At 68.2% G+C, this 53,419-nt stretch carries 28 protein-coding genes and 2 pseudogenes; 17 read left to right on the top strand and 13 right to left on the bottom strand.

Annotated elements, in window-relative coordinates:
- Positions 1–132: 132 nt before the first annotated feature.
- A complete protein-coding gene (locus ABZ656_RS23410) occupies positions 133–1,065 on the bottom strand; it encodes a TIGR03619 family F420-dependent LLM class oxidoreductase (protein ID WP_360270243.1) in 933 nt (310 codons plus the stop codon).
- 58 nt (positions 1,066–1,123) lie between these two features.
- On the bottom strand, positions 1,124–1,828 hold the full coding sequence (locus ABZ656_RS23405) for a DUF5995 family protein (RefSeq protein WP_360270241.1): 705 nt from the start codon (positions 1,826–1,828) through the stop codon (positions 1,124–1,126).
- A gap of 215 nt (positions 1,829–2,043) precedes the next feature.
- Between ABZ656_RS23405 and ABZ656_RS23400 the strand changes: the two genes are divergently transcribed.
- Positions 2,044–3,162, top strand: a complete 1,119-nt coding sequence (locus ABZ656_RS23400; protein WP_101406291.1) for a glycoside hydrolase family 6 protein — start codon at positions 2,044–2,046, stop codon at positions 3,160–3,162.
- On the opposite strand, the pseudogene ABZ656_RS23395 reads toward ABZ656_RS23400, so the two are convergent.
- Positions 3,144–4,400, bottom strand: a pseudogene (locus ABZ656_RS23395) (solute carrier family 23 protein); the annotation flags it as partial. The gene ABZ656_RS23400 and the pseudogene ABZ656_RS23395 overlap by 19 nt on opposite strands.
- A 195-nt stretch (positions 4,401–4,595) precedes the next feature.
- Between ABZ656_RS23395 and ABZ656_RS23390 the strand changes: the two are divergent.
- Positions 4,596–5,972 carry a solute carrier family 23 protein gene (locus tag ABZ656_RS23390; RefSeq protein WP_101406292.1) on the top strand — a complete coding sequence of 459 codons (1,377 nt, stop codon included), beginning with the start codon at positions 4,596–4,598 and terminating at the stop codon, positions 5,970–5,972.
- Between the two features lie 52 nt (positions 5,973–6,024).
- On the opposite strand, the gene ABZ656_RS23385 is transcribed toward ABZ656_RS23390, so the two are convergent.
- From ABZ656_RS23385 to ABZ656_RS23375, 3 genes are all read right to left on the bottom strand, one after another.
- Entirely contained in the window at positions 6,025–6,360 is a 336-nt protein-coding gene (locus ABZ656_RS23385; RefSeq protein WP_360270239.1) for a hypothetical protein, read from the bottom strand.
- A gap of 322 nt (positions 6,361–6,682) precedes the next feature.
- Positions 6,683–7,384, bottom strand: a complete 702-nt coding sequence (locus ABZ656_RS23380; protein WP_101406294.1) for a 2'-5' RNA ligase family protein — start codon at positions 7,382–7,384, stop codon at positions 6,683–6,685.
- Positions 7,371–8,732, bottom strand: a complete 1,362-nt coding sequence (locus ABZ656_RS23375; RefSeq protein ID WP_360270237.1) for a helix-turn-helix transcriptional regulator — start codon at positions 8,730–8,732, stop codon at positions 7,371–7,373. Before ABZ656_RS23375 ends, ABZ656_RS23380 begins: the two co-directional genes overlap by 14 nt.
- Before the next feature lie 350 nt (positions 8,733–9,082).
- Here ABZ656_RS23375 and ABZ656_RS23370 point away from each other — a divergent pair, with 350 nt between their 5' ends.
- The 5 genes from ABZ656_RS23370 (at position 9,083) to ABZ656_RS23350 (ending at position 18,430) form a co-directional block, all read left to right on the top strand.
- Positions 9,083–9,970 (top strand): phosphotransferase, encoded by an 888-nt coding sequence (locus tag ABZ656_RS23370; RefSeq protein ID WP_360270235.1) that lies wholly within the window; start codon positions 9,083–9,085, stop codon positions 9,968–9,970.
- A 78-nt stretch (positions 9,971–10,048) separates the two neighbouring features.
- Positions 10,049–10,492 carry a methionine adenosyltransferase gene (locus ABZ656_RS23365; RefSeq protein WP_360270233.1) on the top strand — a complete coding sequence of 148 codons (444 nt, stop codon included), beginning with the start codon at positions 10,049–10,051 and terminating at the stop codon, positions 10,490–10,492.
- Between the two features lie 810 nt (positions 10,493–11,302).
- Entirely contained in the window at positions 11,303–15,895 is a 4,593-nt protein-coding gene (locus tag ABZ656_RS23360; RefSeq protein ID WP_360270231.1) for an RHS repeat-associated core domain-containing protein, read from the top strand.
- 78 nt (positions 15,896–15,973) lie between these two features.
- Positions 15,974–16,390 carry a hypothetical protein gene (locus ABZ656_RS23355; protein WP_129592322.1) on the top strand — a complete coding sequence of 139 codons (417 nt, stop codon included), beginning with the start codon at positions 15,974–15,976 and terminating at the stop codon, positions 16,388–16,390.
- 1,770 nt (positions 16,391–18,160) lie between these two features.
- Positions 18,161–18,430: a transposase gene (locus ABZ656_RS23350; RefSeq protein WP_360270247.1), complete on the top strand. Its 270-nt coding sequence runs from the start codon at positions 18,161–18,163 to the stop codon at positions 18,428–18,430.
- Between the two features lie 150 nt (positions 18,431–18,580).
- Here ABZ656_RS23350 and ABZ656_RS23345 read toward each other — a convergent pair whose 3' ends face one another.
- From ABZ656_RS23345 to ABZ656_RS23335, 3 genes are all read right to left on the bottom strand, one after another.
- Positions 18,581–20,260 carry a hypothetical protein gene (locus ABZ656_RS23345; RefSeq protein ID WP_101406298.1) on the bottom strand — a complete coding sequence of 560 codons (1,680 nt, stop codon included), beginning with the start codon at positions 20,258–20,260 and terminating at the stop codon, positions 18,581–18,583.
- 237 nt (positions 20,261–20,497) lie between these two features.
- A complete protein-coding gene (locus ABZ656_RS23340; protein WP_360270245.1) occupies positions 20,498–20,797 on the bottom strand; it encodes a LamG-like jellyroll fold domain-containing protein in 300 nt (99 codons plus the stop codon).
- 125 nt (positions 20,798–20,922) lie between these two features.
- Positions 20,923–24,990, bottom strand: a complete 4,068-nt coding sequence (locus ABZ656_RS23335) for a LamG-like jellyroll fold domain-containing protein (RefSeq protein WP_360270228.1) — start codon at positions 24,988–24,990, stop codon at positions 20,923–20,925.
- A gap of 658 nt (positions 24,991–25,648) precedes the next feature.
- Here ABZ656_RS23335 and ABZ656_RS23330 point away from each other — a divergent pair.
- From ABZ656_RS23330 to ABZ656_RS23320, 3 genes are all read left to right on the top strand, one after another.
- A complete protein-coding gene (locus tag ABZ656_RS23330) occupies positions 25,649–33,472 on the top strand; it encodes a ricin-type beta-trefoil lectin domain protein (RefSeq protein WP_360270226.1) in 7,824 nt (2,607 codons plus the stop codon).
- Between the two features lie 72 nt (positions 33,473–33,544).
- Complete coding sequence (locus ABZ656_RS23325; protein ID WP_101406301.1) at positions 33,545–34,072, top strand: hypothetical protein; 528 nt, start codon at positions 33,545–33,547, stop codon at positions 34,070–34,072.
- A 356-nt stretch (positions 34,073–34,428) separates the two neighbouring features.
- Positions 34,429–34,998 (top strand): XRE family transcriptional regulator, encoded by a 570-nt coding sequence (locus tag ABZ656_RS23320; protein WP_129592325.1) that lies wholly within the window; start codon positions 34,429–34,431, stop codon positions 34,996–34,998.
- 837 nt (positions 34,999–35,835) lie between these two features.
- Here ABZ656_RS23320 and ABZ656_RS23315 read toward each other — a convergent pair.
- Positions 35,836–39,171 (bottom strand): BTAD domain-containing putative transcriptional regulator, encoded by a 3,336-nt coding sequence (locus ABZ656_RS23315; protein ID WP_360270224.1) that lies wholly within the window; start codon positions 39,169–39,171, stop codon positions 35,836–35,838.
- Positions 39,172–39,254: 83 nt separating this feature from the next.
- On the opposite strand from ABZ656_RS23315, the gene ABZ656_RS23310 reads away from it, so the two are divergent.
- Both ABZ656_RS23310 and ABZ656_RS23305 read left to right on the top strand, forming a co-directional pair.
- Positions 39,255–39,572, top strand: a complete 318-nt coding sequence (locus ABZ656_RS23310; protein WP_101406303.1) for a hypothetical protein — start codon at positions 39,255–39,257, stop codon at positions 39,570–39,572.
- Between the two features lie 481 nt (positions 39,573–40,053).
- Positions 40,054–40,764, top strand: a complete 711-nt coding sequence (locus ABZ656_RS23305) for a Crp/Fnr family transcriptional regulator (protein ID WP_101408279.1) — start codon at positions 40,054–40,056, stop codon at positions 40,762–40,764.
- Between the two features lie 32 nt (positions 40,765–40,796).
- On the opposite strand, the gene ABZ656_RS23300 is transcribed toward ABZ656_RS23305, so the two are convergent.
- Complete coding sequence (locus ABZ656_RS23300) at positions 40,797–41,315, bottom strand: Pycsar system effector family protein (RefSeq protein ID WP_101406304.1); 519 nt, start codon at positions 41,313–41,315, stop codon at positions 40,797–40,799.
- 288 nt (positions 41,316–41,603) lie between these two features.
- Between ABZ656_RS23300 and ABZ656_RS23295 the strand changes: the two genes are divergently transcribed.
- The 5 genes and pseudogenes from ABZ656_RS23295 to ABZ656_RS23275 form a co-directional block, all read left to right on the top strand.
- Positions 41,604–42,575: a hypothetical protein gene (locus ABZ656_RS23295; protein ID WP_101406305.1), complete on the top strand. Its 972-nt coding sequence runs from the start codon at positions 41,604–41,606 to the stop codon at positions 42,573–42,575.
- Positions 42,572–47,035: an ATP-binding protein gene (locus tag ABZ656_RS23290; RefSeq protein WP_360270220.1), complete on the top strand. Its 4,464-nt coding sequence runs from the start codon at positions 42,572–42,574 to the stop codon at positions 47,033–47,035. The genes ABZ656_RS23295 and ABZ656_RS23290 overlap by 4 nt, the downstream gene beginning before the upstream one ends.
- Positions 47,032–48,075: a tetratricopeptide repeat protein gene (locus ABZ656_RS23285; protein ID WP_101406307.1), complete on the top strand. Its 1,044-nt coding sequence runs from the start codon at positions 47,032–47,034 to the stop codon at positions 48,073–48,075. The genes ABZ656_RS23290 and ABZ656_RS23285 overlap by 4 nt, the downstream gene beginning before the upstream one ends.
- 1,342 nt (positions 48,076–49,417) lie before the next feature.
- Positions 49,418–50,116 (top strand): non-canonical purine NTP pyrophosphatase, encoded by a 699-nt coding sequence (locus tag ABZ656_RS23280; RefSeq protein ID WP_360270218.1) that lies wholly within the window; start codon positions 49,418–49,420, stop codon positions 50,114–50,116.
- 86 nt (positions 50,117–50,202) lie between these two features.
- Positions 50,203–51,094: pseudogene (locus tag ABZ656_RS23275) on the top strand (DNA-directed RNA polymerase subunit alpha); the annotation flags it as partial.
- 70 nt (positions 51,095–51,164) lie between these two features.
- Here the strand turns inward: ABZ656_RS23275 and ABZ656_RS23270 are convergent.
- Positions 51,165–52,349 carry an amidohydrolase family protein gene (locus ABZ656_RS23270; RefSeq protein ID WP_360270216.1) on the bottom strand — a complete coding sequence of 395 codons (1,185 nt, stop codon included), beginning with the start codon at positions 52,347–52,349 and terminating at the stop codon, positions 51,165–51,167.
- A partial coding sequence (locus ABZ656_RS23265; RefSeq protein WP_360270214.1) for an MAB_1171c family putative transporter occupies positions 52,342–53,419 on the bottom strand: 1,078 nt, incomplete at its 5' end. The genes ABZ656_RS23265 and ABZ656_RS23270, both read right to left, overlap by 8 nt.

Here is a 53,419-nt window from a genome sequence, read left to right as displayed (position 1 = left end):
GCCCTCGTACTGGACGTACTCGGGTCTGTGCCTGGTGCGGTGAGAGTGCGTGCATGGCGTCGCAGGGCAGACGGGAATTTGACGACAGGGCCTAGGACCTGTCAGCCGGGCCGGCCTTCGTGGGGCGGCCGGTCAGATTCCGGCCGCCCGCGCCGCCGTGTACACCTCGGCGGCCAGGTCCTTGAGTTCCTCGGCGTCCCGCGGGCCGTCCTGGAGGTCGACGAAGTACTCGTCGAGGCCGATCTCGGTGTACGGCACCAGGTCCGAGACGATCTGGTCGACGTTGCCCTGGAAGGGCTGGCGGTCCGCGCCGTCGTAGGCCTTGGCGCAGTAGCGCGCGTTGATCCGTGCCACCGACTGGATCGGCTCGGTGCGCCCGCGCTCGGCCGCGAAGTCCTGCACCTGCCGCCACTGGGCGGCGAGTTGGTCGGCGCCCCCCTGGGCGACGGGCTGCCAGCCGTCGCCGCGGTCCACGAGCCGGGTCAGCGCCTTCTTGCTGAAGGCGGGCAACAGGATCGGGATCGGCCGGGCCGGCTTCGGGGCGACCACAGCCGACTCGATTTTGGTCAGGCGGCCCTCGTACGACACCGGGTCCGGGCCCCACACCGCGCGGCACACGTCGAGGACCTCGTCCAGGACCTGGCCCCGCTCCTCGAACGGCGCCACGCCCGCGGCGGCGTACTCGTCGAGCGACCAGCCGGTACCGAGGCCGGCCACGACCCGGCCGCCGCTCGCCGCGTCCAGGGTGGCCAGGGCCCTGGCCAGCTGGAACGGGCCGTGCAACGGGGCGACCAGGACGCTGGTGCCGAGCCGCGCCCGCCGTGTGGCCGCCGCGGCCAGCGTCAGGGTCACCAGTGGCTCGGCGACGCCGCGGTACGAGTCGGGCCAGGGCAGGTTCGGGACGCCGTACAGCCCCTGCGTGGCAGGGTCCGGGAACAGGGCGCGCTCGAACACCCACAGGCTCTCGTAGCCGATCTCCTCAGCCGTGCGCGCCACGTCCGGGACGTCACGACCGATGTCGAACTGACGTGTTTGAGGAAGACTCAGACCCAGCCGAGCAGCCATGCTTGTGCTCCTTCGCATTCGGCATTTGAATCGTGAACGTATCGCGTACGAGGGTGAGTTACGTGCCGTACGCGGCGATATGGCCGGATCGGTCCCCCAGGGGCGTGAGCAGCATCCGGCCCGCCAGACCGACCGCGGCGCCGAGCCGGTCGCCGAACTCCTCGGCGAGGCCGGGGAGTCCGCGCAGCGCCCACAGGGCCCGCGCGGCCGACCAGGCCGCGTCGCGGGCGCTCTCCAGGCTCCACGAGCCGAGCAGATGGGTGAGCGGATCGGCGATCTGGAGGAGGTCGGGGCCCGGCATCAGATCTTCACGGACGCGCTCCTCCAGCGAGACGAGGAGGTCACCCACGCGTTCGAACTCGTCCTCCAGATCGGCTGGTTCGCAGCGGAGCGTACGGCAGGTGTCCACGACGGCGAGCGCCAGATCGTGTCCGACGTGCGCGTTGATGCCCGCGAGCGCGAACTGCAGCGGGCGTACTCCGGGATGGTGCCTGAACTGGAACAGCGGGCGCCAGCAGGCGGGCGGGGACCCCTCCTCGGCCACGCGCAGATAGCGCTCGGCGAAACGTACATCCAGCGTGACCGCGGCCTCGCCGTCCGGGAATTCCCCCGCGTCAAGGCGCCGTTCGACCTCCTCCGTGACGGTGAGGTAGACGCGGTTGAAGACCGCGACTCCGTCCCGCTCCGGCAGGGTCGCCGCCAGGGCGCGCATCCGGGAGGCGATGGCGTCCACGGGGGTGGTGAACTGTTCCAACTGCGTCATGGGGGCAGGTTCCCAGTCCTAGGCTGACCGGAGTTGCCGCCTGGCCGGGCGCATCCCCAGAACGAGGGAAAACACCCGTGTCGGGAGGAGCGGATGTGGCCGGGGGTGGCGGAGACGTGGTGGGAACCGGGGGGAAGCGGTACGTGTCAGGCTTACGTGCGCAGCGTCTGGCCGCACGCAGGGCCGAGCGCAGGCGGGCGGCCCGGCGCGCCGCCATGGTCGCGGCGGCCTCGGTGGTCATGGCGGTCGGCGCGGTGACGGGGATGATGTCCGCCCTCGACCGCGAGCGCCCCTCCGACGACGCCCAACCGCTGGTGACCCGCTCGCCCGGCCTCCGGCCGGGGCCCGCCGTACCGACTCCCTCCCCGGCCAGGACCTCCGCCGCGCCGTCCCCGTCCCCGCACTCCCCGTCCCCGAGGCCGAGCCCGACGCCCTCCCCGAGCAGGAAGGAGCCGAAGTCCGTGGCCGCCCCCGCCCTGCTCTACAGCCACCCCGACTCCCAGGTCCTGGCCTGGGTCGCGTCGCACCCCGGCGACCGCCGACGTGCGGTCATCGAGTCCCGGATCGCCGACCGTCCGGCCGCCGTCTGGTTCGCCGACTTCACGCCCGCCACCATCACCGCCCGGGTCAGGGCGGTGACCGCGGGCGCCGCCGCCGAGGGCCGGGTCCCGGTCGTCGTGCCGTACGCCATCCCGCAGCGCGACTGCGGCGGGGCCTCGCAGGGCGGCGCGCCCGACCTGGCCGCGTACGACGGCTGGATCGACGACTTCGCGGCGGGCCTGGGCGATGACGAAGTCATCGTCATCCTGGAACCCGACTCGGTCGCCCAGGCCGGCTGCCTCCCCGCGGCCGACCGGGCCGCCCGCTTCGCCTCGCTGGCCCGCGCCGGCCGCGTCCTCAAGGCCGCCGACCCCCGGGCCCGCGTCTACTACGACGCCGGCCACTCCGCCTGGAACCCGGCCGCCGAGCAGGCCGCCCTCCTCGAACGGGCGGGCGCCGCCTCGGCCGCCTCCTCCGACGGCGTCTTCACCAACGTGTCCAACTTCCACCGTACGAGCGACGAGATCGCGTACGCCCGGCAGGTGCTGTCCGCGCTGGGCGGCCCCGCGAGCCTGGGCGCCGTCATCGACACCAGCCGCAACGGCAACGGCGCCCCGGCCGACGGGGAGTGGTGCGATCCGGCGGGCCGGAAGATCGGCCGGGCGCCGACCCTGAACACCGGGGAGGCCAGGATCGACGCCTATCTGTGGGTGAAGCTGCCGGGGGAGTCGGACGGGTGCAAGGGCACGCCGGGGACCTTCTCGGCGGAGTACGCCTATGAGCTGGCACGCTGATCGTCCGGCTCGTCGTACGAGGATGTGCCGGAGTCCAGCAGTGGCCCCCCGGCCTTGAGGTGGGCCGGGGCCATCGCCCGCAGCGCGTGGTAGCCGGTGATCACGACGAGGGTGCCGAGGGCGATGCCGCTCAGCGAGAAGTTGTCGGTGAACTTCAGCGTGACGCCGCCGATGCCGATGATGATGCCCGCGGCCGCCGGCACCAGGTTCAGCGGGTTGCGCAGGTCGACCCGGCCGTGGAGCCAGATCTGGGCGCCGAGCAGGCCGATCATGCCGTACAGGATGACGGTGATGCCGCCGAGCACGCCGCCCGGGATCGCGGCCACGATCGCGCCGAACTTGGGGCAGACGCCGAAGAGGAGGGCGAAACCCGCGGCGGCCCAGTAGGCGGCCGTGGAGTAGACGCGGGTCGCGGCCATCACGCCGATGTTCTCGGAGTACGTGGTGTTGGGCGGCCCGCCGACCGCCGTGGAGAGCATCGAGGCGACGCCGTCCGCGGAGATCGCGGTGCCGAGCTTGTCGTCCAGCGGATCGCCGGTCATCTCGCCGACGGCCTTGACGTGCCCCGCGTTCTCGGCGACCAGCGCGATCACGACCGGCAGCGCGACGAGGATCGCCGACCACTGGAAGGACGGGCCGTGGAAGGACGGCAGCCCGATCCAGTCCGCCTTGCCGACGCCGGAGAGGTTCAGCCGCCAGTGGTCGGTGAGCTTGCCGCTCGCGTCCACCGAGTGGATCTTTCCGAAGATCCGGTCGAAGACCCAGGAGATCCCGTACCCGAAGACCAGGCCCAGGAAGATCGCGATCCGTGACCAGAAACCGCGCAGGCAGACGACGGACAGACCGGTCAGCAGCATGGTGAGCAGGGCCGTCCACTGGTCCTGCGGCCAGTACGTGGACGCCGTCACCGGCGCCAGGTTGAAGCCGATCAGCATGACGACCGCGCCTGTGACGATCGGTGGCATCGCGGCATGGATGATCCGCGCACCGAACCGCTGCACGGCCAGCCCCACCAGGAACAGCGCGACGCCGACGACGAACACCGCGCCCGTCACCGTGGCGCTGGTGCCGCCCTGCGCGCGGACCACCGCTGCGACGCCCACGAAGGAGAGCGAACAGCCGAGGTAGCTGGGCACCCGGCCGCGGGTGGCGAGCAGGAAGATGGCCGTCGCGAAGCCGGACATCATGATCGCGAGGTTCGGGTTCAGACCCATGAGCACGGGTGCCACGAACGTCGCAACCTGTTTGCATCACTGAGTTGGGTGTGCGAACGAGTCCTCGTACCAGTGCCGACGTGGTATCCGGTGGATTCGCGACAGGCGGGCCAGGTCTCGCGGACGGTAGTCCGGGTGGGACCGGCATCGGTGGATGGGAATGGTTGACCGTTGATCTTGTACATTCCGTTCGGCAAGTACATGAACGGAGAGTCCTGAATGTCAGGTTTCGGGTGGAAGCTGCATGGGGATGGTCGGCATCTGAAACCAGGGGAGGTCGTCAAGCCTGACGAGCGGCTCACCTGGCCTCGGACGATCGGGCTGGGCGCGCAGCATGTCGTCTCGATGATCGGTGCCTGTTTTGTCGCCCCCGTGCTCATGGGGCTGAACCCGAGCCTCGGTCTCATGGCCTCGGGTGTCGCGACCCTGCTGTTCCTGGTCATGACGCGCGGACGAGTCCCGAGTTACCTGGGATCGTCGCTCTCCTTCGTCGGTGTCGCGGCTGTCATCAGAAGCCAGGGTGGCGGTTCGGCGGAACTCACGGGTGCGCTGTTCGTGGTGGGCTTGGCTCTGGCCGCGGTCGGTGTTGTGGTCCGGTTCCTGGGCGCGCGGGTCGTTCACGCCGTGTTGCCGCCGGTGGTGACCGGCGCCGTCGTCATGCTGATCGGCTTCAACCTGGCTCCGGTGGCTGCGGGCACCTACTGGCCGCAGGACCAGTGGACGGCGCTCGCCACGATGCTGTTCACCGGTCTCGCGCTCGTCGTACTGCGCGGATTCCTGTCCCGCATCGCCATTTTCCTGGGGCTGGTCTTCGGCTACGTGCTCTCCTGGATCCTTGACCTCACCCTGGGCAAGATCCATTCCGCCGACGGCAGCGGCAAGGTTGTGGACCACTGGCGTCTCGATCTGAGCTCGGTGAAGGAGGCTGCCTGGTTCGGCCTGCCTGACATGCACTTGCCTGCGTTCAGCGGGTCGGCGGTCGTCGTCGCCCTGCCTGTCCTGATCGCTCTGGTGGCCGAGAACACCGGTCATATCAAGGCGGTCGGCGAGATGACGGGCGACCCTCTCGACGACGAGCTCGGCGTCGCCATCGCCGCGGACGGTGCGGCCACCATGCTCTCCACGGTTGCCGGTGGCCCGGCCACGACCACGTACGCGGAGAACATCGGCGTCATGGCCGCCACCCGCGTCTACTCCACCGCCGCCTACACGTGTGCCGCGTTCTTCGCGCTTCTGTTCGGTCTGTGCCCGAAGTTCGGGGCGTTCGTCACGGCCATCCCGGGTGGCGTGCTGGGCGGCATCACGGTCATTCTCTACGGCATGATCGGCCTGCTCGGCGCTCAGATCTGGATTCGCAACAAGGTCGACTTCAGCCAGCCGCTGAACCTGATTCCAGCCGCCGCAGGCGTCATCGTGGGCATCGGCGGCGTGTCGCTGAAGTTCGCCGACAATTTCGAGCTCAGCGGCATCGCCCTCGGCACCCTCCTCGTCCTCGTGGGCTACCACGCCCTGCGCTGGCTCTCCAAGGCCGCGGGCACACCGCAGGGAGCGCTGCTGGACGCGGGCACGACGCGGTACGACGACTCGGCGGAGTAAAAGGCGAACCGGGCACTGACAGAGACGCACTGTGGGCGTGGGCGGGGCTGACTCAGTCGCCGCTCGCGCCCGTTGTGGTTTCTGTTCCCGGAAGCGCGTTTGGAGCATCCCACCCCGAGAGGGTCTGGAGCAGGGCCCGGGACCGGCCGCTGCCGTCCTGAGAGAGCACAAGGAGGATGTGCTGCCACTGGCGTGGCGTAAGCGCGACTTCGATCAGCGCGTCACGGGGCGACCCCGCCTGCTCGGCTGCGCTCTCGATTCGGTGCATCCCCATGATCGCCAGGGTGTTGAGGAAGAACCGGTCACTGCTGCTGACCGATGACTCCTTACGTGCCGGCTCCGGCAGGGCGCGCGGTCGCGGAAACCGCCACGGACCTTCATGATCCATAAGGGGAACGGTACTTGAGGGTTGGCGGGCTGTCAGGGGGGCGATGTGTTCGACGTGCAGACTCGAGGTCACTAGGGGTGCTGGTCACAGAACCCGGCGTACAGCCCGACTCGTCTGCCGCCACCTGTGGCTTTGCCTCGGAAAGGGCCTCTGACCTGCGTCGGAGGCCCTTTCCGGTCCTTCAGGAGCTTGCCGCGTTAGGCGGCCGAAAGTCCCTCGGAAGTCCCTCAGACAGAGCTGAAAGTCCCTGAAAAGTCCCAGGAGCGGAGAGGCGGGGGACGCCTCTGAGCTGGTACGTCTGCGAAGGGTGCCGGGGATGCGATCAGTTCAGAGCCACTTGATCGATGGTGCGCCAGCGATAGGCGCGGTCTTCGCGACGCAGTTCGACCAGTTCCAGGTGATCGACCGGGACGCCGACGCTGTCCATGTCGCGGAGCGGGCGGATCGCTTCCCGGACAACGCTGGCGTCCGTGGGGCGGTTGCAGTACGCGATGCCGATGTGCGGCCGCAGCACCGCGGTCGGCTTCCGCAAAGGCAGCTGGCATTGCGCGGTGGTGGCGGACAGCTTGGAGTGGAGGTCGAGCACGGGAGTCCACGGGGCGATGCTGTAGCGGACCGCGCCGCGGGATGCGGTCATCGGTATGGCCTGGAGCCGGAACCTGCCTGTAGGTATCGCGGCTGTGATGGCGAGCAGTGTGTCCATCTGCTCCAGTGAGACGTCGTCGGTGGTGCCGATCCGGCCGAGGGTCAGGTGCAGACCGTCCGCGTCGATGGAGTCGAAGTTCAGGTTTCGGATCTTGTCTTGGCAGTGTCGAGCGTGGTCGGCGAGCGCCGAGTCGGCGGGGAAGCTGAGCATCCAGTAGTAGGCCCGCGTCGATGGAGTCCACCCAGCCCGGTCCCAGTGGTTACTCATCTCCTGCACCCGGTCGAAGGCGGCCCAGTCGTGTGCCGCGATGACCTCGGGGTCATCGACGCTCGGCGGCGGGGCGGTGGGAAACGCGCTGGGATCCTCAGTCAGCAGCACTCGGTGCCCTTCTCGTACGGCTATCGCTCAAGCGTGCCATCTTGGCAAAATTGGTCACCGCTCGGGTTAACGGGGTGGTGTGCCAGGTGCGTAGCGCCTCGGCGTAATCCCTGACGACAGGTAGCTGGTGCCACGATGCTGCACGGGCGTGGAGTTCACCGGCTCGCTGGATGACCGATCGGATCGGCGGGCCACCCCCGGCTTCGAGAACCTGCCTGCCGAGCACCATGGCCTGCTCCATATCCGGCTGAGGCCCTGCGAGCAGAGCAGTGGCCACGTCCAGGCGGACCAAGGCCCGGCTCCAGTCGGAGTCGGACTGCTCTATGAGTTCGTCGACCTGCTCCGCGTACTCGATGACGTCCCGTGTGTTGCCGAGGGCGACATGGGCGGTAGCGGCGTTCGCCAGTGTGCGGGCGATGCTGTACGGGGCGAAAGAGATGCACGGTGTCAGCCCGCCCGGGAGCCGGTGGTTACTGCTGAGGTCCTCGGCCTCTGCGATGGCCCTCTGCGCGCCCACGGCGTCGCCGAGCTTGCCGAGAGCACGTGCTCGGCCGTTAGCAAGCAGCCGGATCGCTTGCGCGTTGTCGCGATGGATGGCCAAGCCGGCATCGGCCCATTCGAGCGCCTGGTCGTAGAGGCCCGCGTAGTACGCGCCCAGAGAGCGGGTGCCAAAGATCCACATCATCAGCTCCAGGTCGTCGATCTCCTGGGCGAGCTGGAGGGCTTCGGTGCTGTAGGCCTCGGCGATGGCCTCGTGACCCGCGTTGACCGCCATGTAGCTGAGCAGGCCGGAGGCTTGAGCTGCAAGACGGAAGAGTTCTGCCCGCTGCCCAGGCGGCTGGCGCCCTTCCAACAGTGTCTGGATGAAATTACGCAACTCGGCAGTCCTGGGGGCGAGTTGGTGCGGACCGTCGGCTTCGTACCGGTCCACTATGGCGCCCACCTGCTGGGCCAGCACGGTCAAGGTGGCGGGGTCGGTGTTGGAAGAGATGGTCGTGCTCAGGCGCCTCGCCACGTCGAGCGGGCTCTCCCAAGGTTCCCGGGCAGCTGTCTCGCGGACAGGTTCCGGGTGCCGGTGAGCTTCCTCGATCGGCTCGGGAGCGTTCCGAGCGAATAGCTGCGGCAGCGCGTGCGGCGGCACAGCCAGCCGCTCCAGCTCGGTCACGATCTTGTCGAAGTTGGTCAGCCGCCTCGAACCGGACTCGAGAGCGGAGAGGAACGGCTGGCTCAGGCCCGTGAGACGGGCCATCTCCTCTTGCCGTAAGGAGGCCAGCTTGCGCACGCGGGTGAGAGCCGTCCCAAAGTCGCCGTCCCGCAAGGCCATGACGACCTGCGCGTCCTGCCACACGTGTTTAGGCACCCGGACCGGGTCCGGCTCGGCGGCTGTCAGCAACCGGCTGCAAGGGGCACAGCGCGGCTCACGGTTGTACCGGCTCAGCACAAGCCCGCACCCCTCGCACCGTCTTGGTTTGCCTGCCACCGCTACCGCCGCCCCTCCATTGCCAGCTTCTTGCGGGCCTTCAAGAGTCTGATCACCCAAGTGATATCACCGCTGGAATGTGCCATCAGCCGGTTCCTGCCACATCGTTGATGGCCACAGCCAGCCCGCATTCCCTGGCCGCTGATCAACGCTCAGGTCATAGCGGACCCCTGCCTGGAAAGGGCGAATGTCAAGACCCCGGCTACAGGAGGTGATTTGTGCCCGACGTTGACACGACGATGCACGAGGTCGAGCTCAAGCACGGTCCATTCGGCCCGGCGATCACGAAGCCGATCGCCAGAACGCGGCGGGCAGTTGACGAACGGTCTCTGTTCAAGGTCTACATGGGGATTGATCCCGAGGGCCGCCGTAAGCGGGAGCTGGAGACAGTGCAGCGCGCCGCTCACTTGGCTCTGTCAGTCCCCGAGGTCCTGGCCACGGGCACGGGAGAGGACGGATCTTGGACGGTGTTCGGTATGTTGCCAGGCGTGCCCTGTGGGGTGCGTACCGGCCGGGCAATCGAGGGGTACCTCGGTCACGTTCTTAACCTGACCCACCGACTCCACCGGTCTTCGGCCAGTCTTGCACCCGGCCTCGGCTGGGAGAACCGCCACGGTCGCTTTGTGCCCCAACACCGCTTCCTGCTCGACCAGTTCTCTCCACGCTGCCGACTACGACCGTGGTGGGAGGCCAAGGCCCTTCAACCGCTTGAATCGCATCCCGTCGTCCACCTGCATGGCGACCTCAAGCCCGAGCACCTCTTGGTCGACGACGACCGAGTGCACGTCGTGGACTGGGAAGCCAGCGCCCGAGGCCCCGTCGTCGTCGACTACACCGACGTGGTGTTCCATCTTGTACGTGACCTGCTGTACGAGGGCGTGCCACCCAAAGACGTCCCAGTCGGCCTCATGATGCGGTTACCGTTCAGCGGTCCTGTGCTGGCCTGGCGCTTGCTGCTCTGGCTCGATCGCCGTCGTCCTGAGGACATCGACCGCGTCACGGCCCGCGAAGTCGGCCGCCTCACGGCCGAGGAGCAGGCTCCAGCTGCCTACGCGGCGTTGGCTCGGACCGTCTCACTCCTGCGTGCCGTCGGCGTACCTCGCTGATTCCTTCGCGCATTGCCCGTCCAGGCGTGCTGACGCCTGCGCTCATTCACCTTTCTGTTCCCCTGAACGGAGTTCGTGATGCCTCGTACGAGCACGATCATCAACAACAGTCACCTCGTCATCGACACCGCCATGGCCAAGCCGGATACGACGACCATCGTCGAACGGAAGGGCCTCGGACACCCGGACACCCTGGCTGACCACCTCGCCGAGCGGCTGTCCCGTGCCTACAGCCACCACACCGTCGCGCGGTTTGGCGCTGTGCTTCACCACAACTTCGACAAGCTCGCCCTCCTCGGTGGGGGCAGCGAGGTCCGATACGGCGCCGGCAGTATGACAGCCCCGGTGCGTGTCCTGGTCAATGGGCGGGCGGCACCCATGTGCGGGGGCGAGAAGATCCCGGTCGAGGAGATCGTCGAGACTGAGGTCAGGGGTTGCGTCCGCGTCAACCGGGTCGACCATCTGGACGATCTCGACCTTGGCGAACTGGTGCTGGCGGATCAGGCCCCGGGGCCCTCGTAGCGGAGACGCTGGGAGAGTTCCCGGCGCTGCCTCGGCGGTCGGGATCAGGAACAGCTCACGGTCGGCGATGCCTGCTCGATTGCAATCCGCCCGTCGGCGATGGTGAACTCCCAGTGGGGTCCCAGAGCTTGGCGCAGGACCGCAGGTAAGCGGCCCTCTGTATCGGTCGGCGGACCGGGCGCAAGCTCTCTGAGACCGCTCGTCAGCATGGCCGAATTGACATCGCCGTAAAGTGGCGGGGCCGTTGCAGGGCGCCAACAGTCCGCGGTCCAACACCGTCACCGGATCCCGGAGGCGCCGTACGTCGAGCCGATCGCTATACCTGACGACGTGGTGTTCACCGTCAAGCTGCCGGAATCGACCTGTCTCTCGGCGACATCGTCCAGGCAGCCGAAGGCCCGCCAGCCGGTGGCACTCGGCCAGGACGCTCTCCGCGTTGCGGACATATTCGACCCGGCTGGCGACGTGGCGAGATTTCTGCGGGCGACGTCTTCCCCCGGGCGGATCTGCGGCGTACCGCGGTGGCGTGGACATATTCCGGATCGCGATTGGGTTTCCACGCGCGCCACATCAGCGTCCAAGGAAGCCCTGTACATAGACCCGAACTGGGATACGTGGACTGGTAAGAAGCCGCGGATTGAACCAGCGTGTACGGTCCGGGAGCCGGTCATCGTCTTGCGGGTGACCAGGTACGGGACGGCGTGCTCGATGTACCCGTGCCGACGAGTGTGCAGATCGAGGAAGAGCGTGGCCAGGACACGCTCCAGGGCTACCTCGCGCAGGAAATCCGGCCCCGGATCGAATGGCGGGGTGGACTCCACCTCCGACGACATCCTGCCGCTCAGCATGCCGCGCATCGCCACCATCACCTCCGAGACCGGCGCGATCACCACGGTGACCCTGTCCGATCCGGAGTGCGTGCGGGGCTCCAAGATGCCGTCGTCCGAGGACGCCGACACCATGAGCTGCTACCCCACGTACTGGCACATCAACGGCGCCACCGAGGCCTTGCTCGACTGGTTCCACAAGTACCGGGTCACCGCCGTGCTGAGCACCGACCCGACCGGTCTGGGCGAGGGCGTCGAGACCTCCTACAGCTACGCCGACCCGGCCTGGCACTACAACTTCGACCCGCTGGTCCCCTCGGACGAGCGGACCTGGTCGGACTGGCGGGGCTACGGCAAGGTCACCACGACCACCGGCGCCGCAGGCACCACCCAGTCCAAGTCTGTCAGCCTCTACATGCAGGGCATGGACGGCGACAAGCAGTCCGACGGCACCACCGCCCCCGCCACCGTCATCGGCATCGACGCGTCCGGCCTCGACGTCGCCGATATCACCGACAGTGACGAGGACGCCGGGTTCCTGCGCGAGCAGGTCACCTACAACGGCACCGCCCCGATCGGGGTGACGGTCAACACCCCTTGGTCCTCGCAGACCGCCAGCCAGCAGAAGTCGTACGCCAGCATCAAGGCCTACTACGTCCGCACCGGCACGACCACCAGCTCCACCTACCTCACTGCCTCCGCGACCTGGCGCACCCGCCAGGTCTCCACCACCTACGACACCTACGGCATGGCCGTAACCAGCGCCGACTACGGGCAGACCGGCGTCGCCGACAACACGTGCACCCGCACCTGGTACGCCCGCAACACCGCCATCGGCCTCACGGACCTGGTCTCCCGCACCCGCACCGTGGCCGAGGACAACTGCTCCGTCGCCGAGACCGGCTTGAACCTGCCGTCCTCCTCCGCCACCCGCGGCGATGTCCTCTCCGACACCGCGGTGGTGTTCGACAACACGGCCGCCACCGCATGGTCCGCCACCCAGACCCCCACCCTCGGCGAGGCGACCTGGACCGGACGGGCCTCCGCCTACCCCGCCACCGCCACGGGCGGCGAGCGCTATCCCACGTCCTGGCAGACCACCGCCACGACCACCTACGACGACAGCGCCGGCACCGCAGGCCTCGGCCGGCCTCTGACCGTCACCGACGCCGCCGGCAACACCACCACGACCGCCTACACGCCAACCAGCTCCGGCCCGCTGACCAAGACCAAGATCACCAACCCGACCACGACGCAGTACACCTACACCTACACCGATTACGCCTCGGGCCTGCCCACCAAGGTCTACGACGTCAACAACAAGATCACCGAAACCAGCTACGACGCCCTGGGCCGCCCGACCGCCACGTGGCTGACCAACCGGTCCCACTCCGCGAACCAGAGCCCGAACTACACCTACGCCTACAACGTCACCAACGACGCCCCGTCCTGGACGTCGACCTCGACGCTGAAGTCCGACGGTGAGACCTACAACACCAGCTACACGATCTACGACTCCCTCCTGCGGACACTGCAGACCCAGTCCCCGACCCCCGACAACGGCCGCCTGCTCACCGACACCCGCTACGACAGCCGCGGCCTGGCCTACGAGACCTACGCCGACGTCTTCGACTCCAAGAATCTCCCCAGCGGCACCTACGTCCGAGCCCAGTACGGCGGTGCCCCCAAGCAGTCGGAGACCGTCTACGACGGCGCCGGCCGGGCCACGAGCAGCAGCCTGTACGTGTACGGGGTCAAGAAGTGGACCACGAACACCAGCTACACCGGTGACTCCACCGCCACGACCGGACTGACCGGCGGCTCCGCCACCCGCACCATCACCAACATCTTCGGCAACACCGTCGAGAAGCGCACCTACTCCGGCACCGACCCGGCCGACGCCGCCTACGGCGCCGGAACCGGCGCCGCCTACACGTCCGTCAAATACAGCAACACCCTGGACGGCAAGCCCTCCACCGTCACCGGCACGGACGGCGCCCAGTGGTCCTACGGCTACGACCTCTTCGGCCGCCAGACCTCGGCAACCGACCCCGACCTGGGTACGACCGCCACCACCTACACCAACCTCGACCAGACGGCCACCAGCACCGACGCAGGTGGCAAGCAACTGCTTTTCGCCTACGACGTCCTGGGCCGCAAGACCGACCAGTGGCAGACCTCCAAGACGAACGCGAACAAACTCGCCCACTGGGACTACGACACCCTCGCCAAGGGCCAGCTCGACGACTCCATCAGCTACGTCGGCGGCACCACCGGCAGCGCCTACACCCGTAAGGTCACCGCCTACGACAGCCGCTACCACGCCACCGGCAGCCAGCTGACCCTGCCGTCCACCGACCCGCTGGTCACCTCCGGCGCCGTCCCCGCGACCCTCGCGTCCACCTCGTACTACAACATCGACGGCACCCAGCAGTACTACAGCGAACCCGCCGCCGGAGGCCTGAGTAGCGAGACCATCGACAGCGAATACGACAGCCTAGGCCTGGTCACCGACGTCGGCGGATCGACCGGCTACCTCCTCAACGTCGACTACAACCAGCTCGGCCAGGCCAACCAGTACATCCTGGGCACCTCACAGGACTCCACCGCCAAAAAGGCCTACGTCACCAACAGTTACGAGGAAGGCACTGACCGCCTCGTCCGCAGCCTCACCACCGATGCCACCCGCAGCGTCCAGGACCTGAACTACACCCACGACGACACCGGCAACGTCACCTCCACCTTCGACACCGCCAACCTCTCCGGCACCGGCAAAACCGACTACCAGTGCTTCAGCTACGACGGCTACCAGCGCCTCACCGACGCCTGGACCCCGTCCACCGCCTCCTGCGCCACCGCCGGCCGCACCACCACCAACCTCGGCGGCGCCTCCCCCTACTGGACCTCCTACACCTACACCAGCAGCGGCCTGCGCAAAACGGACACCGCCCACACCGGAACCGGTGACTCCACCCACACCTACTGCTACAGCGCCACCAACCCCCACCAGCTCACCGCCACCACCACCGCCACCTCCTGCACCGGCGTGAGCGCCGCCTACGTCTACACCACCGGCAACACCACCACCCGCCCCAACGGCACCGACACCCAGACCCTCACCTGGAACGCCACCGGGGACCTCGACACCCTCACCGAGAAGACGAGCACCGGCAGCACCAAGAGCACCACCAGCCACGTCTACGACGCCGACGGCAACCTTTTCATCCGCCGCAACACCAGCGGAGAAACCGTCCTCTACCTCGGTGCCACCGAAGTCCACCTCGACACCTCCACCACAGCCGCCAAGTACTGGGCCCAGCGCTACTACAACGCCGGCGGCACCACGATCGCCCTGCGCACCAACAAGGGCGGCAGCCAGAGCCTGTCGTACCTGTCCGGCGACCCGCACGGCACCTCCACTCTCAGCCTCGACGCCACCACCCAGGCCGTCACCAAGCGCTACCTGACACCCTTCGGCGCCACACGCACCGGCGGAACCGGCGTCTGGGCGGACGACAAAACCTTCCTCGGCAAGACCACCGACCCCACCACCAGCCTCACCTACATCGGCGCACGCGAATACGACTCCACCACCGGCCGCTTCCTCAGCGTCGACCCCGTCCTCGACACAGGCGACGCCCAATCCCTCAACGGCTACACCTACGCCGACAACAACCCCGTCACCTCCAGCGACCCCACCGGCATGCACCCCGACGGCGCCTGCGGCGGCGCCAGCTCCGTCTGCAACGGAAACGTCGAAACCTTCACCCCCAACCGCCACGGCGGCTACGACTACCACAGCCAGCCCTACACCGGCGTCAAGACCGGCTCCGGCACGGCCTCCACCACCAGCACGGGACACACCGGCCATACCAGCAGCGGCGTCGCAACGTCCATTCAACGGGCGGCCCCGTCGTTCTTGTCGCCCGCGGAACAGAAAGCATGGAACGGCGCTCTCCATGCGGTGCAGTCGCACGGCAATTTCTTTGCCAACGGTGCGGGAACGGCCGATGGCCTGGCAGCGATGAGTGAGCTGTTCTGGGGCACGTACTGCGGAGCTGTGAAGAAGAGTCAGTGCCCAGCGCAACAGGGAAATGCGACGTCCCTGCAGGACTTCGGCCTCGTTATACGTGATACCGGATTGGGAAACCGTCTCGAACCCATGGCCACTGTCGGTTCCGTGGTCGGCCTGACGTCCAGTCAGGCTCTGAAGAAGCTCATGGACCCGGAACACCTGCGCGGCCAGGATGAGGAGTACGTCATCGCGTTGGCGGAAAAGGCAGGGTTCTCCACCGCCCCCATGAAACCGACATCTGCTACAGGCGGCCGCGGAACGCGAATATACAAGCCCGACGACTCGAATGTCATGCTCTTCATGGAAGCGGGAGACCCGGACAGCACCAGCGCGGACAAGGTCCATGAAGGGCCGTACGTAAAGTATCAGATCCAGGGGGCCGGGAAAGACGGCGCGTTTCGTGTCCCGATCGCAGGAAACCCCAACCCCGAACTTGGGGGTGACGTTCCAGATGTTTCCCGTCGGCGCATTGCGCAATTTCTCTTGGGCGAAGAGGAGTGAAGCAGCGGACGGCTAGAGGTCTTTGATGTAGCCGGTCAATCCATGCGCTGATTGGATTGACCGGCTACACTTGCACCCATGTCTGAAATTTCTTCAATCTCTGCCGGTGAGTTTGTTGATGCGTTGCGTCGCGGCACTGACGGGCAATGGTCATTGGACGCTTCCGTCTGGCTTCTGGAGCGTCACCGGACTTGGCTGGATGACCCCAGGCTGCGCACCCTGATGCAGTGGGGGTACGACGAGAAGGGTGAATTGTGGGCAGGGTTTGATGTCCGCCTGGTAAAGGAGGCGGTGGTATCGGGAGAACTTGGCGAGTGGCGAGAGGATCTCGCAATTCTATTGATGGCAATTAGCCTTTATGGGGACTATCCGGTTTCGCTTCGATACACCTGTGAAAATATCTCCGAAGATAATTTGACCCTCATTAGCGAATCGCTGTTCAGGGCCTGTGGGTATTCTGTCAGACTCATCCCGCAAACATCTCAGGGTGGGTGAGATGTTTGCGCAACTCGGTCGATCATCCGGAGGTCGTATTCGAGCGGCTGAACCCGGTCCACCGGCTTGATGTCTGTGGACAGTTTTTCGGGGAACGGAGAAGTATCTTGGGACCTGCGATGATGGGGTTTCTCTACTGATTTTTAAGGTCGCCCTCGACTCTCTGTCAGAGTTGGCATAAGGGGGGTATGGGGACTTCGAATGCCGCGCGTTGGGGGCCGGCTGAGCGTGAGGCAGGTGCAGGTCGCCCGGCTGCTGGGGTGTCGCGGCAGGCGGTCGGGCAGTGGCATGCGGCGTGACGGGAGGGAGGTCGTGAGGCGCTTGTGGCGCGGCCGAACGGTTCCCGCTCGTATCTGACGCTGCGGCAGGAGCAAGTACTGCTGCGCGAGTTACGGCTGGGGCCGTCGGCGCACGGTTGGGAGGGACAGGGCTGGGCGTTCTCACGTATCGCCCGTGTGATCGAGGACCGGTTCGGCGTGCGGTTCACGGTACCGGCGTGTGGTACCTCATGGACCGTCTGGGCTGGTCGTGGCAGGTCTCGAAAACGCAGGCACGGTGACAGAGTGTGTTCCCATTCCACAGCCTGGAGCGGTGGTGGGTAGTCCCGGTCTCGCTAACCGAGGCAGGGCCAATTGCGCGGTGACCACTTTTCGGCGTGGTGGTCCCGTACCGGCTGCGGTGGGAGCGTTCCCTGGGGGGCGACTCTGCAGGGGGTGGGAGCGGCCGCAGGAGGCAGTGTGGAAGACCCACAATCCGCGTGGCATCTCTTCTTGCCGTCTGCGGTGCCCCTCCGGTGGCCAGCCGGTGGCCGGACGCCTTTGGACGATGTAATACGAGGTGGCACAGTCCAACCAGCCGAACGTGTTCTGATCAGGCAGAACGTCACTGAGCAGCACGAGCGGGCACCACGCAGCACGATCGCTCACGGTCTCGTAATGCGTAGGTCTCGGGTTCGAATCCCGAAGGCGGCTCCATGGTGAACCCCAGGTCAGGCTTTTGACCTGGGGTTTCTTGCTTTGAGTGACCTTTGAATTCGGGCCAATCGGGCACGTGCGCTCTGTGTATCGCAATGCGTAGGTCTGAGGTTTGCAGTCCGTGGCGGCTCTGCCTATGTAGGGCTGTGATCTGGCCTTTCGTCCCTTGGGGTCGCTCCTCTTCGGGCTGTTCGGATTGGCGTGGTGGCCGTGTGGTGGCCGAGCGTGCAGACCGGCTCCCGGTCAACCGTGAAATCGGTGGTTCACAGGGGAACAATGGTTGTGGCATTCCGACAATCGCCCGTTCAACCTACGTCCCCGTTCGGGCCCTGACAGGTTGCTGTCTTGCTGGGCTCGGTCCACAAGCGACCGCGTGCAGAAGAAGCCGTCGATGCGGATCAGGGCGGCACTGGTCTGCACCTGGAGGGCTGGTGTTCGACCAGGTCAACTCGGCCAGTCCGGCGACGGTGACACTGGGCGCCGCCAAGGTCACCTTCAGCGTCACAGCCCGGGTGGCTGGTGGCACCTGGACCTACTCGAGCACGGTTGCGATGCTCCAAGCCTGGACGGCCAGTTGGCGGTGCACTGGAACTCGATGCTTTGCGCTGCCTGGGCGACGACCGGTCAACCGATGGCGGGCAGGCTCCCCTCCGATGCCAGTACGACGAGGTCGTCGCGAGCGACGGGAAGTGGGACCTGTCCACGTTCCCCTCGCTGCGGGACATGGGACTTGCTCCTGAACGTTGGACACTTGAGACATGGATCTTGAGAGTCTGAGATCGGACATCTCGTGGTCATGAAGCACTGTCCGCCGGAGTTCAAGGCGGACGCCATCGCGCTGTACCAGTCGTGTCCCGGGGCGACGTTCAGGTGGGTCGCCGTCGATCTGGGAGTCAATCCGGAGACGTTGCGGGACTGGGCGCGAGCGGCCGGGGCGAACCGGCTGAGGGGGCGCTGGGCGGAGGTGCCCGCCGATGCCGCTGAGGCCGAGAACGCCGGCCGGGCTCACGGACCATGGCCGAGGTCGGGCGGTGCATGTGGGAGGCATGGGCCTGTTTCGGAGTGAGATCAGCTCTTCAGGTTCAGTGCTCCGGTGTTTCGCAGGGGTGGGCGACTGATCATCTCGGGTCGGTGGCCGGGGCGATCCCCCGGCCACTGGGGGCCTTGCGTCGAACCGCCTCCTGTGAGCCGGTCTTGTCGGATCGCTGATCGCAAGTCATCGGACGTCGACGTAGTCGGTGACTCGGGCGCTTCTGAGGTAGTGGTCTCCGGTCTCGCGGCTGAGGGCGATGGCCCAGGTGCCGTCCTTTTCGGCGGTCACCATGCCGATGAGGTGGCCGTGTTTGTCGCTGCCCAGTTCGCAGACATAGCGGTAGGTGCTGGAGCCGCGGGGTTTGAAGTAGAGGGTGGGCGAGCCGCTGTTGAGCGGCTTCCAGGTGGTGCCCTTCTTGTACTGGAGTGTGCCGTCGAAACTGATCGGTTGTGAATTGCGGACCGGGTCGGGATTGGCGCGGAAGCCGGTGATGCGGGTGGCGTAGCGGTAGAGGTGGACGGGCTTGGTGGTGCTGGTGCCCAGATCGGGGTTGCCGTTGAAGCGGGCTCGCCAGTAGGAGTCGGTGTTCCGGGTGGTGAGGGTGCGCGCGAACGTCTCATCGAAGAGCGGCTTGTTGTAGTGGACCGGGACGGGGATGGTGGTGGCGTCCTTCCAGCCGCTCTTGCCGTCTTTGGAGTACTGCAGGGTGAGGGTGGGTTTGGCGGGCCACTTCGCGCGCGGGTCCTCGTAGTAGACGTACCCGGAGACGGCCAAGGACGCGTCGTCATTGAGGAACGCGTTCATGCCGAGGTGAGTGGTGTACGCGACATGCAGGCTGAAGGGTTGGGTGGCGGCCTGCTGGAAGGGCATGTAGTCGGTGCCGACGACGAGTTCGGCGCTCGGCGCAGGGCTGTCCGAGGAGACGTGCAGCGTGTAGGAGCCTTGGCCGTCGGTCGTGGTCCGGCTGACCTCGAAGGAGGACTCACCTCGGGCGTCGAGACCGTCGAGGGTGATGACGGTGTGCGGCAGCGGCTGCCAGCCGGAGGTGGTCTGGATCTCGGCGTGGCCGGTGACGGTTCCGGTGGCGCCCTGCTTAAGGTTCAGGGCGTGTGTGCTGGACGAGAAGCGGACCGGTGCTCGTGTGGTGTGCAGGTCTTGCGGGGTCGTCACCAGGTCGATCGCCCCCGGATAGTTGCCGGAGGCCTGAGGCGCGGCGGACAACTGGACGGACGGCGCGGTGGGTGTGAAGGCGGCGGTGAAGCGACCGTCCGCGCCGGTGGCAGCGGTCATCTGACTGCGTCCGGTTTTCACGGCGACGGTCATGCCGTCGGTGGGAGCGGGGGCGTCGGGCTGGCGGGGGTCCCTGGCGACGACGGTGCCGCTGACGGAGACCTTCTGGTGGAGGTAGTCCGGCGCGCTCGGGGTGGCGGTCAGGTCGGGGATCGTGACGATGGTCCGGTACTCCAGGGTGTACGGGGAGAGGGCACCGGTGACGGTGGAGCCGGAGGCGTCCTGCAGGTCGACGGTAACTCGGTAGTCGCCGAGCTGGGCCAGGTGGACGGGGGCCCGCCAAGTTCCGGAACGTGCGTCCTGCCCGGAGTACTGGGTGAAGTCCTCGGTTGATCCGGCTTCCGGTGTCCCGTCCGGCGCGTCCAGCGGATAGAGGTGGGCCGTGATCCGCCTGATCGGGCTGTCGGAGTGTGCCGTCACGAAGAGCATGCCGGGCTGGCTGTACCAGCCGTCGGCACCGGACAGGACGGGGCCGACGGTGTCGGTGTCCGCCTGGGCTGAGGAGAGCCCGGTGAACAGGGAGGCGGACAGCGCGGTTGCTGTGGCTGCCGCCAGGAAGGTACTGCGTCTCAAGATTGTCCCCCAGGGAATCGGTCGACTGCCCGTGAGAGCGCAAGGTTCGAATGGAGCTTCGGCTGGCGCGCTTGGGTGGGGCAGGTGATCGAGAACTGTAGTGGTGTGCTTTCGGCGTGCAGATGTGTAGGTGTGCTGCCGTTGCCCCGCGAGGTCGACAGGCGCTCGACCGGGGTGCCTCGGTCGAGCACCTGAACGGGCGTCATCAATCAGTCGACTTGGCTGATGGTCGGGTTGTCACCGGTCGCGGCTGCGTCGGCGGGGGCAGTGCGGTGTTGTAGAGGTGGATGTCGCTGATCTCGCTGTGGCGTATTCGCCGTAGGCGCCCAGTGCGACGCGGCGGCCGATCTGGACGGGGCCAGTGGCGTTCCACGGGGTGCCGCCGAACGCTTTGGTGTCGACTTGGCGTCCGTTGACGTAGAGGGTTATTTGGTTCGTGGAGGCGTCGTAGACGCCGACCAGGTGGGCCCATTGGCCGATGGTCGGGGTTCCGCCGTAGGTGGCCGTGAAGGTTTTGCCGGTTTTGTGCGTTTGGATCGCGGGCTGACGACGGTCGGCAACGCGGCGGCGAAGGAACGGAGCCAGACATCGGCGTCGGGGCGGGCGTCGGGGGTGGTTGCTCGGCGGGGCACCACTTCGGTTTCCGGGCTGCTGTTCATGGCTTACCCCATTTGTATGACGACCACGGTGTCGCCGGGTGCTGTCGCGTCTGCTGGTGGAAGTGCCGTCGGGTAGAGGCGGACGTCGCTGAGGCGGCCGTTCGCGTACTGGCCGTACGCGCCCTGGAAGAGGCGGCGGCCGAGCTGGACGGGGCCGGCGGCGTTCCAGGCCGTGCCGGCGTAGGTCTTGGTGGCGGACAGGTGGCCGTTCACGTAGAGGAGCAGTTGGTCTGCGTCGGCGTCGTAGACACCGACGAGGTGGGTCCATTTGCCCGCCATGGCTTTGGCGCCGTAGGCAGCGGTGAAGGCGGTGCTGGTGGTGTCGTCGTTGTGGCGGCCGAAGGCCCAGACCCCGCTCCCGGAGGAGTAGTAGAGCTGGAAGCCGTTGGCCGCGCCGACGACAGGGTCGTCCGACTGGGACACGAAGGTGGAGTTGGTGCCGGACAGGGAGTTCAGCTTGACCCACGCCGAGACGGTGAAACTGCCGCTGGTGTCCACGCCGGGGCCGGTCGTGGCGGCGTACGCGGTGGTTCCGTTCAGGTTCAGGGCCGTGCCGCGATCGGTGTCCGTGATCCAGGAGGCTCCGCCGGTCAGGGCGGCCGGCGTGTTGCCGGTGGGGTCGGAAGCGGTGGTGCCGGTGCTGTCGTTCAGGTTCCAGCGGTGGGTGGCCGTGTCGGTGACGGTGCCCAGGGATACCGGGTCGGCGAAGGAGGCCGTGGTGCCGGACGGAGTGGCACCCGGGTACTCGGTGAGCTGGCCGGAGGTATCGGTGGCGTACAGGTCCGGCTTGCCGTCGGGGCCGCCGGTGGCGCTGTTGACGTCGCCGGGGGAGGCGACCGTCGGGTAGTCGCGCTTGGGCAGGACCACGGACAGGGCCGTGGCGGGGTGGGCGTTCCAGCCCGCGGTGGCGCTGCTCGTCCAGTTCTGGGCGGCGGTGTTGTTGCAGGTGTAGAGGCGGACCTGCGTGCCGTTCGTCGTGGCGGAGCCCGGGTCGTCCAGGCACTTGCCGGACTGCGGGTTGACCAGGCTGCCGGAGGCACCCGTGGTCCACTTCTGGGAGCCGCTGCCGTTGCACTTGTAGAGCTGGAGCAGCGTGCCGTTCTCCGTGCCGCCGTCGGTCACGTCGAGGCACTTGCCGAGGACGCGCAGGGAGCCGTCATTGTGCAGGACCCACTGCTGGGCCGGGCTTCCGTTGCAGGTGTAGATCTGGATCTTGGTGTGGTCGGCGGTGTGGGAGCCCGCGTCGTCCAGGCAGAGCGTGCCGCCGGAGGATGTCTTCACGGCCGAGACGAACGGTGTGCGGATGGGAGCGTGCAGCAGCTTGGGCAGCAGGGTGGAGCCGTCGACGTCGATCGGGAAGGTGTAGACGGTGCCGGACGTGTCGTCGCGGGCCCAGAGGGTGGGGGTGCCGCCGGTGATCTTGCCGTTGCCGTCGGTGTCGACAGTGAAGGTGCCGCCGACCCGGCCGGGGGCGATCAGGGTCAGGCCCGACCAGTCGCCGTCTCCGAGGAGGAGGGGGTGGCCGAGGTGGTTGATGCCGTACGTCTGGTAGAGCCAGAGCTTGTTGTGTTCGACGGTGAGGACTGCGGGGTGGTCGGGGTTGCCGTACACATCGCCGTCCACGGTCAGCTGGGAGATGTCCCAGGGGGTCGACGGGTCGTAGCCGGCCTCGGTGCAGCGGCTCGCCGGGACGACGTCGGTGGCCTCGCAGGGGTCCTTGGTGACGACGTCGTAGCGGCGGCCGACGAAGCCGGGGTAGGTGGAGTACGGCGTGTGCGGGAAGGAGCCGTCGTCCTTGGGATCGAGGTCGTTCTTCACGACGTACATCTGCTGGGTCTTCTTGTTGTACGCGAGCAGGTCGTCGTGGGTGTCGCCGTGCAGGTTGCCGCGGTGGGTGATGAGGTAGTCCCGCCAGTCCCCGGTGGGCGCGCCCTTCGCGGTGGAGACGATCACCGGTCCGGTGACGGCGGGCGGGGTGCCGGTGACGGGGCCGTCCTGGGCGGGGGCGGGTGCCTGGGCGGGGTCGCTGTTGCCGGGGATCAGTTCGAGGTCGCCGGTGCTGGTGGTGGCCAGCAGGTCGGGGCTGCCGTCGCCGGTGACGTCCCCGGGGGCGATCTTCGTCTTCGGGTCCCAGGGTGCGGTGAAGGTGTAACCGACCGGGTTCTGGGACAGGTTGCCGGCCCGGTCGACGGCGACGACGTACAGGGTGTGGACGCCCCAGTTCGTGACCGGGACGGTGACCGTGCCGGTGGAGGTGGTGCCGCTGGTGGCGGTCACTTTGGCGGTGTGGCCGGTGGTGGCGGTGGGCTGGTCGTCGAGCTGCCACAGGAAGTGGTCGATGCCGCTGGCCTTGCAGCCGGCCGGGTCGCAGGTGTCGGCCGGGGCGGTGTCGGCGGTGGAGACGGTGAAGTCGGTGGTGACGCCGCTGCCCGCAGGGGTGTCGCCGGAGCCGCTGCCCACCGGCGGGAAGTGCGGGTTGTCGGCGATAGCGGGTGTCTGCGGCGGGGTGAAGTCGGTGTCGAACCAGCAGTGGTCGCTGATCGCCGACTTCAGCTTGATGGCGGAGTTGTCCTGGGCGTAGACGTCCCAGCCGTACTCGTGGCCGTCCTTGAGGGTGAATCCGATCGGCGCGTCGGCGTCCTGGCCCGAGGCGACCATGCCGCTGTCCGGGGTGCCCTTGTCCACGGCGTTGCCGTCGGCGTCCAGGTCGGTGCGGTCCCAAACGTGGTAATGCGACTCGGCGTGCTCGCCGGAGATGTGGGTGGTGACCGTGGAGTGGAGCTGGACGTTGCTGCCCGCGTCGCTGTAGGTGGTCGCGCCGATCCAGCCGATCGCGTCGGCGCCAGTGACGCAGTCGCCATCCGCGCCGAGTGGTTTGGGTGTCGTTCGGAGCTTGGTGGGGACGTCGGGCGCGATGTCGAAGTTCGTGATCAGGGAGAGGGTCTGCGACATGCGCAGGTAGTCGTCGTTGGAGCTGGTTTTCGACTCGTTACCGAAGAGGCCGATGGTCCAGGTGGACTTGTTGCCGTCGGCGATCTTCTGGATCTGGTCGTCGACCCGGAAGCTCGCGGTGCTGTTGGAGCAGTTGTCGTTGTGCCCGCTGGGGACGGTGGTCTTCACCGCCGGGTAGCCGTTGTCGTCGAGAGTGTCCGGCTGGTGCTGCCAGTCGGTGTTCTCGTTGATGCCGCCGGTGGTGTGCAGGGTGATCGGCTGGTCGTGCGAGCAGTCGAGGCTGGCCGCGTAGGTGGTGTTGACCTTCACCTCGGCCTTGATGACGGTCATCGACGGGTCGAGACCGCTGGTGTTGAGCGCGTAGTACGACCGCTCGAGGCCGACCCCGCAGGCCCCGCCCCAGCGCTGGTAGCCGACGCCCTCGCCGTTGGTCTGGGGCTTGTTGTACTGCGGGGCGTCGGAGCAGGCCGAGCTGGAGTACACCTCGTCGTAGGCACCGGACTTACTGGTGACCGGGTTCTCGAAGGGGTCGATGTAGACGGGGTAGCGCGTGTCGGGGGCGTCGAGCAGCGAGGTGTCCGGGGCCAGGGTGATCGCGTTGTCGGCGGTGGTCATCGGGACCTGGCCGACCTGGGCGCCCGGGCCGGGGCCGGCGGTGGAGGAAGCGTCCGAGGGAGCCACCGGGGCGTCGGCGGCGGCCCGCACGAAGGAAGCGGGCCTGGCGGCCGTGGGCGCGGTCGACGTGTCCGACGTACCCGAGTCCCACATCAACGGCGGCGGACTGGTGTACGACACGGAGCCGTCCGCGGCGGTGGCGGTCATGCCGCCCGCGGGTGTCGCCGCCAGGTCGAGGCCGTCCGTGTCCGTGGCCACGGTGAGCCTGCGCACGCGCGGATCGGCGGCGGCCTTCGCGTCGTGGACGATCAGAACGTCGCTGAAACCGCCCTGGTCCGTCACCGAGACTGACAGGTCGACGCCGGGCAGGACGGACGGATACAGCGCGGTGTCGCTGCTGATCTGCGGGGTGGGCAGGGCGAACGGCATGGTCAGACTCATGGTGTGCCCGGCCGGGTCGGTGAGCGTGGCCAGGGGCCCGCTGCCGCCACCGGAAAGACGCACGCCGTTGGGGGTCGCTCGGGGGGGAGTAGGTGCCGTCGGCGTCGGCGACCAGTGTGGCGTCCACGGGCACCCACGCACCCTCCCGCTGCACCCGCACCGGCAGGACGGCCGACGTCGTGGTGAAACTGCCGTCCGGCTGTGCGGTCACGGTGTCGGTCTCGCTGGTGAGCGCGTCGACCGGTACGGGGGTGCCGTCGGCGACGGCCTTCGCCTGTGCGGCGAGCAACGGGTCGGACGGACCTGACGGATCGTCGGTGGTGACCGCGCCGGCCGGGACGGTCAGTGCGCCGAGCAGCACACCGGTGACCGGAAGCAGCCCCAGTCTGCGGACGGATGACGACAGCACGGAACAGCTCCTTCGCGCGACGGACAGGGCAGACGCGAGATCTGCGACCATCCGCGCCCCGAACGAGCCGTCGCCGGACGCTGGGTCAGAACGTCGGCGGCAGGCGTGCGGCGGTGATGTTCGCTCCCCCCGCACAGAACGTACACAGCAAAAGCTAAAAGCGAGCACAAAATTGTCATGGCATTGGCAAAAAGTGTTGAGAATTGGTCAACCCGGTTCCTAACCTCCCGTCCTGGATCACGCCGACCACGTGACTGTTCAAACGACGGGCCGTCAGGTTCGTTGCATACGGGGGGACTTCACACGGTGGGTGTGCGAAGAACGCTGACGCTCGTCTCTGCTTTGCTCACCGCCATGGTGCTGCTGGTGACGGGGGCGGTGGCCCAGAACGGCATCGGGCCGTTCGTCTTCCACGGCGACTTCTGGAAACCGAAACCGCTGCCGAAGACCCCCGCCGTCGGCGACCACGAGCTGGCCCGGACGAAGACCGTCCATCCCAAGGGTTACCACCCACTCACGCGCTACACGGCCACCAAGACGCCCTGGCCGAAGGCCGGTACACACGCGGTCGCGCTCAAGGGCAAGCCCGTCAAGGCCGGCTCGCTGCCGGTGTGGTTGGCGTCGGCGGGCAAGGGCGAGCAGAGCGCCCCACGGGTGAGTGTCCGGCTCGCCTCCCGTACCCAGGCGCTGCGCGCCGGCGCGGACTCCGGCCTGCTGGTCGGACTGGGCGCCACCAAGTCCCGTACCGGCAAGGTCAGCGTCGTCATCGACTACTCCGCCGTCGCCGAGGCCTACGGCGGCGGCTACGGCTCCCGGCTCACCCTCACCCGGCTCCCGGCCTGCGCCCTGACGACCCCGCAACGCGCGGAGTGCCGCACCCGCATCCCGCTGAAGGCCGTCAACCGGGCCACCGCGAATCAGCTCACCGCGACCACCACTGCCGATTCGGCGATCGCCGTCACCTCGGGCAGTCGGGGTTCGCAGGGCGATTACTCGGCGACCTCGCTGACCCCGGAGGGGAGTTGGCAGGCCACTGGCACCGGCGCTTACACATATGCGTACCCCGTTCAGGTGCCGCCGGGGCTCGGGGACACCGGGCCGTCGGTGGCGCTGTCGTACGACTCGCAGTCCGTGGACGGGGAGACCTCGGCGCGTAACTCCCAGGCGTCCTGGATCGGCGACGGCTGGAGCTACCAGCCGGGCTTCGTGGAACGGACGTACCGCTCCTGCGGGTCGCTGCTCGACTCCGACGGCGACAAGATCCTCAAGGGTTCGGGCGACCAGTGCTGGGGTGGCGCCAATGCCACCGTGTCCTTCGGCTCGCACTCCGGTGTCCTCGTCCCGACGGCCACCTCCGGAGCGCCGGGCGAGATACGGGAGTTCAGGCTCCAGGGCGACGACGGCACGGTCGTGCAGGAGCTGTCCGGCGCCTCCAACGGCCTGTACGACGGCACCTACTTCCGTGTCCTGACCACCGACGGCACCGCCGCCTACTTCGGCGCCGACCACGCGCCGACCGGCGCCGGCACCAACGGTTCATCTTCCGGCTCCGGCGACGACTCCACGCACGCGGCCTGGGGCGTGCCCGTGCTGCACCCTCGCTCGCCCGACCCCTGCCACAGCGACTCGGACGGCAAGAAGTCGCGCTGCGACAAGCCTGAGGGCTGGCGCTGGAACCTGGACTTCGTCGTCTCACCCACCGGCTTCGTGCAGCGCTACGACTATTCCACCGAGACCGGCTACTACGACCTCGGTGGCGGCCAGGCGGCGGCGACCGACGACAAGGACGACACCGGCACCCTCACCTCGTACACCCGGAGCGGCGCGCTCACCACCATCTCCTACGGCTACACCCTCGACGACGAACAGGCCGGTCGCACTCCCTCCGCGCAGGTGGTGTTCGCCTCCAAGCAGCGCTGCCAGACCACCTCCACCTTCACCGACTGCTCCGTCGGGAACCTGGACGACAACACGGCCCCGCACTGGCCGGACGTCCCCTGGGACCTGCACTGCGACGCGACCGACAAGACGAAGCTGCCGGACGACGCCACCAAGGTGCCCACGGACGTGTGCATCGTGTCGTCGCCGACCTTCTGGTCCACCACCCGGCTGGACACCATCACCACCAAGGTGCACGTCAAGGACGGCGACACCGACAAACTGGTCCCGGTCGACTCCTACGCCCTCGGCCAGGTGTACTCCGACGCGGGCGGAGCCGTCGACCCGGTCACCGGCACCACCGTCGACCCCAAGGACGCGGGCTCCCTCCAGGCCGTGATGTGGCTGCAGTCCATCCGCCACACCGGCAAGGGCACCTACGGCAACACCGACAGCGACATCGCCCTCAACCAGGTCTCCTTCACCGGCACCGAGATCGACAACCGGGTCGACGACGACTCGCCGTCCGCCCCGCCGCTGTACCGTCCGCGCATCTCCAACGTCCAGACGGAGACCGGCGAGTCGATCACCGTCGAGTACAACCAGACCCCGTGCGCGGGCAAGACGCTCGACATCAAGGCGGCCGACTCCAACACCAACTCCTGCTACCCCGTGTACTGGACGGTCCCCGGCGCCTCCAAGCCGATCGCCGACTGGTTCAACAAGGTCACCGTCCACAGCGTCACCACCGCCGATCTGACGATCGCCGCCCAGTACAACCCGGACGCCTCCAAGATCCCGGCCGGCTCCGAGGCACACGTCTCCACGTACGCCTACTCGGGCCCCGCCTGGCACCGCGACGACTCCGACCTCACGGACGACCAGTACCGCACATGGGACCAGTTCCGCGGCTTCCGCACGGTCACCGTGCGCACCGGCAAGGCGCCCGAACCGGTCACCCAGAAGACCACCACCTACCTCCAGGGCATGGACGGCGACTACAAGGCCGACGGCAGCCGCCGCTCGGTCAGCGTGGACGCCACGGTCGGCGGCAAGACCGTCGAGACGGTCACCGACGCCGACCAACTCGCCGGAACCGCCCTCCAGTCGGACACCTACACCGCCTCCGGCGGCTCGGTGAACGCTTCAACTGTCAATGGCCCGTTCGCCTTCACCACCACGGCACACGCCGACCGCACCTCATGGACCGCCTGGACCCAGGAGGACCACCCCGGCGAGACCAAACCGGACAAGGCCACACTGCCCGACCTCACCGCCCGCCGGATCACCTCCGTCCAGAGCCACGGCTACGCCCTGCTCGCCGACGGCAGCTGGCGGCACACCCGCACCGACACGGCGTACGACGACCAGGGCCGCGTCCAGACGGTCGACGCGCACGGCGACGTGTCGGTGGCCACACAGGAGAAGTGCAGCAGCACGCAATACGCCGACCCGTCCTCCTCTGGCGGCAACGCCATGCTGTTCGCCTACCCGGACCGCATCACCACGGTCTCCGGCCCGTGCGGCACCAAGGCCGACGCCGACACCCTGCTCTCCGACAAGAAGATCTACTACGACGGCGACGGCTCCATCACCGCCCTCGGCTCCTACGGCACGGTCGTCCACCCGCACGTCACGGGCACCCAGGTCGCCACCGGCTTCGCCACCGACGGCACCGAGAGCTGGCGTACCACCAGCGGCATCGCCTACGACGGCGCGGGCCGCGTCACCGACACCCTCGACGCCACCGGCAACGGCACCCACACCGACTACCTGCCCAAATGGAGCAGCGCGGGCGGCAACACCAACCCCACCAGCATCGTCTCCATCAACCAGAAGCAGTGGAAGGTCACCTCCACTCTGGATCCGCTGCGTGGGCTGCCGCTGCGTAATGTCGACGCCAACGATCGCGTCACCGACATCACCTACGACGCCCTCGGCCGCCGTACCGCCGTATGGCTGCCCGGGCGCGACAAGGCGACGCAGAGCGCGGACATGACGTTCGCGTACTCCATCAACCCCGGCGCGGTTCCCGCTCCCGGCGGCACGATCACCCAGCCGGGCGACCCGTCCTCGGTCACCACGCGCACCCTGCGCGAGGACGAGACCTACGCGACGTCGATCAGCATCTACGACGGGATGCTCCAGCCCCGCCAGGTCCAGACGACCGCTGACGGCGACTCCGACTCCGGCCGGATCATCTCCGACACGTTCTACGACTCCCACGGCTGGCCCAGCGCGTCGTACGCCCCCTACTCGGAGCCGGACCACACCCTTTCCACCACCCTGTACGCGGCCAACGAGAACGAGATCCCGGCCGAGACCACCACGACGTACGACGGCCAGGGCCGTGCCACCGCGAGCACCCTGTGGCACCAGGCGATCAAGCAGTGGAGCACCTCCACCGCCTACCCGGGTGCCGACGAGACCGATTCCACCCCGCCGGCAGGCGGCCGGGCGACCGCGGTCTTCACGGACGCCCTCGGTCGGACGGTGAAGTCGATGGTGAAGAACACTGGCGCGACGGTCACGCTGGCCGGCGGCACCATCATCCCGTCCGGCACCTCGCTGACCTCGGGCAGCGTCCGCCTGACCATGCAGGCCGACGGCAACCTCGTGCTCACCGCGCTCGCGACCAGCAAGACCGTCTGGTCCTCCGGCACAAGCGGAAACCCGGGCGCCTACGCCCAGTTCGGTACCGACGGCAACCTCGCGGTGTACACCACCGCCGGCGCCTCCAAATGGAGCACCGGCCTGACCGCCACCACTGGTGCCACCCTCCAGGTCCGGGCCGACTCCACCCTCGCGGTCGTCGCGGGCACCGGGACGTCCGTGCTGTGGAAGCAGGGCACCGTGGGCGCCGTCCCGCCCGCCGACGCCACCACCCGCTACACATACACACCCGCCGGACAGATCGACACGGTCAAGGACAGCGCGGGCAACACCTGGTCGTACGGCTACGACCTGCTCGGCGAGCCGACCTCCCAGACCGACCCCAACACCGGTACAGCGTCCTTCGACAAGTACGACGTCCTCGGCAACCTGCTCCAGTCCACCGACGCGCGCGGCCAGGTGATGTCGTACGCCTACGACTGGGACAACCGGCTCACGGCGACGTACGCGGCTCCCTGGTCGGCGACGCCCGACCCGGCCAAGCAACAGACAGCCCGGGTCTACGACACCCTCGCCAAGGGCTACCCCGCGTCCTCGACCCGGTACGTGGGCGGGGCGAACGGCAAGGCGTACACCGAGGCCGTCACCGGCTACAACACTGCCTACCAGCCGCTGGGCTCCACCCTCACGATCCCGTCCGCCGACGGCTTCCCCGGGACCACGGCGGGCGGAACCGTCACCTACACCCTGAGCTCCACCTACACTCCCAACGTCGGTCTCCTGGCGACCACCCAGTACCAGGCGGACGGCGGCCTGCCCGCCGAGCGCATCGGCTACGGCTACACGCAGCAGGGCGCGCTCGACGGCTTCGGCGGCTACATCAACGCCGCCAACACCCCCTCCTACCTGGACGGCACGGTCCACGACCCGTTCGGCCGGGTCCTGCAGACCAACTACGGCCCCACGGGCAAGGAACTGGCGACCTTCGCTCAGTACGACACGACGACCGGCCGCACCACCCAGACGTCCAGCATGCTCCAGACGTCGACCACGGCCCTGGACGTCGTCAACTACCGCTACGACCAGACCGGTCAGCTCACGGCGACCGAGGACCTCCAGAACAACACGACCCACGACACGCAGTGCTTCAGCTACGACTCCTTCCAGAGGCTGACCGCCGCCTGGACGGACACCGCCGGGATCACCGGCTCCGGCACCGCACCGGTGGGCGCGGTCGGCGGCTGTACCACGGCCTCCGTGCAGACCAGCGCGGCGCCGGTGAAGACGAAGACGGTCGGCGGGCCGGCGCCGTACTGGCAGACGTACACCTACGACCTGCTGGGCGACCGCACGGGCATGGTGAATCACGACACCGGCGGCGACGCACTCTCGGACACCACCCAGGCGACGACGTACCCGGGGCTGGACGGTACAACCGCCGCCACGCACCCGGACCAGGCGGGCGCGACCACGACGACCAACCCGGGCACGGGTACGGCCACGCAGACCCCGGCGTACGCGGATGCGACGACCGGCAAGAACGCGGGCGACACGGCCAGCCGGGCGACGAAGACCACCGGCCCTCTGACGACCGGCTTCACCCTCACCGGCGGCGGCAAGCTGTGCGTGGAGGAGACGGGTTCGGGCGCGAAGGTCGAGGTCAACACCTGCAGTTCGACGTCGACGGCCCAGAAGTGGACCATCGGCACCGACGGCACGGTGAAGGCGGCCGGCTTCTGCCTGGACACGGCGGCCAACTCGACGACGTCCGGTGCGGGCGTGGTCGCGGAGGCCTGCTCCACCGACGCCACCCAGAAGTGGCGCGTCACGTCGACCGGCACCCTGGTCAACGCAGCCAAGAGCACGCTCTGCCTGACAGACCCGAGCGGCAGCGCGACGAAGGGCACCCAGCTCACCGCCACCACCTGCGGCGGCAAGGGCCAGACCTGGACGACGGTCACGACGGGCGCGCTGCCGGCGGGCCAGACCCAGACGCTCACCTACGACGCCGAGGGCCGCACGGCGACGGTCACCACACCGTCCGGCACCACCAGCCGCACCAGCACCTACCTGTACGACGCCGACGGCGACCTGCTGGAGCAGACCGCGTCTGTCGGCGGCACCGACAAGACGCGTGTCCTGTACCTCTTCGGCGGCGCGGAGCAGCTGACGCTGGACGTGGCGGCGAAGACGTGTACGGCGTTGCGGTACTACGCGGGGCCGGACGGGACACGGATCACCCGCTCCAGCTCTGGGTCCGTCACCTACCAGGTGGCCACCTCCCAGGGCACCGCGACGACGGCCATCGACGCCTCCACGCTCGCGGTCACCCGCCGCTTCTACGACCCCTACGGCAACGCGCGCGGCACCAGCCCTTCTTCCTGGGTCTCGGCTGACGAGAACCACGGCTACCTGGGCAAGCCGGCCGACTCGGTCACCGGCCTGGACCTCCTGGGTGCCCGCAACTACGACCCGGCCCTGGGCCGATTCCTGACCCCCGACCCGGTCTTCGAGTCCGGCGACCCCAACCAGATGGGCGGATACAGCTACGCAGGTGACAACCCGGCGACGCAATCCGACCCGTCGGGCCTGTGTCCCAAGGACTTCTGCGACGGCTACGGACAGCACACGGGGGAGACGTCGACCAGCTCCGGCGGCGGCAGTACCAGTACCTCTACCTCCAGCGGCGGCACAGGGAGCGGCGCCGGTGGCGGTTCACCGACCCCGTCGCCCTCGCCGGGCGCTCCTCCGACCCCGGGTCCGTACCCGCCCGCCCCCCACAACTTCGTCACCGACATCGTCGTCAGCATCGCCAAGACAGCCTTCGACCTGGTCAACTGCGAGTTCTGGCTCAGCGGCGGTGGTGCGGACCACGACGCGTCCTGCGAGGTGGCTGGCGGTGTCGTCTCGGGCGGCGGTCTTGAGGGCGGCGGTCTCGGAGCTGCGGAACGCGGTGTCGTGGGCGACGCCGAAGGGGCGGCCGAGGGAATCGTCGAAGGCGACGCCGCCGCTGCCGCGGGGGCTGGTGCCAAGGCCGTCGACGAGGCCGCCTCCGACGTCGCGGACCTGGCGGCACTGAAGCGGGCGAACGCGCAGGCGCGGGCGGAGGAGGCAGAGGCCGCCTCGGCAGCACCGAGCTCACCGGCCGCCGGAGCCTCCGGCACCAGGCCGTCGGCGCGGGACTCACGGTCGCCAGTGCAGAAGACAGCGCCCGGAGCGAGGAAGTCGAGTCAGGCGATCGTCACCAAGACCAAGGTGCCCCGAGGCACCACCATCGAGGATGGTCTTGCCGGCGCGAGAAACCTCCGGAATCGGCTGGCGGAGCGTTCGCTGTTTCCGAACCGGGATGGAGAAACTGTCAGCACGGCCATGGCGAGGAAGACCTGGACAGCGGGCTACAACGCCGAAACAGGCGAGATAGCCGCTGCTTCCTCGGGTTGCGGATACTGCGCGGAAGGCAACGTCATCAATGCTCTGGGCGGTGACGTCAACCGTGTCGTGCTGACGCGAGCGCTGTATTGGGACAGGGAGGAGGAGATCTGGGACGAGATGCCGATCTGCGACAAGTGCCAGGCCTTTCTGACGCCGGACGATGTCGAGCCAGGGCCGTGGTATTACCACCCCGGTCCTTGGGACAACAGGTAGCGGAACCAACTCGTACACTTTCTCCCCGCGCAGTCGGGGCTACCCGGACACCAGGACATGGGGAGTGCACACATGGGCATCAGGCCGTCGCTGATCCAGGCCGAGCGGGTCGACTGGGCTTCCCTGCGGTGTGGTTGCGGCATGACCGGCGCGCATATACCCGAGACCTTCGCGGCCTTGATCGACGCGACGACGCCGCAGGGGTTGGCGGCGGCATCCCTAGAGGGCCACGTCCACGTCCAGTCGCTCCTCTTCGAGGTAGCGGTTCCTGTCTCTTCGCTGATCGTGGCGGCCCTCAACGAGCCCCTCTGGGAGGATGTACGGGTCAGGCTCCTGGACGACCTCGGCGCCTGTGTGGGCGGGGAGTCCCACTGGACCGAGGTCGAGGCTGGTGCACCCGAGATCGAGATCGACTGTCAGATCGCTGCCCGGGAAGGTCTCTGGACGCTCTACCAGGAATACGCGACCGGTCGGGCGCTGCTTGCGAGGCTCGTCCTCGACGTGGTGGACAACGACCGAGACCGCTTCGCGTATTTCGATGCCAAGCTGAAGGGACGGATACAGAAGCGGGCCAAGCGTCATGGACCGACAGGATGGTGAAGTAGGCGAGCCTAGCCCTCGCGTAGTGAGAAAAACCCCGCCGGTCCCCTTTCGGCGTGAAACGTACGGTGGAACCGTGGCGGATCATCCAGGCTTCGGCGTGCTTCTGACCCGGCTCATGAATCACCGTCGGACGGATGTGACGTGGCTGGCCTCCGCCGCCGGTATTCCGGAGACCGAACTCCGCTCGGTGGTCTCGGGCACGCCGCCGCTGGCTTCGCAGCTCGGCGCTCTCGCCCCCCGCGCTCGGTTTCCACGTCGCCGACCTCCATGTGATCGCTGACGTCCCGGTGCCGGCAGCCCTCACACCCCGGGAACCGGCCGCCGGGGCAGCGATCGTGGGCCTTGTCCAGATCATGCTGGCACTGCCGATGGATCGGAGAGCCTACGTCCACCGGCTGCTCATCGATCAGCTGCCGCTGGATGACGACGAGCGACCCTCCCCTCCACCGTTGGTTTATGACCAGTACGAGGCGGGCTCCGGCGCGATACTCGCCAATCTGCTGTGCCTCAACCGGAATCTGCACTCCCCGACTGCCGCAGCCAAGATCCTGGCCCTTCTGACGGAAGGCCGCGTGTACCTGGCCGCCTCCACGGTCAGCGGTATCGGCAGGGGCCGCCGAGCACTGACTGCGGACCGGGTGGCAGGCTTCGCGACCACTCTCGGCATCCCGGGTGGTGACCTCGCCGCTATCACCGCGGTTGAACTCCGCGAGACGTCGGAGCCCGACGATTCGCTGGCGGCCGAAATGGCGCGGCTGCTGTGGAACTGCCGGCGCCTGACCACGGCTCAGGTCGAGTACGTGCGCGACGAAGCGGACTCGATGCTGGTAGCAGTGCCCGACGACGCCCCCGGCGTGGACTGGAACCGCGTCCGTCACCACCACGGGAGATGGTGGGGCGCGCGCCGAGGCACTGTGACATGACCTGTTGGAGCAGGCGTCGTCGGTCGGGGGCACCGACATGATGGCGCGCGGCCTGCGGGGGTGCTTGTGGGGGAGTGACAAGCCCTGGCGAATCGTCCTCCTGTCCCTGCGGAAGCCGGTTTGGTGGCCGCCCGGTGTCCGGACGCCTTTGGACGGCGCGTCACGGGGTGGCACGACCCAACCTGTCGCATGTGCTCTGATCAGGCGCAACGTCATCCGGCGGCACGACACGTCACTCGGCAACACGATCGCTCACGGTCTCGTAATGCGTAGGTCTCGGGTTCGAATCCCGAAGGCGGCTCCATGGTGAACCCCAGGTCAGGCCTCTGACCTGGGGTTTCTTGTTTCGGATGACCTTGGAATCTCGGCAAATCGGGCGCTGTCTGTCTGTGCATCGTAATGCGTAGGTCGGAGGTTTGGTTTCTGTGGCGAGGTCGACGATCTAACGCTCTGACCTGGTCCTTTCCTTGCTCGTAGGGGGTGGATCATGCTGGCGCAAGGGGTCCCGGTGGACAACCGGTGGACAGCCGTGCGTGACACTCCATCAGGCACCCTTGCTGCTTCTGGGGCGATGGGTGAAATCCACCAGTATCCGATGGGACGATAGGCGTCGTCGGGACTGTCCGGTCCGGACAGGTCTCACGTCCGGCTCGGGTCCTGGCGATGGTTGGCCGTGAGTGCACGCAGTGGCCGCTGGGGATGAGGACGCGCGCACCGGCGTCGGCCTGGAATCCCCCCGAGGGCCCAGAATGCGGTCTTCCGCGCCTACCGCTACGGGCCGGAGCACACGACCTGGTCACGGCGGGAACGGGACTGACGCGCACGGCCGCCGGAACGTCACTGGGCGAGATCCTTGTACTCCTTCGCGGGCACGCCGATATCCGAGAAGATGTCCCATGCCTGTTGCCTCATCAGCTCGGCGGCAGCACCGTCGGTCTTCCGGTGGGCGCGGGCGAGTGCCAAGAGGGTGCGTGCCTCGCCGGGTCGGTGGCCGGTCAAGCGGTGCACGGCCAGGGCCTCCTGGCCGAGTTTGACGGCTGTGGCGTGTGCTTCCTCGGACTCCGCTGTTTCGGACAGCGCTGTCAGGGCCCGGCCCTCCACCACACGGAATGAGTGGTCGCGGGCCAGGCGCAGTGCCTGTTCGGCATGGGTGCGGGCCTCGTCGTAGCGGCCCAGTTGCATGTGGGTGAGGGAGAGGCTCACGAGGCTGTCCGCCTCGGCGCGTTTGAATCTCGCCTCGTGGGCCAGGGTGAGAGCCTGCTCGTCGGCCTGAAGAGCCTCTTCCGGATGCGCCAATTTGCGGTGGGCGGCGGCGACCGTGTTGAGGAGGCCGGACTGAATCCATCGGCGTCCTGTGGGTTTGACCGTGGCGAAGGCATGCTCGGCCAGTATCAGCGCGTCGTCCTGGCGGCCGAGCTCGATATTGATCTTCGCGATGGCGTCGAGCATCATCGCGCGGCCGGGGCGATAACGAGCCCTCTTGCCGGAGGCCACCGCGGGGCGGAGGACGTCAAGGCCGTCAGCGAGACGGCCGAGTTCCCAGTAGACCCAGCCCAGGATCTGCAGGGCCCCGCTCTCGTTCGACCAGGCGAGCTCTTCCTCGGGGTCGATGGCGCGTTCGAGGTGATCGGCAGCCTCGTGCAGCCGGCCCAGATCCCGGCAGGTCATGGCGAGGCCGACCACCCCGAACCCGTCGAAGTAGCGGTTACCGGTTTCCCGGAAGCCGCGCAGGCCAGCGGTGAAATGCTCGTGCGCACTGTCGAGGCGCGCCATGCCCCACTCTACGAAGCCTCTGACGCCGAGGCCCACTGCTTCGCCTGTCGCCCAACCGAGCTGCCGACTGATGTCCTGTATGCGCGCGCCGTGATCCATCGCCTGCCTGGCATGCCCCCGGTCCCACTGGATCACTCCAAGGCTGGTGTGCATGGCCGCCTGGCCGAACAGGTCGCCCTCGGCCGTGGCCGCGTCCAGCGCCGTCTGTGCCGCGGTCTGCCACGTCGCCCGCGGCAGGTGGAGCCAGAAATGGCCGAACAGCGAGTTGGCCAGGTGCCAGGCGACGGGGCGCGGCCCGTGGCGACCGGCATGGTTGATGACGGCGAGCAGGTTCGCCACCTCCGCCTCCAGCCATTGGTCGGCTCCGGGGGCGGACGGCATGCCCGGGTGCCCGTCCGGGTGGAGGTCGGTGGGCAGTTCAGGGAAGAGCCAGGTTCCCGCGGCCCGGCGGGTGGCGTTCAGGTACCAGATCAGGAGCCGTTCCAACGCGGCGTCGCGATCCGCGGCCGTCTCCTCCGACAGCGCCCGCTCCTGCGCGTACTCGCGAAGCAGATCATGGAACCGGTAACGCCCCACCGTCACCGGTTCGATCAGGTGGGCCGCGGCCAGCGTACCGAGCAGACGCCGGGCCTGTGACAGCGGTGCATCCAGGAGGGCCGCCGCGACCTCGGCGGTGAACTGCGCCCCCGGGAACAGGCCGAGCAGGCGGAACAGCCTGCGTGCGCCGGGCGCCAGGTCCCGGTACGACACCGAAAAGGCCGTACGTAAGGGGGGGTTGGCCTCGCCTTCCGGCTCCAGCGCCTGCAGCCTGTTGCCCTCGGTCATCTCGGCGACCAGGTCGGCCGCCCGCAGGCCCGGATCGCCCGCCAGCCTGGCGGCGGCCATGCGCAGCGCCAGCGGAAGGCTGCCGCACAGCCGGATCAGTTCGCCGACCGCGGGCTCGTCGGCGGCTAATCGGTCCGCGCCGAGGGTCCGGCTCAGCAGCGCGCGGGCCTCGTCCGGCTGGAGGAGGTCCAGTGACAGGGCATGGGCACCGTCGTGGGCGACGAGGTCGCCGAGGCGGTTGCGGCTGGTGACGACGACACAGCAGGTCGGGCTGGACGGCAGCAGCGGACGTACCTGCTCGGCTGAGGCCGCGTTGTCCAGTAGGACGAGCATGCGCCGGTCGGCCAGCAGGGTCCGGAACACGCGGCCCTGGGCTTCGTGGTGCGGGGGGATCTCCGATGCCGCGAGCCCCAGGCTGCGCAGCAGCAACTCAAGGGCCTTGCCGGGCTCGAGGGGCTGCCGGTCGTGGTCGAAGCCGTGGAGGTTAACGTAGAGCTGGCCGTCCGCGAAGTAGTCGCGGACCTGATGTGCCCAGTGCACGGCCAGCGCGGTCTTGCCGATGCCGGCGGCGCCGCCGATGGCGGAGATGACCACGGTGTTCGCAGCCAGCCGGTCCTGCGCGGGCGGAAGCAGGGCGTGGAGCCGGGCGAGTTCGCCGGTGCGGCCGGCGAAGCCCGGGGCGTCGTGGGGGAGTTCGGCGGGCACGGCGCTCTCGCGTGGCGTGGTGAGCCTGGGCGGGGAAGGAGCCGGCGGACGCAGGAGGAAGACGTCGTCCTGGTGCAGCACCGCTTCGTGCACCCGGCGCAGTTCCTCACCGGGATCGGCTCCGAGCTCGTCACGCAGTCGTACACGGATGTCCTCGTAGGCCTTGAGTGCTTCCCCCTGACGTCCGCAGCCGTACAGGGCCCGCAGGCGCAAGGCCGTCAGCGCCTCGTCGTAGCGGTCAGCCACCGAAGACGCCGACAGCCCGCCGCGGTCGTCGAGGGCCTCGCCGAACCGGCCCAGCAGCACCAGGCACTTGAGCCGCTCCAGTCGGAGCGTCCGTCGGCGCTCCTCCAGCCGTTGCCGCTCTTCCTGCGCGAACGGTCCCGGCAGGTTGGCCAGGGGCTCGCCCTGGAACAGCGCGAGGGCCTCGGACAACTGAGCTGTCGCCGCGGCCAGATCGCCCGACGTGACGGTGCGCAGTGCCTCGTCGCCCCGCACGTCCAGATCCGCTGTGTCGAGCCGGACCCCCTCGACGACGAAGCGGTACCAGCCCTTGCCACTGCGGATCACCGACTCCGCGGGCGGGGTGCTTTCCGGGTCGAGGGTCCTGCGCAGCGCGTTGACGTGAGTCGGCAGCACCTTGCGGCCGCCTGCGGGCGGCTCCGGCCCCCACACTGCGTCGAGCAGCTGGTCATGACTGACTACTGCCCCTTGGCACAGCAGCAGCGTGGCCAGTACGGCCTGCCGCTTGACCGGACCCAGTTCCAGGGGTGTTCCGCCCCGCCAGCCCCCTAACGGCCCGAGCAGCTCGAATCGAAGCAGCTCGGGAGATCCGCCGTCCACCGCGAAGCCTCCGCTCCCGTAAATCATCGAAATTTCATCAGCATTGCAGCACCCCCGGCCATGGTGATGGGCACGACATCGCACAACCTGCACAACCCAAAGGGGCCAGAGTGACCGAAGTGGAGTTGGTGGCGCCCGCGTTGGCCACAGAGGTGGCGGCCGGACTCCCTGACATCTCACGCGGGGTCGTCCACGACCTCCACGCCGCGCTGAGAGAGGCAGTCCGCCGACGGTTGGTCGGTGGCAGCTACGGCGTGCGGGTACTGGACGCGTACGAGACGGACCCCGACGTGTGGTGGACCCGGCTGCTCCGGGTCCTGACGGTCTCCGGGACGGAGATGGACGAGGAGATCCTCGCGGCGGCCCGCGCTGTGCTCCGCGCGGACCGCTGGACAGGGCACATCACCGTGGACGCGGTCGGCTCATGACGAAGTGGGCGACTCTTGCGGGCACGCTGCTGGGTGTGGGAGTCGTCATAGGGACCCCGCTGTTGGCGGAGGCACGCAAAGATCACCGCGAGCCGGTGCGGGAGGCCCGCAGGCAGACGTACAACGTGACGTCCGAGTGGCGCAGGACCCGGTGTGGCCTGTACGGGGGTTCCTCGCCGTGCCGACCCGGGCGGAGCGCAGGACTCTGGCGATCAAGAGTGCGCTTCCTTGGAAGGCCCGGGGCAGTGCCACGGACCGATGTACGTCGATGCCGCCGAGGGCGTCCTGATCTCGGCGGTGGCGATCTATGGGGTCGGGGGATGAAGGGTGGAGAGCAGGTGGCTGCAGGGGCACAGGGGCTTGTTGGGAGTGCCCCGCTTCGTAAAGGTCTTGATGGCCAGTGGTCGGTGGTCGGAGCGCCCTCGGTTGTTCCGGAGAGACCCTTCTTGGTGACCATGTCGGAATGGAGCGGGAGACGGGGATGCACGTGACAGTGCCCAGCGGGACCGAGGAATGGCCGGCGCGCAGTCTGCTGGGGAGGCTGTCTCCCCCGGCGCGGCGGGAACTGCTCGAGCTGGGGACCGAGGTTCGGTTCGATCTGGACGCCGTGTTGCTGCGACAGGGGATGAACGACCAGCACGTACTGCTGCTGTTGTCCGGTTGCACCAAGGTCTCGGCGATCGTGGAGAACGGTGAGACCTCGCTCCTCGCCATCAGGGCCGTCGGTGACACCGTGGGTGAGATGGCCGCCATGGACGGGTCGGCCCCACGCTCGGCGACGGTCACCGCCTGCGGTCCACTGACCGCGCGGGTGGTGTCGGACGTCGCGCTGCGGGAACTGCTGGCGCGCCGCCCCGAGGTCTCCATGGCCCTGACCGCGGTCCTCGCCGACCGGCTGCGCTGGGCCAACCGCAGGCGGCTGGACTTCCGGGGGTACCCGGCGAAGGTGCGGTTGGCCCGGGTGCTCGTGGAGCTGTCCGTGTCGTACGGAGCTCCCCGGGCCGACGGAGTGGTGATCGACGTCAGGCTGACGCAGCAGGAGCTGGCCACGCTGGTCGGCGCCGCGGAGACGACGGTCCACAAGGTACTGCGCGAATTGCGGGACGAGGGCCTGTTGGAGACGGGTTACCGTGCCACCGTCATCAGAAACCTGCCCCGGCTCAGCCGGCTCGCGGACCTGGCGGATGAATGACCGCAGCCGAGCTGTCGTCAGCCGAACCCCCGTCAGCCCAGTACCGGTCGCAGGGCCACGCTCAGCCCGGCGCTCACGCCCATGACGGCCGTGCAGACCACTGCACTTGTCAGCCAGCGGTATTTGAGCACGGCGACATGGGCGAGGAACCGCACCGTGTGCGACAACTCCTGGCGATCCGCGGCCTCGTCCGCGTGCGCGTTCTCGGCGGGCAGGATGTCGGGGCCCGACCGCAGGTGGACGAAGCTGTACCGGTTGGCGGCCCGGTCCCGCAGCAACCGCGGGCTCAGCACCGCCGCCAGACTCACCGCCCCACCGATCAGGCCGCAGATGAACAGGGCCAACAGCGTCCCCGCGAACACGCCAACCACGCCTCCCTGTTCGCAGACGAGCACGGCCCCACGACTCCAGGCCCCTGCCGTGCCGGCGAGCCCGGCCTGCGCCGCCGCCAGAATGCCGGCCTTCGCGTCCGCGTGCTGGTGGGTCGTCTGCAGCGCGGTGAACATGTACTGCGCGGGGCGCCTGTCGGCCGCACGGGCGCTGGGTGTCATGGACGTCGTCTCCTCCGTCGGCGAGGGGTGTTGTGTCCAGTAACCGGTGATCGCCCCGGCCGAACCAGTCACTTCTGCGGGTTCTGGGAGTTTCGCGCGCGTTCTCACAGCTCTCGGCATTGCGTATTTCCACGGGGTTCCCACCGAGGTTGTGGGTGTACGACTTCAGTACCGGCGCTCGTACGACGGGGAGCGGGCGCCGGTCTGTCATGGAGCACATCCGTTGGTCAACAGGGGATTTCCGTGAAACGGGGTCGTCCCCCTCACATGCGTGGAGCGAGAGGTGTCATGACAGAGAACGGCACGGAAGGACCGGGCGGCACCGGAGCGTTCGAGCGCAGGCTTTTGCTTGCGGTCGACGCGAAGGGATACGGCCGCGCCGATGCGGTGACCCAGCGTGAGTTCCAGGAGGCGATCACGCGACTGCTGGGCGAAGCGGCCGCCACCTCCCGGCTGGAGCGCGCGAGCTGGGTGACCCAGGAGGGCGGAGACTCCGTGTTCGCCCTCCTGCCCGAGAGAGCCTACGAGCCCGCCCTGATCGACACCTTCATGCGTGCTCTGGACGCCGGACTACGAGCCTTCAACCAGAACCGGGTGCCGCAGGCCTGGCTCAGACTCAGGGCGGCCGTCCACTTCGGCTCGGCCTCGCCGGGAGCCAACGGCTTCGTCGGCCGGGCCCCCGTCGAGATCGGACGCATCCTCGACTGCGCGGCCCTGCGCAGGGTTCTGGAGGTGGCGCCGTACGCCTGCCTTGCCGTTGCCGTGTCGGCGACCGTCTTCCACGACGTCGTGGGGGACGCGTACACGAGCATTCCGGCGGAGGAGTTCCGTCGAGTGCGGGTCAAGGAGAAGGAGTACGAGGGAGAGGCCTGGATCTGGGTCCCGGCCGACGATGTACGGCAGCTGGACCTGGTTCTGGACCGGTCGCCGGTCGCGCTGGGCGTCGCCGGTCTCGCCAGTCCTGCGAGCCCCGGCAGCCCTGGGAGCCCCGGGAGCCCCGGGAGCCCCGAGGATGACGGAGGGCCCGGCGGTGCCGCGACAGCGCCGCGACCGCCGGAGGGGCCCACCGGCCCCGTGGACAAGAGCGGCGCGCTCCTGGTGCAGATCGACGTGGAGGCGGAGGAAGTAGCGGGGACCGCGACCATGGTGCGCACGGACCAACTCGAGGGCACCATCAAGGCCAATGCCAAGATCGGTCGCGTGACGTCCGAGGGAACCTTTGTCGGGGCGGACATCCGTACCACCAGGGACGAGAAGTGACCGCCCGGGCCCGGTCGGGCTGCGCCTTCGAGGACGTCGTCCGAGCTCGGACAGAGGCGGACTTCGTCGAGCGCGAGTGGCTGTACGACGAGATCGAGCGGGCTCTGGACGCCGACCGGGGCCAGTACGTCCTGGTGACGGGCGAGCCGGGAACGGGCAAGACCAGCCTGCTCGCCGGTATGGCGCGGGCACATCCCGAACGGCTTCGTTACTTCTTCCGACGGGACAGTCGGATCGCCCTCACCGGCGGGGACATCCAGTCCTTCCTGCTGTCCATCGGGCATCAGCTCGCCCGCGTGCGTCCGGAACTCTTCAAGCTGGAGCACCTCGAGGTGGTGATCAAGCAGCACATCGAGTCGGTCGAGGCCGAGGGCCGTGTGGTCGGAATCAGGATCGAGGACCTGAGCGTGTCGCCGTTCCACCGCACCGCCATCCTGGAGGTCGAACAGCGCGTCGGCACGCTCTCGGGCGAGGCCCACGCCGTCGAGATCGGCTCGGCCCGACTGGAGCCCCGCCTGTTGGACCCCGACAACCTGGCGCACCTGGCACTGATCGGGCCCGCGCAGGTCCTGGCTGCGCAGGATCCCGAGGCCAGAATCGTCATCCTGCTCGACGCGCTGGACGAGATTGCCGACGACGACACGACCGCGCCCAGAGAAGGGCTCCTGCACTGGCTGGCCCGCTCACCCGAACTGCCCGCCAACGTCAAGGTGGTCATCACCTCCCGACCGCACTCCGGGCTGCGGCTGTTCCGCGCGGCCCGCGAGGACCGGCTCACCGACGTGGTCATCGACGCCGGCTCACCCCAGGTCGTCAACGACCTGCACACGTACGCGAACCGCGTCCTGGAGACGGATGCCGTCATCGCCGCGGAAAGGTCCAGGGGCAACCTCCCGGGCAGCACGAAGCGGTACGCCGTCCACCGGGCCGCCGGGAACTTCCTGTATCTGGCCACGTATGCACGGGCGCTGATCGACGCCGCCGGGAAACAGAACGACGAGATGGTCGACAGGCTGCTCGTCTTCAGCGGCGTACCGGGGAATCTGCCCGGGCTGTACGGCTTCTTCGTGGAGTTGGTCCGCGAGGAACTCGCCCCGTGGCCGAGGGGCCCGGGCGGTCCGTCGTCCGGGTGGGAAGGCGTGGGCCTGCCGATCATCGGTGTGCTGACCGTGGCGCGGGAGGCGCTGTCGGAAGACCAGCTCACCGCGCTGTCCGGCACACCCGTGCGGGAGGAGCCCGCGCGGAAGGTTCTCGAAAGCCTGCGCTGGCTGCTGGAACGCCGAAGTGACCGGATCGCCTTCTTCCACACCTCGGTCGGTGAGTTCCTCGCCGGGAAGGAAGCGCAGGAGAAGCACCCGGAGTGCTGGGTCGACGAGTCCCGGTGGCACGAACGGATCGTGCGGCACTACCGCGGCGCCGCGCCGGGCTGGGTGGAGGTGGACTGGACGCAGGTGGACCGCTACGGCCTGGCCCACCTGGTCGCACACCTACTGAAGGCCGGGCCGGGCAGCTTCGACGAAGCCCTTGACCTGGTCTGCCCCGGTCTGCGCAAGGCCGTCCGCATCGAGTTCGGAGCCGAGGGCCGGTTTCTCGAACTCGTCGACAGCATCGCCCACCATGTCGCGGACACCGCACCTGTCGCCACCGGGCTGCCCGCGATGACGTACCTCGCGGTCGTTCGCCACCAGGCCGCGCAGTCCAGCGGCGCGCTGACGCCACGGGCGATCGGCCTGCTCGCCCGGATGGACCGCCTCAAGGAGGCCCTGGAGCACGCGGCCGGGATCAGGCCGTCGCTGTGGCAGTTCACGGCCTTCGCGGAGATCCTTCAGTACGCGCACCCCAAGCCCGGCGACCCCTCGCCGGACGACCTGTTGGACCTTCTGGTCGAGTCCGCGCTGACGATCCCCAGACGAGGCGGCTTCTACGGCAACAGGGACGCGGAGCGGGCGGCCGAGGCGGCCGCACGCCTGGTGGCGCCCCACGATCTCGAACGCGCGTTGCGGCTGTGGCGGCACGGACGGGACGCGGCGACGCGGGAGTCCCTCCCCGAGGAGGAGCCGGACGCCGTGTACCGCGCCGCCGTAGCCGCTGAACAGGACGTGGACAAGGCCCGCTCCCTCCTCGACAGGATCAGCGGCGAGCGCTGGGCGGACTACCTGGACCTGGCGGAGCGCACCGCCCCGGCAAGGGCCCTCGAGCTGCTGCGCGCGGCCGAGTCCTGCCTGGCGACCGTGGATCCGGCGACCCGTGTCCTGGCCTTGGCGAGGCTGGCCTCCGCGTGGGCGGCACACAATCCGGACATGAGCCGGCGGTTCCTCGCCGAGGTGCGTGCGCAGGTCTTCGATGCCGGCGATGAGAGGGAACTGGCACCCCGGCTGGCCGAGGCGGCAGGTGTGCTGGCGGACGTGGACCGGACCACGGCACGCTTCCTGCTGGCCCGCTTGGACACAGCTGTGCTCGACGGGATTTCGCAACGCGCCATCCTCGACGGAGTGCGCCTCTGGACCCGCTGGGAGCGGCCCGAGCGTGCGCGGACTCTCGCCGACCGGTACCTCGCGAAAGCCCTCGGCGACTGGGAGAGACTCGATGTGATGAAAGCGCTCGGGCGGTCGAGCCGGGCGAAGGAACTGCGGCTCGTGGAAGGGATTTACGCCGCCCTCCCCGAGCCACCCGCCGATCTGACGGCGTACGCGTGGCGCAGCTCGGACCGCGACGATCAACTGATCCGCGTGGTGAGGACCATGGCCGAGTACGACGTCGGGCGGGCAGAACAGATGGCCCGGGGCATAGCCGGAACCACCTGGGGGGACGACTGGTACGACCGGGACTGGGCCCTGGCCGCGACCGCGGGCCCGGCCCAGGAGATCCTTGGAGACGACCGGTATTCGGTCCTCGCAGGTATCGCGCACCTCCGCGTCACCCGAGGCCAGGGCCGACAGGCCGCCGCGCTCCTGCAGGAACTGCTGGAGCGCGGGGAAACGCCCACACCGCCCCGTGGGGGCGCCGGTGTCGGCGCGGACTTCGCGAGTTCGCTGCCCGCGTCGGGTGAACCTCCGGCCAGGAACGATCTGGAGCAGATGAACCCCCTCGGATTCGGGGCCATGTTCAATCTGAGCCATGCCTGGGCCGCTCGCGTGAGGGATCACTTCTTTCGCGATCCGGCCGACGTCGTCCGCGCGGTCGAGCTCTACTCGAGTGGCAACGCCGCCAGAGTGGTACGGCGGCTGGCGGAGCGGCTTGCGCACCGGGACCGCTCCGTGGCGGGCGCCGTCGTAGGCTCCCTCGCGGATCCCGGGGAGCGGGCCATCGGTTTCGCGGAACTGCACCGGGCCGCGCACGGCCCCGTCAGCAGTTACTCCCACCACTGGCCCGAGGCGGACGAGTTCTCCAAGGAGGTCGACCGCGCGCTCGGCGAACTACCACGCTATCGGTGGACGGTTTCCGACACACACGTCGCGGAGCAAGAAGCGTGGGCATACGCGCGTCCCGACCACCGTGTCCGCTTCGAGCTAGCCGTGCGCGCTCTGGGGTGCCGGGCGGAGGACGGGAAAGCGATCAGGGATCTGACCTGCCTGTCCTTCACGCAGCTCTTCTCCCAGCGTGTGTGGATTTCGGAGGCGTATGCCGCCGACGTGATCGACAAGAAGGGTCCCCAAGAGCCATTCGCTCGAATGCATCTGGAGAATCTCAGTCTTCAGCACGACCTGAACCGGCGCGATCTGGCCGAGATCATGGCGGCCGCATGTGCGTACCACGAGTACCGGATCGCGCGTGAGGTACCCAAACGTCGGATCCGCACGCCAAAGGTACGCCTCGACAACCCGGTCTACGCCGCGGCCGTGGACCTCGTGAGGCCCGCACCCGGCGCCCCGCTCAGCCCTTCGTTCATCGAACGCCTGCGGAAGTTGCTCGACGCCGGCACGCTGCCCGCGGCAGCGGAACTGCTCGCGTTCGCCGCGGACGTCAGGCCGGAGAACCGGCACACACTTCGCGAGCTGGCCACGGAGGTCATCGCGAAAGCCGGCGACGGTTCCGCGCTCGGCGTGGACGCACTGGCCGCCCTGGCGGTGTCGCCCGTTCTCGGCGACCTGGTGGATCCTGTCGGACTCCTGCGCGAAGCCGAACGCTGCGACCCCCGCTATCCGTTCTATGAGTGGATCCCCAGGCATGTCGTGGTCCGTCTCTTCCCGGTCCTGCTGGAGCGCGCCCCGGCGGTCGCCCTCCGTAAGTTCTACGAGTCCGCTTCGGGCGACTGGTCCTCCGCCATGTGGCTGTTGGAACACGCGCCGGACGCGCTGCTCAAGGCACTGGGCACCGGCGCGGCGGCCACTCTCGGCTCGGCCATCGACCGAGGTCTCGCCTGCACCTCTCCCGAGGGCGTGGCCCCCGACGTCGTGGACGGCGTCCGGTTGGCGCAACTTGTCGCCACCGGTCCTACGGAGAGGGGGCAGGCATCATGACGCATCCCGTCGATCCCGCGGTGGCACGGGCGCATGCGCACGTCCTGGACCTGTTCCGCCCAAGCCCCGCCGGACCGGACGAGGTGTCCGGACTGGCCGAGGTGTGCCGCGCGGCCCGTGACCGGCTCGCGGCCATTCCGGCCCTCGACCCACTCGATCCGCGCACCTGGAACTCGTACGCAGTGATCACGGCGGATGTACAGACGCTCCTCGGCTACCTGCGCGAAGCCGGTGTACCGATCAGCGAGCCGGAGCGCTTCCGGTCCTTGCTGATCCGCGTCCTCTACTACCTCTACGAATCCGAGAAGGCGCAGACCGGTGTCCTCCTCGCGGAGCTCCTCCACCGCGACTGGCAGGCGCGGCTCGGGGAGTCGCACGCCGACACGCTCCATGCCACTGCGCGCCTTGCCGCGTGCCTGTACGCACACGGTGAGCCGAAACGGGCTAGGCCGCTGTTCGAGCGGGTCCATCAGCAGCAGGCGGGCCAATTCGGTGACGACGATCCCGCCACCCTCCTCGCGGCCTGCAACCTGGGCGCGTGTCTCACCGAACTCGGGGACCACCGTGCGGCGTTCCTCCTCAAGGAGGACACCGTACGGCGTTGTGAGCGACGACTGGGAAAGGACCACGAGACGACGATCCTGGCCACCCAGAACCTCGCGGGCAGCCTTTTCGGCCTGGGGCGGCACCGGGACGCGCTGACCCTGTACCGGGATATTCACCAGCGGCAAAGACGGGCGTCGGGCGAGGACTCCCTGCTGACGCTGAACGCGGAGGCGAGCATTGCCATCACCCTCCACAAGCTCGGGGACTACGAGGCGGCATATGCCGCCAACGCGGACCTGTTGCCGAGGTTCGAGCGCGTGGCCGGAAAAGACCACTCGGGCACCAAGCACACGCACGCGCGTCTGGTGAGGAACCTCCGGGCGCTCGGGCGTTACGAGGAAGCCGACGAAGTCCACGGCGGGATACCGAAGTACGGATCACCGACGCCTCATGGAGGGCCGGGGGCCCTCGCGCCTCGCTTTCGAGGAGACTGAGCGCTTCCAGCATCCGCCGCGGGCGTTCCAGTCATCGCCGTAGGAACTGGTGGCCGCCTTGCCCACAGGACGCGCTCAGATCATGTACGCCACCCACAGCTCCGTCTTCGTCGACCCGGCCGACTGCCATCAGATGAGCCACCGGTGCCGTGCTGTGGACGAGGGGCATCCGGTCACCAGGTGTGCCCAGCGTCCGAGGACGACCTTCGGCGTGCCCTCTGGAATAGTCGATGCTGGCAATCTCAGGCCGGACGATCGACGGGATCGCTGGGGGCCTTCTATCGGCGGCGGCTGAATCTCGTGACCCTCTGACGGCGGATCAGTACCGGGGAAGTATTCGTGGAGGAAACCACTGGCGGATGGCTTGTATAGGTCCGACAGTGATCTCCGCTCGGCTCTCCGACCGGTCGACAGCAGCGCTGGCAGCCGAGCGGCAGCCTCGCGGGCGGGACGGGGAGAACCGCGCCGATGGACAGCCGGTGGACAGACGCCTTTGGACGGTGCATCACGGGGTGGCATAGGCCAACCTGTTGCACGTGCTCTGATCAGGTAAGACGTCACTGGACGGCACGACGTGGCACTACGCAACATGATCGCTCATGGTCTCGTAATGCGTAGGTCTCGGGTTCGAATCCCGCAGGCGGCTCCATGGTGAACCCCAGGTCAGGCCTTTGACCTGGGTTTTTTCCTTTCGGGTGACCTTGGGAACCGGGCTAATCGGGCACGTGCGGCCTATGCGTCGTAATGCGTAGGTCCGAGGTGTGGTTTCTGTGTTGACGTAGGCGACCTAAGCCCCTGACCTGGTCTTTTGCCTGTTCGGGAGGGATAGATCAGACTCGCGCAACTGGTCCCGGTGGACAACCGGTGGACAGCCGTGCGTGACACTCCATCAGGGGCCTGTCGCTGCCCGTTGGACGACGTATGAAATGGACGGGTCTCCGATGGGACGATCGGCGTCGTCGGGACTGTCCGGTCCTGACAGATCTCACGTCTGTCGTGTGAGGGGGCGACGAGTGCGCGGGAGCCAGGACCGAGAGACCTCCCGCGAATCGCGGTGCCGGGCGAGGGCTCTTGACCGATACGGAACAGGCGCCAAGTCCGGCGTAGCCCCGGGCGCAGCCGCACAGCACGGACCGCAGTGCCGCGAGGTCATCCCGCCAGGCACTGCGATCCGCCTCCGTGGAAGACCCGCCGCGATCGTTGCGCCGACGGAGCGGCGGGTCAGCCAGGTCCACAATGATCACTTCCACGTCGTGTCCCCTAGCGCAGCGATGGCGTTCGTAGCATCGACTATCCCGTCAGGGGACGTGGATGCTGCTGTCTGAGAAAGGGTCTACTGCTCATGCCGGGTATCAAGGTGGCGATGTGTACGGGGAATTCGGGCAAGTTCCGTACGGCTCAGGAGCATCTCGCGCCTTGGGGTATTGAGGTGGAGCAGGTGGCGTTGGAGCTGGACGAGATCCAGACCACGTCCGTCGCGGAAATCGCCCAGCACAAGGCCCGGCAGGCCTTCGCGGTCCTCGGACGACCGCTGTTCGTCGAGGACTCGGGGTTCTACATCGAGGAGTTCGGCGGTGGCCGGGGCCCATGGTCAAGCAAGCCCTCGAAGCCTTCGGGCCCCGCGGATTCACGCACCTCGCAGACCTCACGGAGAAACGGACGTGCCGTTTCGCGAGTGCCGCCGTGTACGTCGACGCGCGAGGCGAGCTCCACACCTTCGCGGACGACTCCCGGAAGCCGGGCTCCATCGCCTCTGCCCCCGATCGCCGTGATGGGCCGCGGTCCTGGTCGGATCTGTGGTCGATCTTCGTCCCCGAGGGCGCCACGTCGACACTCGCGGCCCTGCCGCCCGCTGACCAGGAACAGGTGTTCGCCGAGTGGCGGGCGCAGCGCCTTCGCCCCCGCCAGCCCCAGAGCATCGAGGAAAATCTGCGCCGGAGACTCGGCGACTGGGACGAGGCGGCATTCGGCCCGCGCGAGATCGATCTGGCCAACATCCAGGGTGCTCGATGGCGGCGGTGCAGGGGCTCAAGGCCGGTGATCGGCGGGTACGTGCTGCATGGCAGGCTCGGGGCCGGGGGCATGGGCGAGGTCTTCCTCGGCCGGTCGTGCGGCGGGCGCCGGGATTCCGTTCCCGGTTCGTGATCGAGCCCCAGCGTCCGGGGCGAGGGTGTCGTGCACGAGTTCACCGCTGCCGGGCGTCCAGGAAGACGTCACCGACCTGATCCTCAACATCAAGCAGCTGGTCGTGAGCAGTGAGCACGACGAGCCGGTGGTGATGTACTTGCGCCGGCAGGGCGCGGGTTTGATCGCCGCCGCAGACATCGAGCCGCCGGCCGGTGCCGAGGTGCATAACCCCGACCTCGTCCTCGCCACGCTCAACGGCAAGGGCAAGCTGGAGATGGAGCTGACGGTCGAGCGCGGTCGCGGTTACGTCTCCGCCGTGCAGAGCAAGCAGGTGGGCCAGGAGATCGGCCGTATTCCGGTCGACTCGATCTACTCGCCGGTTCTCAAGGTCACGTACAAGGTCGAGGCCGCGCGTGTCGAGCAGCGCACCGACTTCGACAAGGTGATCGTCGACGTCGAGACCTAGCAGGCGATGCGTCCGCGGGATGCCATGGCGTCGGCCGGTAAGAAGCTGGTCGAGCTGTTCGGGCTTGCCCGCGAGCTCAATGTCGACGCCGAGGGCATCGACATGGGTCCGTCGCCGACGGACGCCGCGCTCGCCGCTGATCTGGCGCTGCCGATCGCGGAGCTGGAGCTCACGGTGTACTCCTACAACTGCCTCAAGCGTTAGGGCGTCCACTTGGTGGGTGATCTCCTGGCGCGCTCGGAGGCCGAGCTCCTGGACATCCGCAACTTCGGTGCGAAGTCGATCGACGAGGTCAAGGTGAAGCTGGCCGGCGCGGGCCTGGCCCTCAAGGGCAGCCCGCCCGGATTCGACCCGACCGCCGCCGTCGCCGACAACTTCGCCGTCGGCGACGCGGACACGAGTTTCGTCGAGACCGAGCAGTACTGAACGCTGTCAGGCCGTGCGGGAGTCGAGAGTCCCCGAGTTATGTTCTTCGGGGTCCTGCAAGAGGACAGGCTCAGTGAATGCGCCCGCCTGCCACAACGAGTCGTATGTCGTGCAGGGCCTTGAGGTCGTCGAGGGGGTTGCCTTCGACCACCACGAGATCGGCACGGTATCCGGGGGACAGGCGACCGGTGTTGTGGGCGATGCCGAGAGCCTCAGCGGCATCGACGGTGGCGGAAGCGATCACCTTCGTCCTGGACAGTCCGATGTACTCCAGGAACTCGAGGCTGGAAGCGAGGCCGTCGAAGCCTGAGCGCGGTATACCCGCGTCCGTACCAGCGATCAGACGCACGCCCTGTTCGGCCATCCGGCGTGCGGGAGAGAAGACCTCTCGGGCCCGGTCGGGACCGATCCGCTCGGCGAAGGACCGCCAGTTGGGGTGGGCGGCCGGGCACACACGGATCCCTTTGGCGACGATCTGCGCGACGAGGTCCTCGCGCACATCGACCTTGCCGTCCTGTGCCATCCAGGTGCAGTGTTCGATGGTGTCGACTCCCGCGGTGATCGCCGCGGCGATTCCCGCTGTGCCGTGTGCGTGGGCAGCGACCGGCAGACCGGCGGCGTGGGCCTCTTCGACGGCTGCGGTGAGTTCCTCCGTGGTGAACTGAGGTTCCCAGATGGCGGGGCCGCCTGAGGTCAGGCCGCCGCCGGTCGCCATCACCTTGATTACATCCGAGCCCTGCTTCGCAGTGCGGCGTACGGCTTCCCGGATCTCGTCGAGGCCCTCGACCTCGCCGCCGAGAAACCAGCAGTGGCCCTGGGGTGAGGTCAAGGGACTGCCGGCCGCGAGGATCCGTGGTCCGATCTGCCTGCCTGCTGCTATCTCGTCCCGCAGGTTGAAAGCGAGGCCGCCGCGGTCGCCGAGATCGCGGATGGTGGTGACGCCGGAGTCGAGGAGTTGCCGGGCGCGGCCGGCCATGTTCTGCAACAGTGCCGCGTCGTCACTCGCGCGCAGGGAGGCAACAGGATCGGGGCCGGCGTCGAAGCCCAGGTGGACGTGGCAGTCGATGAGACCGGGAAGCACCGTGGCGTCCGGGAAGGACAACGTTCGGTGATCCCGCCCGGCCTGTGTCTCGACGTCCGCGCGCGGGCCGGCGGCGACAATCCTGTTTCCGGTGACGAGAACCGCGGCGTCTTGCGTGTGCTCGCCGGCGGGGCCGAGCAGCATGTGTCCTGCGGTGATCAGAAGGTCAGTCACGCCGACTCCCATAGTGTTTTCTGCGCTGTTCCTGCTGGGCGGTGGGTGAAGTACGACGGTCCAACGCGTCCGACAGCATGACGAGTTGCCGTACGTCCGCATCCAGACCCTGCTCCTGCGGTATCGCCACGGCGACCGCGACGTACGGCGCTTCCCGGCCTTCCGCCTGGGCTTCCAGGGCGGCGCACAACCGGTCCGCCAGGAGATCGGCCGACGGCTCGGAACGGCTCGAGCCCGTCAGTTCTTCCTGCCTGAGATACGGACTGATGCGTACCAGCCCGTCTCGGCACTCGATGGCTCGACGGTAGTAGTGGCGGTCCACTCCGCGTGGCCACCGCAGCAGTACCCGTGGGCTGATGCGGTTACGGTGGAGGGCATCCTGGGGGTACGCCTCGTGCAGCAGGCTCCACAGTGGATGCATGCGGTGGTACATGCTGCGTCGGTGCCGACGCAGGCGCATGACCGACAGGCGGGCGTGTACGGCCGGGTAGCCGACTCCGATGAGGAACAAGAGGATCGCTACGGCGATCAGGTGGCCGGAGATCTTTGTGACGGCCGGGGCGGCGGTCCCCCCGTGCCAGCGCACCAGGGTCAATGCCGATCGGATCGCGCTGGCGGCGGCTATGCCGCCGAGGGCGGACGCTATCAGCCACAGACCGACGGACAGGGGGCGGTGGGATGCTCGCACATAACGCAGGGTCCAGCGCAGGGCCATCACGAGGGCGTAGACCAGATACAGATCGGCGAGGAGATAGAAGACCGCGATGGCGGAGACCCGCATGTCCACACTGCCGTAGTCTCCGCCTGTGTCGTGTCCGGCGGCAGCGATTGTCGCCAGCGTGGTGCCCAGGATGGCGAGTCCCAGGGGAAGCGCCTCCCATCGGGCACGTATACGTCCCCTCTGAGGATCCGTCGCGGAGTACAGATAGAAGCACATCAGCCAGAACACCATGCAGAACGCGAAGACGTTCTGCACCAGCCTCGGAGCTCCGGCCCCACCGACGGAGCGAATCACCTTTGCTGCGGGCGACAGAGCGAGCCCGAAGGAGGCGGCCGCGCTTGCCAGACAC

Source organism: Streptomyces sp. NPDC007095 (genome assembly GCF_040634475.1).
Taxonomy (GTDB): domain Bacteria; phylum Actinomycetota; class Actinomycetes; order Streptomycetales; family Streptomycetaceae; genus Streptomyces.
This window is presented reverse-complemented; position numbering and strand designations above follow the sequence as displayed.

Coding starts and splice junctions, on each gene's coding strand:
- ABZ656_RS23410 (WP_360270243.1), bottom strand. CDS start 1,065: ATGGCTGCTCGGCTGGGTCTGAGTCTTCCTCAAACACGTCAGTTCGAC.
- ABZ656_RS23405 (WP_360270241.1), bottom strand. CDS start 1,828: ATGACGCAGTTGGAACAGTTCACCACCCCCGTGGACGCCATCGCCTCC.
- ABZ656_RS23400 (WP_101406291.1), top strand. CDS start 2,044: ATGGTCGCGGCGGCCTCGGTGGTCATGGCGGTCGGCGCGGTGACGGGG.
- ABZ656_RS23390 (WP_101406292.1), top strand. CDS start 4,596: ATGTCAGGTTTCGGGTGGAAGCTGCATGGGGATGGTCGGCATCTGAAA.
- ABZ656_RS23385 (WP_360270239.1), bottom strand. CDS start 6,360: ATGGATCATGAAGGTCCGTGGCGGTTTCCGCGACCGCGCGCCCTGCCG.
- ABZ656_RS23365 (WP_360270233.1), top strand. CDS start 10,049: ATGCCTCGTACGAGCACGATCATCAACAACAGTCACCTCGTCATCGAC.
- ABZ656_RS23355 (WP_129592322.1), top strand. CDS start 15,974: ATGTCTGAAATTTCTTCAATCTCTGCCGGTGAGTTTGTTGATGCGTTG.
- ABZ656_RS23350 (WP_360270247.1), top strand. CDS start 18,161: ATGAAGCACTGTCCGCCGGAGTTCAAGGCGGACGCCATCGCGCTGTAC.
- ABZ656_RS23325 (WP_101406301.1), top strand. CDS start 33,545: ATGGGCATCAGGCCGTCGCTGATCCAGGCCGAGCGGGTCGACTGGGCT.
- ABZ656_RS23320 (WP_129592325.1), top strand. CDS start 34,429: ATGCTGGCACTGCCGATGGATCGGAGAGCCTACGTCCACCGGCTGCTC.
- ABZ656_RS23315 (WP_360270224.1), bottom strand. CDS start 39,171: ATGATTTACGGGAGCGGAGGCTTCGCGGTGGACGGCGGATCTCCCGAG.
- ABZ656_RS23305 (WP_101408279.1), top strand. CDS start 40,054: ATGCACGTGACAGTGCCCAGCGGGACCGAGGAATGGCCGGCGCGCAGT.
- ABZ656_RS23300 (WP_101406304.1), bottom strand. CDS start 41,315: ATGACACCCAGCGCCCGTGCGGCCGACAGGCGCCCCGCGCAGTACATG.
- ABZ656_RS23295 (WP_101406305.1), top strand. CDS start 41,604: ATGACAGAGAACGGCACGGAAGGACCGGGCGGCACCGGAGCGTTCGAG.
- ABZ656_RS23285 (WP_101406307.1), top strand. CDS start 47,032: ATGACGCATCCCGTCGATCCCGCGGTGGCACGGGCGCATGCGCACGTC.
- ABZ656_RS23280 (WP_360270218.1), top strand. CDS start 49,418: ATGCCGGGTATCAAGGTGGCGATGTGTACGGGGAATTCGGGCAAGTTC.